This is a genomic window from Rhodococcus baikonurensis (genome assembly GCF_040489275.1).
GTDB classification, from domain to species: Bacteria; Actinomycetota; Actinomycetes; order Mycobacteriales; family Mycobacteriaceae; genus Rhodococcus_F; species Rhodococcus_F baikonurensis.
In genome coordinates this window covers 457520-515190 of the sequence record NZ_JBEUOQ010000002.1, presented here as the reverse complement: position 1 = coordinate 515190, position 57671 = coordinate 457520, and the positions used below count along the sequence as shown (strand labels likewise).

Here is a 57671-nt window from a genome sequence, read left to right as displayed (position 1 = left end):
GAGCTGACCTCGGAACGCACCCACCCTGCCGGACGTTTGGCGACGGACAGGGCGGGTAGTCATGCGTGATAGAATTGCCCGATACACGGTTCCGGGTGGAACCGTGTATTGCTGCATTGACGGCAAGGTTGCATCTTCGGTGATGTGTCCGAGTCGTTGTTCGCTGCTGTTGCAGTGATCGTCGAGGGAGCCCCCGGCTCCGACTACTAGGGAGTGATCGAGATGACCGAGACCCAGGTGACCTGGCTTACCCAGGAATCACATGACAGGCTCAAGAACGAACTCGACCAGCTCATCGCCAATCGCCCGGTCATCGCCGCCGAGATCAACGAGCGTCGCGAAGAGGGTGACCTGAAAGAGAACGGTGGCTACCACGCTGCCCGCGAAGAGCAGGGTCAGCAGGAAGCCCGCATTCGCCAGCTCCAGGAGCTGCTGAACAGCGCAAAGGTCGGCGAGGCCCCCACTCAGTCCGGTGTTGCACTGCCCGGATCCGTAGTCAAGGTCTACTACGACGGCGACGAGAGTGACACCGAGACGTTCCTGATCGCTACCCGCGAAGAAGGCGCACGTGACGCCAAGCTCGAGGTCTACTCCCCGAACTCACCGCTGGGCGGCGCGCTGCTCGAAGCCAAGGTCGGCGACACTCGTGAGTACAACCTGCCCAACGGCAGCACCATGAAGGTCACGCTGCTGAGCGCGGAGCCTTACCACAGCTGATCGGCCGTACGAACGCCGAAGAAGCACCAGCTCTGAAAAGAAGCGCCACCCGACTTGGTCGGGTGGCGCTTCTTGCTCTGTCGGCGCTTGCTGTTCCGGCTCACTCACACCACGCGGCGAGCCTTCATGCCGGCGAAGATCGGGCCGACCTTCACCACGTCACCGAATGTGGGTGCGTGAAGCATCTGACCGTTGCCGACGTAGATCGCCACGTGGCCGGGGCCGCCTGCCTGCCAGTTGCCGAACAACAGGTCACCGGGCTGCGCCTGATCCAGCGGGATCTCGACGCCGACGCCCCACTGTGTCTCGGAGGTCCGCGGCAGCGTCACGCCGGTGGCCGCGTGGATCGCGTACGACGTCAGACCCGAGCAGTCGAACCCGCCCATCGACGGCCCGTTGATGTTTCCGCCGCCCCAGACGTAGGGCAATCCGAGAAACTTCAGACCGGCCTCGACGACACCGCCGACCGCGGCGGCGAGGTTGTTGTAGTCGAAGGGTGCAAGCATCAGGGCGAAAGAGTCCTGCAGAGATTTGATCTGAGCGACGAACGGAGCGGCGACCGCCTGTTCGGCGGGGGCGCCATCCGACTTGTCTGCCGGTACGCCACCCGCTTCCCGAACAGCGTCGGGTCCGACGTCGTAGGCAGCGAGCGCGAGGTCGACGGTATCGCCCTCGACCTCACCGGACTTCTGCCAGGACTGCGCTTGCTTGACGAGATCGCACAACCGGTAGCCGGTTGTCATCACCGGGTCGGCGACACCAAGGATGTCCATCTTCCCGTCGCCGTCGCCGTCCTTGCCGTAAGCGGTCCACGCCGCAGTGGTGAAACGGCCAGGCCCGCGCCCACCTTCCGGTGAGATTTCGGTATCGGGTCCGTACTTGAATCCGTTCTCGACCGAGTACAACGAGGCGATCACCGCAGGGGTGATCTCGGAGCACAGTGCGCCGGCCTTCTTGATCCACGGCGCGAACACCGCCACCGCTCCCACGGGCGCCAACGTCGCTCCCGGAAAGTTGGAGGGTACGGACGGCACGATTCCCTCAGGCGTGTCCTGAGTTCGTGCCGGTCCGTTCCAGGCTGCGAGTGTGACTGCAGCATTCGAAGACTCGTTCTTCTCGACTTGTGCGGGCGCTCCGAGAGTTCCACTCATCACGCCCAGTGCGGTGCCGATCGACACAGCGATCGCCAGGACACCGACTGCCATCCGAACCTCCGATAAACCTCTGAAAATCTACGTACGTGGTCGTACCCGAAACTTGTCGGTGCGAACATCTACTCTTTCGAACATGCATTCGACACTGCTCAGTCTCGCGACTCCTGTAACCAATGTCTCATTTATCTCGGTGGGCGTTACGCAAATGACTACAGACGCCAAGGCTTTTCTCAGGTTCGGCGTGCAAGCTGAGTGCATGAGCGACGATCGGCCACGACCCGCCCGGGGACGCACTACGGTGTATCGACCCGTTCGCCTCGCCCTCGCAGCCACGGCTGTGGCGGGAGCACTCGCAAGCGGCGGACTTTCTCTCGTTTCTTCTCCCACTGCCACGGCACTCGCGCCGGACACCTCGGCTTCTCACACCAAGAATCCCGCTGTGAAGCGGCCCGTCGTGGTCGCCGGATTCGGAACCCCGGACGCCGTCTCCAACGGTTCGTGAGCACGCCGCGCTCGGCCTCCGAGTGGCTCACCTGGGGCGTGCAGGCTCGGGTTGTCGTCACCGACCCTGAAGTCCTGCCCTCCGCTGCCAGCCTGGTTCGCGGTTACCTCACCGCTGCCGACGCCGCCACCAATCGAGATCGTGCCGACTCCGAGATTCGAACCTACGTCAGCGCCGCAAGCAACGTCGACGGCGTCGCCGTGACGCCCATGTTCGCGCACTTCCTCGAAGACGCGTTGGCTGTCGCACGGCTGACCGACGGCAAACTCACGCCAACGGCCGGCTCGGCAGACCCGCACTCCTGGTGGAAGATTCGCGTCGAGCACAACCGCGTGTACAGCCCGGACGACGTAGTCCTCGACCTCTCCGCGACCGCTCGTGCCAGTTCGGCGGATCACTGCGCGGCATCGACTGCCACGCTTCTCGGGTGCGGAGTGCTGGTCGGCCTCGGCGGCGACATCGCCGTTGCCGGTCCGGCGCCGGAAGACGGCTGGCAGATTCAGGTTCAAGACCTACCCGGCGATCCGACGTGCCAAGTAGCTCTCCCGTCCGACTGTGGGATCGCCACGGCCAGCACCGTCAAACCACTGCACCGCGAATCGACGGCGACGCCGATGTGGCGCACGGTGTCGGTGATTGCGTCCTCCTGCGCCCAGGCCGCCGCATTCAGTCGGGTTGCGGTCGGCATGAGCGGTTCGGCCATCGACTGGCTACATCAACTCGACGTACCCGCCAGGCTGGTCGACCAGGAGTACCGCGTAACGGTTCTGGGCGGCTGGCCTGACGAGTAAGCGCGTCAGTTCTGCAAGCGCGTCAGTTCTGCAAGCGCGTCAGTTCTGCAAGCGCGTCAGTTCTGCAAGCGCACTGCGTAGCCGGCGCGGTCGAAGGCAGTGAGAAGTTCTGCCTTGTTGTCCGGACCACGCGTCTCGACGGTGAGAAAGACTTCCACTTCGTCGAGCGCGAGTTCGCCACCGGTACGGGAGTGGATGACGTCTACCACGCTGGCGCCGTTCGCCCGAACCACTTCGAGCAGCGACACCAGTGCGCCCGGCCGATCGTCGATGGTGATGTGAACGCCGAGGAACCGTCCGGCTGCCCGCAGTCCGTGGGAGATGACGTGTGTGAGCAGCAGCGGATCGATATTGCCGCCGGAAAGAACGGCGCACACCGGCCCGGTCAGTCCCAGCTCTTCCGGAGAGCACGTCATCAAGGCCGCAACGGCCGCGACGCCTGCCGGTTCGACGATCAGCTTGGCGCGTTCGAGGCACAACAGGAGCGCTTTGGACAACGCTTCCTCGCTGACCGTCACCACCGCGTCGACATGCGCGGCGACCTCGGCGAAGGGAACCTCGCCAGGGCAGCCCACGGCGATACCGTCTGCCATCGTGGACATCGACGCCAATGCGGTCGGCTTCCCGGCGGCCAACGACGCCGGCCAGGCCGCCGCGGTCTCGGCCTGCACTCCGACGATGCGCACCTGTGGGCGTACAGCTTTGACTGCGGCAGCCACGCCGGCGATCAACCCGCCGCCGCCGGTGGGGACGAGGATCGTGCCCACCTCGGGGAGCTGCTCGAGGATTTCGAGCCCCACCGTCCCCTGCCCCGCCACGACGTCCTCGTGGTCGAACGGGTGAACCAGGACAGCTCCGGTCCGGTCTGCGAATTCGCGAGCGGCTACGAGTGCTTCGTCGACAGTCGAACCGTGCAGGTGGACCTGAGCCCCATATGCCTTGGTGGCCACCAACTTCGGCAGCGGCGCCCCGGTCGGCATGAAGACCGTCGACTTGATTCCCAATTCTGTTGCAGACCAGGCAACTCCCTGCGCATGGTTGCCGGCGCTGGCCGCCACCACACCCGCCGCGCGTTCCTCCGCAGACAGGTTGGCGATGCGGTTGTAGGCGCCGCGAGGTTTGAAAGAGCCGGTGCGTTGCAGGTTTTCACATTTCAAGCTCACGGCGAAGCCGGTGGTTTCAGACAACACTCGCGAGGCGACCACCGGGGTACGGCGCATGACCGGGGCGAGAAGTTGCTGTGCAGCTTTGATCTGTTCGAGATTCACGCATGCCTCCAGAAAGTGCGCCTCCACACCCTCGTGAGGTGTGAAGGCGCACTGCAGGTTCGAAGTCGAATTACCGTAGAGAGCGAAGATCAGGACAGTGCTTGCTCGATGTCGCCGACCAGATCGGAGGCGTCTTCGATGCCGACCGACAGGCGAACCAGATCGTCGGGAACCTCGAGCGCGGAACCGGCCGTCGAGGCGTGTGTCATCGCGCCGGGGAACTCGATGAGGGATTCGACGCCGCCGAGAGATTCTGCCAGCGTGAAGATCTCGGTGCGCGAGCACAGGTCGAGAGCTGCCGCCTTGCCACCCTTGAGACGCACGGAGATCATGCCGCCGAAGCGTCGCATCTGCTTGGCCGCGACCTTGTGCGACGGATGCGAAGCCAGTCCGGGGTAGATGACGCTGGCAACAGCGGGATGACCGTCGAGCAATTCGACGACCTTCTCCGCATTGTCACTGTGACGCTCCATGCGCAGTGCCAGTGTCTTGATTCCGCGCAACGTCAGGAACGCGTCGAACGGGCCGGGAACGCCGCCGGATCCGTTCTGCAGGAAGGCAAACGCGGTGTCCAGTTCTTCGTCGTTGCAGACGAGAGCGCCACCGACCACGTCGGAGTGTCCGCCGATGTACTTGGTGGTGGAATGCAGCGCGATGTCGGCGCCGAGCTGCAGCGGCTGCTGCAGGTACGGCGACGCAAAGGTGTTGTCCACCACGATCTTTGCGTTACCCTCGTGGGCGATCTCGGCGAGGAGCTCGATGTCACCGATGTTGAGCAGCGGGTTCGTGGGGGTCTCGACCCAGACCAGCTTGGTGTTGGACTTCATTGCCGCGCGCACCGCATCGACGTCGGACACCGGAGCCGGGGTGTACTCGATCCCCCACTGCGTGAAGACCTTGTCGATGAGGCGGAAGGTTCCGCCGTACGCGTCGTCGGGGATGACCAGGTGATCGCCCGGTCGAAGTACCGATCGGAGCAGGCAGTCGGTGGCCGCCATTCCCGAACTGAACGCTCGACCGTAGGTTCCGGATTCGAGCGCGGCGAGGTTCGCCTCGAGCGGGCGACGGGTCGGGTTGCCCGTCCGCGCGTACTCGAAGCCACTACGCATTCCACCGACGCCGTCCTGGGCGAAGGTGGAACTTGCGTAGATCGGCACGTTGACAGCACCGGTCAGCGGATCGGGTTCGTAACCCGCATGCACTGCCTTCGTGGAGAAACCCTGCCAGCTGATGTTGTCGGCCTTGCTGCGTTGCTCACTCATGATCCCCAGCCTAACGGCGCCGGCCCCGGCGCAGGAATCTGTACTCAGGAATCCGAACTCAGGAAACCCAGGAGATCGTGGCGCGTGATCACGCCGACCGGCTTGCCGTCGTCGACGACCATGAGTGCGTCGGTGTCACCGAGCGCCTTCGTGGCAGCCGAGACCGGCTCGCCGGACCCGATGAGCGGGAACGGCTTGCTCATGTGCTTCTCGACGGAATCCGCCAGGTGCGCACGGCCTTCGAAGACCGCGCTCAGCAGATCCCGCTCGGACACACTTCCGGCGACCTCGCCTGCCATGACCGGCGGTTCAGCACCGACGACAGGCATCTGGGACACGCCGTACTCGCGCAGGATCTCGATCGCGTCGCGCAGTGTCTCCGACGGGTGGGTGTGAACGAGGTCCGGCAACTCGCCCGACTTGCCGCGGAGAACGTCGCCGACGGTGGGGACGTTCGCCTTGCCGTCGAGCGGGGTGCGGAGGAATCCGTACGACGCCATCCACTGATCGTTGAAGATCTTGGACAGGTAGCCGCGGCCACCGTCCGGGAGGAGCACGACGATCAGAGCGTCGGGGCCCTCGCGCTTGGCCACTTCGAGGGCAGCGACGACGGCCATGCCGCAGGAACCGCCGACCAGTAGCCCCTCTTCGCGGGCGAGGCGACGCGTCATCTCGAAGGAATCGGCATCAGAGACGGCGATGATCTCGTCTGGGATGGACGGGTCGTATGCCGACGGCCAGAAGTCTTCGCCGACGCCCTCGACCAGGTACGGACGACCGGTGCCACCGGAGTAGACGGAACCCTCGGGGTCTGCGCCGATGACCTTGACCTTGCCGCCCGAAACTTCCTTGAGGTAGCGGCCGGTGCCGGTGATGGTTCCGCCGGTGCCGACGCCCGCGACGAAGTGCGTGATCTTGCCGTCGGTGTCGGCCCAGATCTCGGGACCGGTGGTCTCGTAGTGGCTCTCCGGTCCGCCCGGGTTGGAGTACTGGTTGGGCTTCCAGGCGCCGGGGATCTCACGGGTGAGGCGGTCGGAGACGCTGTAGTAGCTGTTCGGGTTGTCCGGAGCGACGGCCGTGGGGCACACGACCACCTCGGCGCCGTAGGCACGCAGGACGTTGCGCTTGTCTTCGCTGACCTTGTCGGGGCAGACGAAAACGCACTTGTATCCACGCTTCTGCGCCACGAGCGCCAAGCCGATTCCGGTGTTGCCCGACGTCGGTTCGACGATGGTGCCGCCCGGCTTCAGTTCACCCGAAGCCTCGGCTGCGTCGATCATCTTGACGGCGATGCGGTCCTTGGAGCTACCGCCAGGGTTGAGGTATTCGACCTTGGCTGCCACCGTGCCGAAGTTTTCGCCCGTGACGGACGTGAGCTTGACGAGTGGGGTGTTGCCGATGAGGTCGACGACGTGTTCCGCGATGCGCATTCGTCCATGTTCCCAGATGAAAGAAAACGGTGCGCGCGGACGTCGGGCGAAGGCGGTGCAATCCGGCTAGATTGACAAGTGTGAGTCGAACCGGACTGAAAGCGTCGGTGGCCACGGTGGTGGCCGGATCGAGTGCAGGCACGCTCTCCTGGTTGGGCTACAACTATCTGATGTCGCAGGCGGGTGCGGCCCGCGGGGTGATCGGTCGCAATATCGCCAAACCACCCGAGGCGGACGGGGTGTACGCACCCGGCGCCGACAACCCGGAACTCTGGTGGCGGGCCGTGCCCTTCGATCTCCACCTGATGATCTTCGGCGATTCGTCTGCGGCCGGCGTCGGGGCGCTGACGGCGTCGGAAGTTCCGGGTGTGCAGGTCGCGAAACTGCTTGCGAGTGAGACCGGAAAGCGAATCCGCTTGAGCACCAAGGCCATCGGCGGCGCTACCTCACGTGGATTGAGCGGGCAGGTCGACGCCATGTTCGTCGCCGGCCCTCCCCCGGACGCTGCCGTGATCCTGATCGGCGCCAACGACGTCACGGCGAAGAACGCTATTCACGCTTCGGCAAAACGCCTCGGCGACGCCGTACGACGCCTACGCGAGAGCGGCGCCGTCGTCGTTGTCGGAACCTGCCCGGATCTGGGAGTTGTGACGGCGATCCCGCAACCGCTGCGCTCGGTGGTGCGTGAATGGGGACATCGTCTCGCACTCGCCCAGGCGTCCGCGACCAGAAACGCCGGGGGTCATCCCGTTCCGCTAGCCGACCTGCTGGCCAAGGAATTCCTGGCCTCGCCCGACACGATGTTCTCGGCCGACCGTTTCCACCCGTCCGCGGCCGGCTACGAACTCGCGGCGAAGCAGATCGTCCCGGTCCTCGCGTCGGCCCTGGGTGAGTGGCAGGGTGGCCCGCTCCCCGAACTCCCCCACGTCTCGGAGGCGGCGCAAGCTCGCACCGTCGCGGCCCGACTGACGGCAGCGGCAACCCAGTGGAAAGCCTTCGCGAGACGCACCAAACCCGCAGTTCAGCGCCCCGACGTCAACTGAGTGAGACTGCGTGACCACCATCTGGGAGCGGCAACGTAAATTGTAAGTCGAAGCTGCATTCAACTTGCCCTGCTCGACGGCGTTTCACGCCGCCCACGAGCAGTACACAAAAGGAGTTTTCATGCCCGAGGCAGTAATCGTCTCAGCAGTACGGTCGCCCATCGGCCGCGCAATGAAGGGTTCGCTCAAGGACATCCGCCCGGATGACCTCGCAACTCAGATGGTTGCCGCCGCGTTGGCAAAGATCCCCGAGCTCGACCCCACCGAGATCGACGACCTCATGCTCGGTTGCGGCCAGCCTGCCGGCCAGTCGGGCTTCAACATCGCCCGCGTCGTCGCCGTCCAGCTCGGCTACGACTTCCTCCCCGGCGTGACGGTCAACCGTTACTGTTCCTCCTCGCTGCAGACCACCCGCATGGCACTGCACGCCATTCGCGCAGGCGAGGGCGACGTCTTCATCTCCGCCGGCGTCGAGTCCGTCTCCAGCTTCATCACCGGCAATGCCGACGGCCTGCCGGGCACCAAGAACCCGCTCTTCGACGCAGCGCAGGCCCGTAGCGCCAAGCTCGCCGAGGGTGGAGTCGCCTGGACCGATCCGCGCGAAGAGGGCCTGATCCCCGACGTGTACCTGGGCATGGGCCAGACCGCGGAGAACGTCGCTTCGGCCACCGGCATCACCCGCGAAGACCAGGACCGCTGGGCAGTGCGCAGCCAGAACCGCGCCGAGGAAGCCATCGCTCGCGGCTTCTTCGAGCGTGAGATCACGCCCGTCACGCTCGCCGACGGCACCGTCGTCTCCAAGGACGACGGCCCCCGCGCCGGCACCACCTACGAGGGCATCGGCGGCCTCAAGCCCGTCTTCCGCCCCGACGGCACCGTCACCGCCGGCAATGCCTGCCCGCTCAACGACGGCGCAGCCGCACTGGTGATCATGTCCGACACCAAGGCGAAGGCACTCGGCCTGACCCCGCTCGCTCGCATCGTCTCGACCGGCGTCTCGGGCCTGTCTCCCGAGATCATGGGCCTCGGCCCGATCCAGGCCGTCAAGAACGCCCTGAAGATCGCCGGCAAGTCGATCTCCGACATCGACCTGTTCGAGATAAACGAGGCATTCGCAGTGCAGGTCCTCGGATCCGCTCGCGAACTGGGCATCGAAGAGGACAAGCTCAACATCTCCGGTGGCGCGATCGCACTGGGTCACCCCTTCGGTATGACCGGTGCCCGCATCACCAACACCCTGATCAACAACCTGCAGGAGCAGGACAAGACCTTCGGCGTCGAGACCATGTGTGTCGGCGGCGGACAGGGCATGGCAATGGTGATCGAGCGCCTCAGCTGATCCCCTGAGCACGTCGAAAGCGGCCGCCCGGCTTCTGCCGGGCGGCCGCTTTCGCGTAGTCGTGTTTCAGGTAGTCGTGAATTTCCGAGCAAAACTCCCCAACTCGCGAATCAACTCTCGCGCAGCGTCGTCCTCACGCTGCACGGCAGCGCGAGCTTCGTCTGCCCAACCGTGACGGAGCAGTCGTTTGGCGGCAAACACTGCCGGTCCGATGTTGGCGGCAATCTGCTCGGCACTCTCGCGGGCGCGTGCCTGGACCTGCTCGGCCGGCACTGCGACTGTCGCCAGTCCGTACGCGGCTGCTTCGACGCCGCTGAGCCACCGCGCCGACAGGATCAACTCGGCGGCGCGCTGCGTTCCGATCACCTTGGGCAACAACCAACTACTGGCAGCTTCAGGAGCGGTACCCAGCGAGGTGAACGGTGCCCGCAGACGTGCGTCGTCGGCAACGTAGACGACGTCGCAGTAAAGCAGCATGGTCAGGCCGATGCCGACGGCAGCGCCGTGCACTGCGGCAATCAAAGGCTTCGGGAACTCCACCAGCGCCACGATCAGCGGCGCGAATGCGTCGCCGAAGTCGGCGTTGTCGGTGCCTGGTTCGGCGAGTGCGCGTAGGTCGACGCCGCTGGAAAATGCCTTGCCTGAGCCCTCGACGATCACCACGGCCACGGCCTCGTTCGACGCCGCGTCGTCGAGCGCCTTGGTGAACGCTCGAAAACCGGCCGCATCGAAAGCGTTCAGGCGGCTCGGATTGTTGAAGGTCAGCGTTCGCACCGCTCCGGCGTCCGCCACCAGCACGGGTTCGGTGGTGTTTGTCGACATTCGCTCCCCTTCGATCCAAACCAAGCAGTTGCTAGGTATCCAAGCACCGTAACCGCCCACAGACGACAAAAAGAAGGGCCCCTCGTGGGGCCCTTCTTTTGTATTACGGAACGACTCGAGAACTAGTCGTTGTTGAAGTAGCTCAGCAGACGCAGGATCTCGACGTACAGCCAGACCAGGGTGACGGTGAGACCGAATGCGACGCCCCAGGCTGCCTTCTCGGGAGCCTGTGCGCGGATCAGCTGATCAGCGGCGTCGAAGTCGAGCAGGAAGCTGAAGGCTGCGATACCGATGCAGACGAGACTGAAGATGATGGCGAGAGTTCCACCGTCACGCAGTCCCAGTCCACCGTCGACGAAGAAGCTGGCGACGAGGTTACCGAGGGCCAGAACGACAACGCCGATCAACGCGCCGATGATCATTCGTGTCAGACGCGGTGTCACCCGAATCGCGCCGGTCTTGTAGACCACGAGCATGCCGAAGAACACACCGAACGTTCCGAGGACCGCCTGAGCGATCAGTGCCGATCCGCCGACGCCACCGAATTGAATATCGGTGAACATGAACGACAGCGCACCGAGGAATAGACCCTCGGCGACGGCATACGCCAACACGATTGCCGGGTTGTCCATCTTGCGGCCGAACGTCGCGACCAGAACCAGAACGAGGCCGACGAGACCGCCGCCGATGACCAGCGGGGCAGCGAGGTCGACGTTGTTGTTGACCAGGAAGTACGACACCAGTGCCGAGATCGTCAGCACACCGAGCGTGATGCCCGTCTTGGTGACGACGTCGTCGATCGTCATGGCCCGCGAGGTGGGACCGGTCTGGTACGGCTCGGCCGGAGCGTACTGCGGCTGACCGAACTGCTGGGTTGCCTGCGAGGCGCCCGCCGTCGCAGATCCGAACGAGGCGTATCCGTTGCCCTCTTGCTTGGGCAGATTGCGGAACACCGGGTTGCTGGTGGTGCGCACCGTGATCATCCCTTCATCGTGGTGGCCAGCGACGGGTGCGTCGCGGGTTCGCCGTACGGATCCGAGTTTCCGACACGGTCCGTGTACCTAACTAAAAGTAAAGCACTCGTAATTTACAACGTCGAAGCGTCGGTTGTAGTTCCCGGCGCATTTCCGGAAGATCAACACTCTTCGATACTAGGACGGTTTGACCGACTTCATCACGATGAACTTCGCGTTCTTCGCCATCGCCTCGCTCGGACCCACCGCGGCTTTCAGCGGTTCGCGATACCCCAGATGCGCGTTGTGAACAGTCCACAACTCGCCACCGGGACGCAGAACACGGCCGGCAGCTTCGAACATCTTGAGCGCTCCACCGGTATGCACCGCCGCTCCGACGTGGAACGGCGGGTTCAACAGAACCAGATCCGCGCTCGCACTGGGCAACGAACTCACGGCGTCGTCGCGCAGGCCGCTCACTCGATCGCCGACGCCGTTTGCCGACGCGGTCGCCAGAGCCGAAGCGACGGCTGCCGAGGACTGATCCGTTGCGATCACGTGCACGTCCGGGAACTTCCGCGCGATCGCTGCCGCGAGAATGCCGCTGCCACAACCCAGATCGATCACGTCACTCAGCGGATCGACCGCAATCTTTCCGAGGTTCTCCAGGAGCAACCGGGTGCCGATGTCCAGGCTCGCACCGGCAAACACGGCGCCGTGAGCAACGACGTCGAGGTCGAACTCGTCCAGGCGCTCGGCCATCGGGAACGTGACGACGACCTCGGCCTTCGGTTCCGACGCTTTGAGTACGCGGGACTTCTGACGCCCGCGCGAGGCGCTGACGTCGGAAAATGATTCGCCGAGAACCTTGTTCATCGCCGGGGTGATGTGCTTGTCACGCCCACCGGCGAAGACACGAACCGCCGGGTCGGCGTGGAGCGCGATCAGCTGAGCGATCTCGGCAAGTTCGGCGAGACTACGAGGCAATTGCATGAGCACGACGCGGGCACCGCTGAGCAACTCCTCGTCCAACCCGTGCGAAGTGAAGGCGTCACTGAATCCGAGTTCGCGCGCATTGTTCGCGAGGGCCAACTCTCCGGTGAGCGGATCCTGGTGACCCCGCACGCCGGCGATTCCGTGAACGAGCGCAACACCGGCGGTCAGCGCACCGTAGTGATCGCCGATCACGACGACGGTGCCCGCCGGCGCTGCAGCCAGAGCGTCGGAGGCCTCGTCGAGGATCAGCCGATCAGCCGCGTCGACGGCAAAGAGATTGGGTGCCTCGACATCGGGAAATCGGCGCAGACGATCGAACAGTTCGGGTGTGTCGGACATGCCACCAGTCTTTCAGGTGGAACTGCGCAACACTCAATCCCCCGACCAGCAGGTGATCAGTTCGACAACCCCGTCAGTTCGACAAACCCCGTCAGTTCGTCATCCACTGCACGACGTTGCCGACGGTTTCGCGTTCGGTGCGGAATCCGTTCACCGGATGGTCGGTGTCGGGGTATCCGAACGAGATCGCGCACACGACCTTGCGAGTGTCGTCGATGCCGAAGTGCTCGTGGATGAACTTGGAGCTGCCCGCGAGCGCCGCTTGCGGAATAGTCGCCACCCCCAGACTCTGGGCCGCGAGCAGGAAGCTGTTCACGTACAACCCACAGTCGACAGCGCCGTAGGTGCCCAAAGCCTCGTCGGTGGTGATGATCGCGACGTGAGGAGCGCCGAAGAGCTCGAAGTTCTTCATCGTCTGTGCCGCGGAGCCGGCGCGGTCACCGTGCTCGATTCCGACGCTCGAATACAGCGCCATGGCACAGTCGAACCGACGTGACTTGTAGATGCCCTGGTACTCGCGGGGGAACTCGAAGTCCGACTCCTGGGCGTTGGCCATCACGTATTCACCGAGTCCGGCACGGAAACGCTCGGTGCCCTCCCCTTCGGTGATCGCTACCTGCCACGGTTGTGTGTTGCACCACGACGGCGTCTTCTGCGCCAACCGAAGGATCTCCTCGATCACCTCGCGTGGCACCTGACGGTCCTCGTAGGCGCGGCAGCTGATCCGGGCATCGAGCAACGCTTCCAGGCTCGTGTCCACGACGATGCTCTCGGTCATGTGTTCTCTCCTCGATCAGGCTGCACTACAACACTTCGCACGATAGAACTATCGCCTCGGCGCGATGATCAGCGGGTCACCGTTGCGAAGGCCGACACCAGCTCACCGAACTCCTCCATCGCCGCATCGGGGTCGGGATCGACCGCTGCCAACGCGACCAGAACATCGGTGGCACCGGATTCGAGCAGCTGTTCGGCACCGAGCATCGTCGCCGGGAGGTCGATCGAACCGTCAGTCCCGCGAACGACGGTCAGTCGCCCACGAACCTGCAATTCCGCCGGATCGCGTCCGAGTTCCGCCATGGCCTTCCCGATGACGTCGATCCCTTCACGTAGGTCGTCGTCCGCGGCACCCATGATCGGAATCCAGCCGTCCCCCCAGGTTGCGACGCGTCGTACGACGGCCTTGGACAGAGAACCCGACACCCAGATCGGAATACCCGCGGACGGCCGGGGCGCGCAGTACACGTCATCGAATTTCAGGCGAGGAGTGTCGATGCTCGCCGGCGCCGACCTCCACAGCGCCCGGCACACTGCGAGAGCGTCGTCGAGCAATGGTCCCCTTTTGCCGAAGTCCATACCGACCGCGTCGTATTCGCGTTCCTGCCAACCGGTTCCGACGCCCAGGTCGAGTCGGCCACCGGACAACAGATCGAGTGTCGCGGCCGTCTTGGCCAGTACCGCTCCCCCGCGCAGCGCCGCGATGACGATTCCGGTCCCCAGACGAATTGTCTTCGTCTGTCCGGCAACAAAAGCCAGGACGGTCAGCGGTTCGAGCCAGTTGGCGTCGGGCTCGGTGGGGAACGCCGACCACGTGTATGCCGAGTTGTCCGAGCCCATCACCACGTGATCGGTGACGAGGACCCGGTCGAAGCCGGCAGCTTCCGCACTTTGACAGACCTGCACCAGTTTCCCGTAGGAGTTCTCCGCGAGGGTCGTACCGAAATTGGGAACGTTCAGACTGAAAGTTGTCATGTGTCAAGCCTTTCGGGGCCGGTTGGTCCAGCCGCCTTCTTCGGTGGGGAACCAGCCTCCGGCAGCGTGCGAGCCGCCGTCGACGTGGAGCACGGTTCCGGTGATGTATCTCGCCAGGTCGGACGCCAGGAACAGCGCGGGGCCGGCAATGTCGACGGGTTGGCCCGGTCCACCCAGCGGTGCCCACCCCGGCCACTTGTCCCAGTCGTCGGCAGAAACGATCGTGCGGTACGGCACCTGGACCGACTCGATCAAATCCGGAGCAATGGCGTTGACGCGCACTCCGGTTCGACCGATCTCCACACCAAGGCTTCTGGTGAACTGCGTCAGCGCGGCCTTGTATGCCGAGTACATGGTGTGGCCCGGGATCGCTCGATGCGCCTCCACCGTCGTCAGGTTCACGATCGATCCACCGGTTCCGCGATCGATCATGCCGGGAAGCAGGGCATGCGTCAGACGCACCACGTGATCGAAATTGATGTTGCCTGCCTCGGACCAGAAACCTGGATCGGTACCGGTGAACGCTGTCGGCGGATTCAGGAAATGACCCACATTGTTCACCAGGACATCTGGTGCGAATTCGGTCAACGCGACGGGGACTTCCAGCGCCCGCACATCGTAGTCGAGATGGTTGATCGAACCACCTGCAGCGGAGTCGAATTCGACGTCGCTCAGCGGAGCCACGTCGACAACCAGAACTGCGGCGCCGTGTGATGCGAATGCTCGAACTATCGCTGCCCCGATTCCCTGGGAGCCGCCGGTCACCACTGCCTTCTTACCTACCAACATCGGCCCTGGGGAGTACGCCGATCCGACCACCACGAAGACACCCTTCTGCAGTTCGATGTGAATCACTTCGGCGTACCGTCACACATCTAGTCGCAGAACGGGCACAACGTTCTCACTCAGTGGTAGCCGCTACACTTCGCCTGCCCTGGCCCCAGGATGCCGATGCAAGTAGGCCGGAATCTCGGCTGCCCGTATCGGCACTCCCTCCAGATACCCTTGGATCACGTCACATCCACACTCGGTCACCATCGCCCGCTGCCTCTCGGTCTCCACGCCCTCGGCGACGGTATCCAACCCCAGAGACTTGGCGATCGCGATAACGGCCCGCAGGACAGCAAATCTCGAACGCGCGGGATCCGCATCCAGCGGAGCGACGAAGGCGCGGTCGATCTTCAACCGATCGAGCGGCAGCCGCGACAAGCTGGCAACCGAGGAGAATCCGGTCCCGAAGTCGTCCATCGCAATGGCGATTCCGAGCGCGGAGAGTTGCACCAGCACATCTCTGTCGGCGTCGTCGATGACAAGTGATTCGGTCACCTCGATCTCGAGCCGTTCGGGGGCGAGGTTCACTTCCTCGAGGGTCTGGCGCACCGATTCGACGTATCGACTCGAACGCAGTTGCACCTGAGAAACATTGACGGCGACCCGTATGTCCTCCGGCCACGATGTCGCCGCCGTGCATGCGGCCCGCAAAACGCCCGCACCGATCGGAACGATCAAGCCGGTTTCCTCCGCGACCGAGATGAAGTCTCCCGGCGAGACGAGACCTGAGGTCGGATGGTTCCACCGCAACAGAGCCTCGAATCCGACGACAACTCCCGTCCCGGCCGACACCTGCGGTTGATAGACCAACTCGAACTCCTCGTCGATCAGCGCACGACGAAGATCCAACAGGGCTCGCGCCCTACCGGTTGCCCGATCCCGCAAAGCCACGTCGAAGGCTCGGATCTGGTGCCGGCCGCTCTCCTTTGCGTGGTACAGCGCAAGATCGGCAACAATCATCAGTTCTTCGAGGTTCTCGGCATCGTCGGGCAGAGAGCCGTACCCCAAACTGGCGCGAATGCGTATCTGGTTGCCGACCAGCGCGAATGGTCGTTCGAAGGCGTCGAGGATCTTCTGGAATCGATCTTTCACCTCATCTGTGTCCTCGATGTCATCGAAGGCGATGGCAAATTCGTCGCCGCCCAACCGGCCACAGATCTCGTTGGATCGCAGAACCCCGTGAATTCGGCTGGCAACATCTCGCAGCACGTCGTCTCCGACGTGATGTCCCAACCGGTCGTTGATCGACTTGAAGTTGTCCAGATCCAGAATCGCCAACCACACTCGGCGCCCGTCCCGAAGCAGCGAAGAAACCTGGGCGTTGAAGCTGTACCGATTGCTGAGCCCGGTCAGCGAATCGACTTCCGCCAACCGCAGTATGTTCTGACGCTGGTGATAGGAGTGCGTGATGTCGGATCCCACACCGCGCCAGCCGTAGTCCGAACTCTCTCCGCTGCCGGGGTGACCCGACATCGACCACCAGCGAGTATCGCCCCGCACGACAACCTGCATGGTGAGGTCCCGAAACGCGGTCCCGGCTTGAAAATTCGCAGCAAGGAGATCGAGGGACTTCCTGCCCTCGTCTGTTCGGGATGCGCCGATTCCGATCAGGATCTCGTGCATGGTGCGGCCCCGGATATGTGCTGCCGGCAAACCGACTTGTTCGGCGAATCGATACGACACGGTGCGGGCGACACCACGCGAGTCGGTCTCCCAGAGCCAATCCTGCGCACCGTCTTCGAGATCGTTCAGCAGCAACTCCACGAGGTCTCGTTCGTCCTCGGCGATGAGCTCGGCGCGGAGTCGTCTCTCGAAAAGGTTGGCCAACAGCAATGTTCCGCTGTGGAGCGAAACGAGAAAAATCACCAGCACCCCGATCAGCACGTAGCGCGAGGGTTCCGGCTCGGTCCAGAATCCCCCAGCCAACCCAAACCCGACCAGTCCGATCCAAATCAGGGTGAATCCGCGAAACATCAATGTCGGGAAAACGCCGACTGCGATGCCTCCCATCAATGTCGAGGTCAGCACCAATTCGTTACCAGGATCCAGGATCGGGAACAGCATCAGCGCCAGGCACGCGAGCAAGACCCCCCACACGACGACCTGGATTGTGAGTACCACCAATTCGGTGGTCTGCGACTCCGAAACCCCCAGCCGCGAGCGCCCCAGCCAATAGAGGCTGAACGCGATGCTCGACACGGCCACGACGCTCGGCCATACCCAGCGGAACATCCCGGTATCTGCCGGCAGAAGCACCACGATCGTCGAAAGCGCGATAGCAGCGATCAGGAAGGCCCACGGCAGTACTCGCGCCGTGAACTCCAGGCGTCGGTTGAGAAGTCGGTGACGATCGTAATCCGACAGGTGGTCGTCAGAACCTCGTCGACCGAGCCTGCGCACGGTGGTTACGACACGATGTCTGGGTACCACCGCCGGGTCATCCACGTCGGCCTGCTGTCGCCAGCGCCACTGCCTGGACAGACATGACTTCGCCGGCAGCGCGCCCCTGCACCGTCCGCACCCCGGCAGCCTCAACGGCCTTCAGTTGCTCCTCGCTGTCCACCCCCGAGACAACGACCTCCATTCCCAGTGCGTCGACCAGATCCACGAGCGCTTCGAGGATCGGCCGCCCGCCGGGCGCCGCACCGGAGATGGAGCGTTCGATGCGCACTCGCGTGAACGGAAGGCCGGACAGTGATGCAAGGGAGGAGAATCCGGCTCCGAACTCGTCGACCGTCAGCGATACTCCCATCTCCGCGATGGCATGCAACGCGGCTCTGGACTGGTCGGTGATGGCAGAGGACTCGTCGAGTTGGAGCTCGAACTGCCCTGCCCTGGCATCTGATCGACGAAGCGAGTCGCCGATCGCCTCGATGAACGCCTCCGATTCGAGCTGACGCGTCGACACCGCGACGGCTACCCTTACGTGATCAGGAAGTTGCGCCGCCGCCGCACAGGCCAGCTTGAACACCGTCGTCCCGAGCGAGTACGCAAGACCGGTGTCGTCTGCGACACTCATGAATTCGGCGGACGTCACGGCGCCGAGCCGGACGTTGTGCCAGACCACGTGAACCTCCACCGCCACTATCTCGCGGGAGACCACGTCGATCCTGGGTAGCAACTCGAGTTCGAGGTCCTTCTCCGCGACGGTGTTTCCCAGATCTTCGAGCAGACGGGCCCGCCGATCCGCCACGGACTTCATCGAGTCTCGATACTCACGTACGGCCCCGCGCCCGGATTCCTTTGCCGCGAACAAGGCGAGATCCGCAGCGCCCATCATCTCGTCGGCGGACGACGGCAGCTCGTCAGGGAGGTAGTACCCGATGCTGCATCCGATCTCCAACCGCGTACCGGCCACTGTGATCGGCTCATGAAGGGTTTCGATGTAGCGGGTCAACAGTGCGCGCACGCGTGAGCTGTCTCCGACATCGGTGAAGAGAATTGCGAACTCGTCTCCGCCCAAGCGCGCGAACAGCTGAGACATTCCGCCGGCTTCGGACAGACGATCTGCGACCTCTCGCAGAACCGCGTCGCCGACCGTGTGCCCGAGTGTGTCGTTGACCGACTTGAAGTTGTCGAGGTCGAGCATCGCCAGCCCAAGACGGCTGTCATGGGTGTGCGGATCACGTAGCAGCCTCTCGAGCTCGGTCCAGAAGCTGTGCCGGTTCGGCATTCCCGTGAGTGCGTCCACCCGGCCCATTCGCACGATTTCGTCGCTTTGCCGTTTGACTTCGGTGATGTCGGAACCCACTCCTCGCCAGACGAACTCGTCGGGTGCCCGGCCAGGGCGCGGCCGTCCGGACACCTGCCACCACCGAATTTCGCCGTGAACGCGGACCGGAACGAGTACGTCGACGAAGGCGGTCTTCGTCTGGCGGGCTTGCTGCAACTCCATGAGCGCATCGATTCCGCCGGGGATCCGTAGAGTGCCCAACTCCATGAACAGGTCCTGCCACGCCGTTCCCTGCAACTCGGCGGAGTCCAGCCCCGCTTCCGATGCGAGCCGCGTCGGGATTCGGTTGAACTTGCCTTTCTGATCGGTCTCCCACACGAAGTCCCCGGCGTTGCCTTCGAAGTCTTCGAGAAGCATCTGCACAACCGATCGTTCCGATGCTGCGCGCAGCTCGGCTCGGTAGCGAGATTCCAGGTTGCCTGAGACCACGATCGTGCCGCCGATCAGAGCTGCTCCGTACACGATCAATCCGATGAGAATTCGTTCGAACTCGGGCCCCGGTTGGAGCCAGAACGCCACGCCCAGGATCACGAGATTGGACAGCACCCAGGTAAGTCCGACGATCCGCAACATCGCGGTAGCCACGGCTCCGGCGCCGGTGATAGACGCGGACGCCGCCGTGAGGATCAGATCGCCGGAATCGTCCAGGATCGGATACAGGACCAGGGCGAGCGAGGAATACAGGATCCCGACGACTGCGAATTCGACGATGAGAAACGCGTACGACATCCGGTATGTCGGCGCGATCAGATCGAAGCGAATGGCGAGTCCGACACCCATGCCCACCAACCCGATCACCCCGGCGAGGATCGGCCACAGGCGTGGCAAGAGTCCGCTGTCCGGCGGGATGACATACAGCGTCAACCCGAGCGTGACCACGAGGTGGACAGCTGCGGCCCACGGCAGAACACCGAAGGTGACTGCAATCTGTTCACGCGTCACGTCGTCGCGTTGCGCGGGTGTCAGTCTTTCTCTTGGGCTTTCTCTGAGGCGGGATGGGAGACGAGACAGGATAGACATGACCACCTCCCGCTCCCGCGCCGTAATACGAATTGGACGTAAGGCTGAGCAATTGTCCCGTAACCGGTCCCTGCTGCGTCAAGCAGTACGTCCGACCTTTTTCGGGGGCAGATCCGCCCACAGACACAGTAATCAGCAAACTGCTGGTCCGCCCGATCTTGCTGCAGCGAGTTCGATGTCCGCGGGTTGAAATCAGACATGAGGGACAATGGCCGAAGATCGCCGATCACGTCGGTGGAGATTCCTCGACGGGTAACACGATCGGACTCATTCGAGTTCAGACAAGGACTATCACGATGGCAATCGACTACACCCGACGTTCCGGCGAGTCCACACCGTCGCAGGCACCGGTCAGCCCGAGCAAGATCACGCTCACCAAATCCGCGCCGACGGTCAACCTCGCGAAGGCTGGTGAACGACAAGGCAATATGCGCGTGAACCTCAACTGGTCGCAGGGAGCACCACCGAAGAAGACCGGTTTCCTCGCCAAGCTCGCCGGCGCAGGCTCCGGAGCGGTCGACCTGGACCTCGGCTGCCTCTACGAACTTGCCGACGGGTCCAAGGGCGTGGTCCAGGCCTTGGGCAACAGTTTCGGTTCGCTGACTTCCCCTCCCTACATCTCCCTCGACGGCGACGACCGCAGTGGCGCGAACACCGGCGGCGAGAACATGCACGTCAATCTCGGTGACCCCAGCGCTTTCCGCCGAATCCTCATCTTCGCGATGATTTACGACGGTGCCCCCAACTGGGCGGCCGTTGACGGCGTCGTCACCCTGTACCCCACCAACGGACCCGAGGTGGAAGTACGACTCGATTCGGCCAGCAACCAGGAACGGCTGTGCGCAATCGCTCTCATCCAGAGTTCAGGTCAGGGCGTGACGGTGACCCGTGAAGTGCAGTACATCAACGGCAGTCAGTCCGATCTCGACCGTGCGTACAACTGGGGTATGAAATGGGCTGCCGGACGAAAGTAGGTGTCGCGGGCGGGGTGTCCCCCATCCGAATGACAATGTCCGAATCGTCCACAATGTCGCAAGTTACTGGATAGTGTCGAGAAGTGGGGTCGGACATGAGGGGTCACGCTCGACACCGATAGTGGGTCGGTGACGCTATGTGCTTGGCGACGCCGACGTTCGACAGGAAAGGCCCTCGATTTCCCCCGAGATCGAGGGTCTTTTCGTATCTTGCATCACTGTTCGTGCCATCTTATTAGTTGATCGTTAAACTAAGCGTTCGTCCAACATGCACCGATGGAGAACGTGAATGTCCACGAATTCAGATCGACGCCCGCGCCTGCCCGTGAGAATCGCCTACCTCGCCGCAGGAGTTCTCTTTGTCGCCGCCATGCTCCTGCTGGCAAGCGTCGTGAACCCAGATCGGGACCGCGATTTCTCGATGAACCACGTCCCCGCGGGGACGTCGACGACCGCCGTCGTCGCCACGTTCGACCTCGGCTAACGAAGGTACCGGTACGTAAGTGGCGCGCGTCACGAACTGTGGGTAGTTTCAACGCCGATGGTTCGCCGTAGGTCGGTATTGAGAGGGACGGCAAGCCACTGCCCTGCCTGGTTGCCCCACCCAAACAGGCAGGGCACCCCCGGTACTTCAAGCCTCAAGTAACTGTTACTCGGGAAAGACTTGTATCAAACCGGGACGAATCGTACATTTCATCCGGCAGTCGGCCTTCGTCCGACGCCTTCGCCGTCAATGTCGACGGAATTTCTCTGAACGCCACCACAGGTCGGTCACTTGTCGTGACCGAATTCGTCCCCTCGAAAGGCTCGCCCATGTTCGATTTCTTCGGCGCAATCTCCGGCTTCTTCGGCCTACTGTTCGGCACCGGCTCGTCGAGCGGGAGCTCGGGAGGAAGCAGCGACGCACCCGTCGCGCCGCCTACCTGATCCACAAGCCTCACCCGGCGCCGATCCGTCGGGTGAGGCTCTCGCGAATCTCTTTGAAACACAACGCAACAGCACTTCAACTCCACCGACTTTTCTGCGGATCCACGCCGACACACTCTGGCGTCCGGACGGTTTCACCGCAGCGCCTGCAGTAATGGGTCCGATGCCCGCCATTCTCGGTCGAGGCACACCCGCACACCTCCCAGCCGACAAGGCAGGTGTTCGCCGTGAGTCGGTGTCCGTTCGGGCAGCGGTCCGGGGATCGCTCGGTCAACCGCATCTTCACATTTTCGCACACATGTTCGACGCCTTGGTACTGCAAACGGAAAATTCGATCGCACCGCCCGCTTCCGGTCGGCCCGAGCGCAACTATCCCTTCCGTCACTTCGGTCTGCTTTAATACGAAGGCTTTGTCGGGGGTTTACCAATGTCCGAAGTTGTCGAGTTTCTGCGAGCACACGCAGGCGAACACGGGGTTGAACTATGGGTTTCTTCAAGAAGGCGGCTGTGACTGCTCTAGCGGTCGCTGCAGTCGGAGCATCAACAGGGATCGCATCAGCTGATCCGTCGACCGACGTGAACTACGAAGCGAAGATCGTCGACAAGTCGATCGTCACCACTATCGACGCCGGGCTGTTCAAGGTGTCCGGCGACGGCAAGTCTGTCGTCTTGCACGACAGCAAGGGAGTCGACCTTGTTTCCTTGCCTCTCGCATACAACCTCGGGGATCTGCAGTTCCCCTTCGATCGCACGATCAGTGAAGACGGTAAGACCCTCACGCTGACCCCGATCACCGATTCGGCGAAGGCCACTCCTCGACCCGAGAGTGCGCCTGCTGCAAAGGATTGGACGCCGGTCGCCTCACCCGAGGAGAATGATCGGGCAATTGCGCACTTCCAGAGCCAGCTCGGTCTCGGCACTCAGGTCGGCAGCCTGCTCGGCACCATCGTCGGCGCCGGAATCGGTTGCGCTGTCGGTGCTCCGCTGGGATTGACCATCGTCGGCCTCCCCGTCGCTGCAGCACTGTGCCTGGGTGGTCTCGCAACGGGAGCCGGCATCGGCGGTGTCGCCGGAACGATCCTCGGTGGCGGCGGCGCGGCAGTCGTAGCCGGCATCGATCTCGTCAACACACTGAACGCCCCTGCCGGAACGACGGTCTGGGCTCAGTAGCGACTGGAAGGTCAGTCGCCACGCGGTGCCCCCAGTCGGACTCGAACCGACACTTGACGGATTTTAAGTCCGTTGCCTCTGCCAATTGGGCTATGGGGGCCGTGCCGCACCCGACTGGTCGGGTGCGGCAGGGATCAGACTATCGGGTGGGCCTGAGCTATCGACATCGCGATGCCGTCGAGGATGTCGTGTTCGCTGACAACCAGTTCGGTGATCCCGGCTTTGGCTTCGAACGTCTGAGCCAGCACCGTGGTGATGATCGCTCCGCCACCGATGACGTCCACCCGCCCCGGATGCATCGGGCCGAAGGCGGCACGATCAACCCGAGGCATGGCGGTAAGACGCTCGCACACCTGGAAGAGTTGCTTGAACGGAATCCTCGACAGGTGCACCTTCTCGGCGTCGTACTCCGGAAGATCCTGCGCGATCGCGGCCAGCGTCGTCATGGTTCCAGCGACACCCACCCACGTGTGCGCCTTCTCGACGGGGACGGCCTCGAACGCCTCGGCAAGTTTTGCAGTCGCAAAAGTCGTCGCCTCGGAAACCTGCTCTGCCGTAGGCGGATCCGACGGTAGGCACCGCTCAGTGACGCGCACACAGCCGATGTCGGTGGAGTACGCAGCCTGGACACCCGACGCGTCGCCGAGGACAACTTCGGTGGATCCGCCACCGAGATCGACCACCACGAAGGGGCCCTCGGACGGATCAAGTTCTCCCACAGCACCGCTGAACGAGAGTCGCGCCTCTTCGTCGCCGGTGATCACCTCAGCTCCGGATCCGGGAATCACCGCACCGAGCACATCCCGCGTCATCGTGAAGAAGTCTTCGCGATTCGCAGCGTCGCGAGTAGCCGAGGTAGCGACCATCCGAACGGCGGTTGCTCCGGCGTCGGCGATCATCGACGCGTACTCGACCAGCGCGACCCGGGTGCGTTCGATGGCCTCGGGCGCGAATGTCCCTGTCGCATCAACGCCTTGACCCAGTCGCACGACGCGCATCTCGCGCCGGACATCCACCAGACGACCGTCGGCGCCGACGTCGGCGATCAGCAGTCGAATGGAGTTGGTGCCGCAATCGACTGCGGCAACACGGCGAGTCACCGGTCCGCGGTGTCGGCATCGTCGATGCCAGGCCAGTCCGCGGGAATTGCAGTACCGCGGAGCTTCCCGTGGCCTGCCAAGGCAACGGACTCGTCACCGAGCGGATTCACGCCGGGACCCTTGGCAAGCGAATGCGCCATGAGCACGTGCAGGCACTTGACCCGATCCGGCATCCCACCACCGGCAAAGTCGGTTCCGAGAGATTCGATCGCGTCCCGCTCGGCGAGGTACGACTCGTAGGCCCGGCGGTAGGCCGCGGCAAGCTCGGGATCCTGGGTCAGACGTTCGGTCATCTCACGCATGACGCCGGCGGATTCCTGACGGCTCGCTTCGGCAGTCAGTCGCGGGTCGGTGAGGTAGTACAACGTCGGGAACGGTGTTCCGTCCGGAAGTTTGGGGGCGGTCTTGACCACGCCGGGCTGACCGTCCGGGCTGCGGTACGCGATCTCGATCACTCCGCGTGGCTCACGGCCCAATTGAGCGGCAACGGCGTCGAGGTCCGCTTGTGAAACCTGTGGGGAATTTTCGGACGTGTTGCTCACCCGGTGGGTACTCCTTGTTCTTCTGGCTCGATCGGCGCCAACGGCATCGGAGCCGGTGTCGTCGTCTCGGGAACCACTGGCGGTTCCGAAATCGTCTGCCACAGATCGCGATACCACGGACCTGTCAGCGGTGTTTCCTTTTCCTGCTTCTTCTCGGGTTCCTTGTAGTCGCCGGGAAGCTGAACCTGAAACGGGGTCTCGCCCGGTTTGACGTACCGAAGGCGTTCTCGTGCAAGAGCTTCGATGTACGCAGGGTCGTCGAAGCGAGCGTTCTGGCCTTGCAGCTTTCGCAGTTCTTCCTCGAGCACCTGGCGTTCGGCGGCCACCTGCGCGGCATCGGAACGCTGGCTGATGTAGGTGCGCAGCGGTACTGCCAGTGTCAGCGCCAGCATGAGGACAACCATCGCGAGCACAACGGCCCGACTGGTGGACAAGCCGAAAATGGTGTTGTCCGACTTCGGAAGCCGAGACCAGAACTTGTTGGTTCCGCTCTTCCCCCGAGCCGACTTGGACCCGCGCGCCAACGACTTCTCGGCGGAAACCCCCGGTTGCGCGGGGTCTGACACAGAGGAATCGACCGCTGCCGGGTCTACCGAAGGTTCCGACACGCGTGGGCGTCGGGCGCTGTCCCGACGCGCGCGCGACGGTGTGTCCCCACGACGGGAACCACGACCCCCCGGACTTCCGCCGGGGGATCGTGGCTTACCTCGCTGTGCAGACACTACTGAATCTTAGATTTCCGTCAGGCCTCGAAAGCGAAGCGCGGGAACGCAACCTCGCCGGCGTAACGTGCTGCGTCGCCGAGGTTCTCCTCGATACGCAGCAGCTGGTTGTACTTGGCAACGCGCTCGCTGCGTGCCGGAGCACCGGTCTTGATCTGGCCGCTGCCGACGGCAACTGCGAGGTCGGCGATGGTGGTGTCCTCGGTCTCGCCGGAACGGTGGCTCATCATCGTCTTGTAACCGTTGCGGTGAGCGAGATCGACGGCGTCGAGGGTCTCGGTCAGGGTGCCGATCTGGTTGACCTTCACCAGGAGCGCGTTGGCCGCACCCTTGACGATGCCTTCTTCGAGGCGCTCGGGGTTGGTGACGAAGAGGTCGTCGCCGACGAGCTGGATCTTGTTGCCGATCTGATCGGTGAGTGCGACCCAGCCGTCCCAGTCGTCTTCGTCGAGCGGATCCTCGATGGAGACGAGCGGGTAGGCGTCGATGAGCTCGGCGTAGAACGCTGCCATCTCGGCCGCGGTGCGGTTCTTGCCTTCGAACTTGTAGCCGGTGCCGTCGGTGTAGAACTCGGTGGCGGCCACGTCGAGAGCGAGCGCGACGTCGGTACCCAGCTTGAGGCCGGTCTTGTTCACGGCGATCGTGATGAGGTCGAGCGCTTCTTTGGTGCCTGCCACGTCGGGCGCGAATCCGCCTTCGTCACCGAGACCGGTGGAGAGGCCCTTCTCCTTGAGAACCGACTTCAGGGAGTGGTAGACCTCGGCACCCCAGCGCAGCGATTCCTTGAAGCTCGGTGCACCGATGGGAGCAACCATGAACTCCTGGACGTCGACACCGGTGTCGGCGTGCGCGCCACCGTTGAGGATGTTCATCATCGGGACGGGGAGAACGTGAGCGTTGGGGCCACCGACGTAGCGGAACAGCTCGAGGCCCGAGGACTCGGCAGCGGCGCGAGCCACGGCAAGCGAGGCACCGAGCAGAGCGTTTGCGCCGAGACGCGACTTGTCCGGGGTGCCGTCTGCATCGAGCAGCGCCTGGTCGACTGTGCGCTGCTCGGTTGCGTCGATACCGATGATGGCCGGAGCGATCTCGCCGAGCACAGCCTCCACGGCCTTCTCGACGCCCTTTCCGCCGTAGCGTGCGCCACCGTCGCGCAGTTCGACGGCTTCGTGCTCACCGGTCGAAGCGCCGGACGGCACCGCGGCCCTGGCGAAACTTCCGTCTTCGAGCAGAACCTCGACCTCAACCGTGGGGTTGCCACGGGAATCAAGGATCTCGCGAGCTCCGACCTGCTCAATACTGGCCACTGTGTGGTTCTCCTTCGAATGGGCTTCGCATTGGGGCACGCTCTGCGTGCTTGACACTTGGGCTCCGACCCCTCCGGTCGAAAGAGGACCACGATCGCGGCTGGGCCTCTGCAGTGCCAGCACCTCTGTAGTGCCAGCACACAGCCTAACCGCACGGGCCGAAGGCTTCTTTATCGACGCGCGGTCACGGGCCCGACCTGCGGATCGATCACCGTCAGTCCGGCCGTACCCCGACTGAATACGCCGACGCACGATCACGAACGAGGGCGAGATAGTCGCCCGAGAGGTTGTACGCCATGAGCGCCTGCTGCCACCCGGCAGCAGTCGTGAGATCTCCCCCGCGTGCACACAGGTAGCGGGCGGCGGTGAGGGCAGCGTCGTCGATGTTGTCGGGGTCCACCCGGCCGTCACCGTTGGCGTCGACTCCCCATTTGAGCCATGTCTCGGGGATGAACTGCATAGGCCCCATCGCGCGGTCGTGCACTGGATCGCCGTCCATCGTCCCGCCGTCGGTGTCGGGGATCTCGGCGACTCCCGGGCCACCGTCCAGAGGGATTCCCCGGATGATCGGAGCGACCTGGCCCGACGCGTCGACCGACGAACCGTCGTAGGTCCCGTGGCGGCTCTCGACGCTGCCGATACCGGCCAGCGTTGTCCACCCGATTCCGCAGCTGGGAAGCGTCTCGGCCATGACCGCAGCGGCGTACCCGTAGGCCTCGAGTGCCGTCGTCCCGATCCCGATGTCGTCCGACAATCCGGCTGCCCAGTCGGCGAGTTGATCAGCACTGCGACCGGGAGCATTGATGTCGATCGGCGGCGTCGGAGAGCCGGTACCTGGGGGTATGCCTTCCGGAATGGCCACTTTCGGTTCGTTCGATCCACAAGCCACGACGCCTGCGCCCAGCAAAGCTGTTCCGGCAGCTACTGCTGCTACGGCTCGAGAGAGACGCCGGGGACTTCTGCGGGCAGCGGGAGTTCGATACACCCTTCCATCATCCACATGCGAGCGAACTACTCCCGAATCCGTTGGTAAAGAACAGCAAAAGTACAGGTCAGGGCATGGTTCACCACCGAATGTGGAGTATCTTCTTCTGAGTTAAGGCTGGCCTAGCCTCATTCGTTCGTCAGAAGCTGTTGCACTCACTCAGTCAGGAGTCGCCCGTGCCCGTGTCGGTACTCGCTGCCGCGAGCACACCGTCAGTTGCCACCCAGTTATTCGGTAGTGGCCTGATCGGTCTGCGCGAAGGCCTCGAAGCGGGCATCGTGGTGATGATTCTCGCCGCCTACCTCGTGAAGGCGCAGCGCAAGGACGCACTCAAATGGGTGTGGCTCGGCGTCGCGATCGCCGTCGCGATGGTGGCGATCATCTTCTTCGCGATCCACTACGGAACGTCGACGGTCGACGGCTTGACCGCCGAGATCATCGCAGGTGTTGCCTCCCTGATCGCCGTCGTCATCGTCACGATCATGGTCCTGTGGATGCGCACGGCTGCGAAGAACATTTCCGGAGACCTCAAGGCCGGGATGGAAAAGGCTCTCGTTGCAGGCCCGGTCGCCATCTTGTCGCTGGCGTTCTTCGCGGTCGGTCGTGAAGGCGTCGAGACAGCGTTGCTCATGGTCGGTTACGCCGAGAACACCGCAGGCAGCTCCTGGCCGCTGGTCGGGTTGCTCCTCGGAATTCTCTTGGCCGCCGTCTTGACCGTCGCCATGTACTTCGGCGCCCTCCGTCTCAACCTGACGACGTTCTTCCGGTACACGGCGATCTTCCTCATCGTCGTTGCCGCCGGAATCCTTTCGTACGGTGTTCGCGCTCTACAGACCGGAAACGTCCTGCCGGGCGGATCTTCTCTCGCGTTCAACCTGACACCCGGTTACGACCCGTCGACCTGGTACGGCACCGTCCTCGCCGGAATCTTCAACTTCCGACCGGATCCGACGGTCCTGCAGGCCGTCGCGTGGCTCGTCTATCTCGTAGTCGTCCTCGCGCTCTTCCTGCGTCCCCTTCCGCCCAGCCCTTCGGAGCCGGCAACCCCGCCTGCGCACGACACACACGTTCCCGAGAAATCCTGAGAGGCATTACCGACATGCGTAAATCCACCCTCGTACTGGCCACGGCTGCGGTACTACCCTTCTCTCTCGCGGCGTGCACCGAGAAGACGACGGCGAGCGACGGCGACATCGTCGTCACGGCCACCGACGATTCGTGTGACGTCAGTGCCACCACCGGAACCACTGGCAGTTCGACGTTCCAGGTGACGAACAACGGCTCGAAGGTCACCGAGTTCTACGTCTTCGCCGAGGGTGACCGAGCGATGGGCGAAGTCGAGAACATCGGCCCCGGCCTTACCCGGCAGCTGATCGTCTCTCTTCCCGAGGCTGCGACCTATCAACTCGCGTGCAAGCCGGGCATGGTCGGAACCGGAATCCGGCAGGACTTCGTCGTCACGGGCGATTCGCAGGCGGCCACCGACGAGAGCGGCCAACTCACCGAAGCTGCCGACGGCTACCGGCGGTACATCCGCAGCCAGATCGTCGCGCTGCAGGACACCGCAGCTCAGTTCGTCGCCGCCGTTCAGTCCGGCAACGTCGACCAGGCGAAGGCACTGTTCCCGATCGCACGTACCTACTACGAGCGCATCGAGCCCGAAGCCGAGAGCTTCGGCGAACTCGATCCCAAGCTGGACCTGCGTGAAGCGGACCTGGAGCCCGGTCAGGTCTGGACAGGATTCCACCGCCTCGAGAAGGACTTGTGGGTGACCGGACTTCAGCCGGATACCAACGCGGTCGCCGACCAGCTGCTCGAAGACATTCAGTATCTTGCCGATCAGGTGAACGCCGAGGACTACACGATCGATCCCACCAAGATCGCCGGCGACGCTCAAGGGCTGCTCGACGAGATCTCGACCTCCAAGATCACGGGCGAGGAAGACATCTTCTCGCACACCGACCTCTGGGATTTCCAAGCCAATGTCGACGGCTCGCAAGCCGCCATTGCAGCACTGAACCCGATTCTGCAGGAACGCAATCCCGAGCTCGCCCAGCGCATCGCGGACCGATTCGCCGACCTCGACGCCGCTCTGGCACAGTTCCGCGTCGGCGACGGATTCGTGTACTACGACACCGTCACCGAGGCACAGCGTCAGGAACTTTCGCGTAAAATCGATGCCCTGTCCGCCGAGGTCAGCCAGGTCCAGGAAGTAGTTGCGGGACAGTAGATGACAGATTCACCAGAAGGCACACCGGCTGCGGAAAACCCAGCGCCGCATGCAGTCTCACGGCGCCGACTGTTCGGCGCCGTGGGAGCCGGGGCGGTCCTGGCCGGTGCCGGCGCCGTCATCGGTCGGGTGACCGCCGACCAGAATTCCGGCACCGATCACGCAGACGTGGTGGCCTTTCGCGGCGAACATCAGGCAGGTATCACGACGCCTGCCCAGGATCGCATGCACTTCGTCGCTTTCGACGTGACGACGAAGTCGCGCGACGAACTGATCACGCTGCTGCAGACGTGGACGGCGATGGCCGAACGGATGACAGCGGGTCAAGAAGCAACCGAGGACGGAGCGACCGGCGACGGACCGTACGCGCCACCGAGCGATACCGGCGAGGCACTCGATCTCGCGCCGTCGCAACTCACCCTGACCATCGGATTCGGACCGTCACTTTTCGACGACCGTTTCGGGCTCGCAGACAAGAAACCTGCTGCCTTGCTCGATCTCCCCCACTTCCGTGCGGACAACCTCGATCCGAATCGCAGCGGGGGCGACATCGCCATCCAAGCGTGCGCCAACGATCCCCAGGTTGCCGTCCATGCGATCCGCAACCTCGCGCGAGTCGCGTTCGGGACCGCGTCGGTCAAATGGTCACAACTCGGATTCGGACGAACGTCCTCGACCTCGACGACGCAGGCGACACCACGAAATCTGTTCGGGTTCAAGGACGGAACAGCCAACATCAAGGCAGAAGACCCGGACGCGCTCGCCCAGCACGTCTGGGTTGATCCCGCCGACGATCAGGCCTGGATGGCAGGCGGATCATTCCTCGTCGCCAGACGAATCCGCATGCTGATCGAGCAGTGGGATCGCGCAGTACTCAAGGAACAGGAAGCCGTGATCGGCCGCTCCAAACGCAGTGGAGCGCCACTCGGCGGCAAAGACGAGTTCGACGAACTCGATCTCGATTCCAAGATGGGACACGACTTCGTCATCCCGGAGGATTCACACGTGCGTCTGGCCTCTGCCGAGGAACTCGGTGGGATTCAGATCCTGCGCCGCGGATACAACTTCACCGACGGCTCCGACGGCTTCGGCCACCTGGACGCGGGACTGTTCTTCGTTGCGTACTGCCGGAATCCGGTCGAGCAGTTTGTTCCGATGCAGCAAAACCTTTCACGACACGACGCGCTGAACGAATACATCCAACACGTCGGTTCTGCCGTCTTCGCGTGCCCCGGTGGTCTCGCCGACGGCAAGGACTGGAGTTCCCAGCTGTTCACCTGATGCGCGTCACCGGTTTCAGTATCTCCACGAACGCACCAAATTGACCGGTGCCCGATTCCGCTCGGTCAGTGGATCGATTGCCTTGGTCGTGGTCGGCGGCAGCAACTCGGAGGTAGGCACCGGCGCGACAATCGCCGTTGTTTGGGTCAGCGGTGGTTCCGCCTGCGCAGGATCCGAGAACGGGCGCAGCACCGCCCACGCGAGGAAGCTGGTCAGTGCAACCAGCGAGAACCCAACGCCCACAAGGATTTGCATTCGCCCAAGCCCACCAGAAGGAAGCGAATCCGATTCCGTGTCTTCTTCGGTTTCACCGACACTGCGCACCACGGCCTGATCGGAAGACCGTTCTACCGCATCCGTTGCGATTTCCGAGTCGGAGACGCCCGAAACCGAGACTTCCGAAACCGCGACTTCCGAGCTGAGGTGCTCCTGATGTAAGACCTCGGCTATCAATGCTGCACCCTTGGCCGAGGCGAGCTCGGGCTCGGCCGGCCTGATCACCGGTACCGAAAACTCCCGCTCGAGCATCTTCTCCACCAGTGAAATTCGGGCGCCTCCTCCGACGAGAACCAAAGCGTCAGGGACACACCGGGCTCGTGCCGCAACTTCTCGGATCACCATCAGCGTGTCCTCGACTTCCCGCGTGACAACCGAATCGAAACGTATGCACATGGACTCGGGAACGGGCATCACCTGCGCACGACGGGTGCCACTGGCGAGGTATTCCTTGACTTCGCGGGCGTCGAACGCTGCATCAGCGTCGAGGGCTGCATCATCCGTGGTTGCGGAGAGTAACTCCGCGACTACCCCGTCGAGCCTGTCACCGGCGAGCGCCGTCGACCGCGTGGACGCGATCGTTATCGCGGTTCCGATCTCGATCATCGAGACAGTCACCCCCGTTCGACCGATGTCGAGAACTGTCAGTAACCGAAAACCTTCGGCCGCACCCGAAGTCCGTACCAGCGCGACAACGGCCACCGCTTCCGACACCGTGACAACACCCTCGATACCTCGGGCACGCAGTTCCGATTCGAGCGCCACGTTCTGCCGCTCGTCAGGAACCGCGATGACCATCCGTGAAGTGTCCCCGCGAACCGCAGCAACTAGGTGAATCGCGGCTGTCCTCACCGGAGAGGCGTCGTGTGCGTCTACCGTCCGAGTCAGGAATCGACTGCTCGCGGATCCGGTTTCCGGCTGGGAGTCGGCCCGAACAATACGAACCGATGCAGCGCCCAACGACGCACCGAACACTGGATCCATCGCTGTACGTACCCCCATATCCAACTCTTGCACTGCTTATTCGTCGCAAAACATACTTGCGGTATGTTATCCGTAGCGGGAAGTTTACCGGATCCTCGGGAAACCGGAGAACTACGCGAAACTGGCAGGCTGAATCAATGTGTGGAGAGGACCTTGAACAAGTCGATGGCCAACATGACAAGCGTGATGTCCGCACTGCACGTCCCCCATCTCACCCCGCTGGAGACAACCCCTCGACACTTCCGCCACCGCCAGACACCGACCGGGATTCGCACGATTGACACTTGGATTCCAGGCCCAGGCGACAGGGCTCTGTTCGCCTCGATTCACCTGCCTTCGGATGCTGCCGTTCGCGGCGCCGTCGTCATATGTCCACCCCTTGCGAAGGAACACATCAGCGCTTACCGGGGACTGCGCCAACTCGCCCAAGAACTTGCCGAACACGGATTCCTCGCGCTTCGTTTCGACTATGCAGGACAGGGTGATTCATCCGGCTGTCAGGATGACCCGCTCGCAGTTGCGCAATGGCAAGCCAGCGTTGCGGCAGCCGTTGCGTACGCGCGGCGCGCGGGCATCGAGTCCATTGCCGTCACAGGTTTGCGCGCAGGGGCACTGATCGCGGCGGCCGCCGTCGATACGCTTGGCGACCTACGTGCGATGGTCTTGTGGGATCCGGTCATATCCGGTCGGTCCTACGTTCGCGAACTAACTTCGCTGTACCGCGTTTCGGTCGACGACGACCCTCACCACGACGATTGCACGTCCATCGTCGGCGGCGTGCTTGATTCCGCTGCGGTGAAAGACCTTTCCGGACTCGACCTCAGCACCTTCGATCCGGATTCCTCGACGAAGGTCCTCGCCGCGATTCGCCCTGAATTCGCTGCTTCGCCCCGCACTGTTCGGATGCTCGAGCGATCCGGCGCAGAACGCATGTTCGTCGAACGCCAGAATCAGTTCGTATCCCCCAGCAGTTTCGTGCTCTCGGTGCCAACGCACGACATCAAACAGATTTCGAGTTGGGTGTCACGTCAATTCGGCGAGGACAAAACTTTCGTCGATCCAGAGATCACGTCGGTGGCGCATGTCTCGACGACTGACGACGGCGAAGAAGTCTGGGAAACCTTGGAAAGACGGTCCACCGGATCACTCTTTGCAATCTCCACCGCCTCCCGCACGACTACGAGTCACGCTGCCACTGCGGTCTTTCACAGCACCGCGAACGAACACCGGATCGGGCCGGCCAGACTGTGGGTCGAGTCCGCTCGAACTCTCGCAGCGCACGGCATCCGCTCGGTTCGCTTCGACAGGATGGGCACAGGAGACAGCGGAACTGTCCTCACCGACGAGAACACCCCCATCGTGTCTCCGGAAGCGCGCCGCAATGTGTTGGACCTGATTGACACTCTCGACGTACCGCCGTCGCGCCGGATGCACATCGGAATGTGTTCCGGCGCATGGATGGGTGCCTACGTGGCAAGCCAGCGCGGCGCACGGTCCGTGGTGCTTCTCAACATCGTGAATTGGTCGATCAACAATCGACGACCACCAGTGAAGAAAGCACATGTCGATGCAATGGAGTCTGACGTTGCAAACCGAATTTTCTTCGTGGCCAGAACAATTCGCAATGCCGGACGACGAGCCCAGCGGTACGTGCCTTACCCCGTGTGGCTCGGTCTCGGCTTCCTCGGACTGGTCAACGCCCCTGAGTCGATGCTTCGCACTTTGACCCGCCGCGGGACAAAGACCGCAGTGTCCCTCGCGCCTGAAGACGAAGCGTGGTTCGAGGCGAACAGAGGCAGACAAGGTGTCACGCGTCTTTCGAGCTCGAAGAATCCCCCGCACGTCTTGTTCTCAGGCTCCGGTGATCACAACCTGTTCCATCGCAGTTCGCGAGAACGCGTCGGCCGGTTGATAGTTGCCTCTGCACTCGATGCGTTCGGAGACCGAAGACGCGCCGTGTCGAAGCACGACAAGGAGGGAATCGGAGCATGATGCGCACGTCTACCCGGGACGGAATTCGAACGTCGTCCTACGTATTCGTAGTCGTTGCAGCGACAACCGCGGCGCTTCTGACCGGTTGCACTTCCGACACAGCGCCCGCAGAACCGGCTCCGACGTCCGCACCTCTTCCCTCGATCAGCGTCGACGCCGTCGCGGCCAGAGGCAAACTTGAAAGCACGTCCGCGTTCGACAACGTCGATCCACTGATAGTCGGCGTGGGCGCGACTGCCCACCAGATCACGTACCGATCAAGTTCAGGCACGGACGGAAGCTCAACGATCGTCTCTGGAGTCGTCTTCGTTCCGGAAGGCGATCCACCACCCGGCGGGCGGTCTGTCGTCACCGTCGGTCACGGCACAACGGGAGTGACTGCGGAGTGCGGACCTTCTATGCACCCGGATCTCCTGGGCTACGCGAGTACGATCGTCCCTTTGATGAAACTGGGATTCGTCGCAGTCATGACCGACTACCAAGGGTTGGGTCCGGCAGGCGGCATCAACCCGTACCTCGATCCGAACACCAGCGCGTTCAACCTGATCGACGGAGTTCGCGCGGCGCGAGAAATGGTCCCGGACACGTCCGCGAAATGGGCAGGACTCGGCGTGTCGATCGGTGGGCAAGCTACATGGGCGGCGGCAGAGTTGTCCGGTTTCTACGCGCCCGAATTGGATTTTGTCGGATCGGTAGCGCTGGCTCCGGCCGCAGATCTTTCCAAGCTCGCCGACTTGGCCCAGTCGCAGTGGCTGACACATGAACAGCAGATCATGATGTCGTACGTCGTATCTGGGCTGACCATCGCTCGACCCGGCACAGATCCAGGCAACTACCTGCACGGCGCGCTGTCGAGTAACTCTGAGATGTGGTTGGCATGTGCGGGTCCGGCGTTGAAAGAACGCGGCGAACAAGCATCACGACTGAATCCCGCCGATACCCTGCCAAGCTCCGACGACGCCGTAGCAGTCTTGCGCAACTGGCTCACATCGATCGCACTTCCGCAGCGTCCGGCCGGAGGTCCACTCCTGGTGATCAACGGCGACGCTGATCAGACGATCCGCCCGCGGTGGGTGCAAGAGGCCGTCGACAATGCCTGCGCGTTCGGCGATTCGGTGCAGCACATCGTCAGCGCAGGCCAAACTCACAACAATCTGGATCCGGGGTCGGAGACCGCAGTTTGGCTCCAAGCGCGCTTCAGAGGCGAGCCACCTCCGTCGGACTGCTGACTATGGTCGAAAACTCGAATCGACCAGGTACTCCATGTTCTGAACCGCAGGAGTGGATGCGACGTCGGAATGTGCCTTCACCGAAGACACTTCCGTCCCGTTCCGAACCACGCTGACCGAGACGGCGCCGACTGCAGAGGGAACTGTGCAGATATCCATCCCTGAATCTGCGCTGCATGTGGTCGTCGTACCTCCGGCCGTAACTTTCACTTCGGCACCATCGACCAATAAGGTCAAAACCTCGATCGTGTCGCGAACCGGGGACGACTCCGCACGCAGAATCATCGGCGATACCGAGGGTAGTGTGGGTTGCGCAGACGACAACTGGTTCCGATAGGTGACGTACGCGACGTCACGTGTAATCGCCGGTGCCGTTCCAGTTTTGAACCAGTCGACAAAATATGCGTTCAGATCGAGCAGCGCACGACCGTGCCCCTCGCTCGGTGCAAACGCCGTACCTTCGCTGTAGTCGTTCCACGAAATTAGTTGCACCCATTCGCTATCCGATTCGCGCGCAATCTGCCAGGTATTTCGGAGATTCCCGGTGTTCTGCGCTTCGTCGAAAACCGATTGGCTGGGACGCGCATCCTGGAATGAGACCGACTGCATCCATATCTTGCCGAGAGCATGCGCTCGGTTCGCTTGATCCAGTGGCGAGCCTATCCCGGTGTCCGTCACTGGATTGAAGGAAGGGTTACGTCCACCCCACGTCGACATTCCGTAGCTTATCGACGCGAATGAATCCATATTTGTGGTGGAGTTCAGGAAGAGCGGAACGAAAGCTACCTCGATCCCGTAGCGGGCCTTCATGATTTCGAGAAACTGCGACCACCACGCCGGGTCGTGCTTCTCGGCAAGAAACGGCGAAATGACCACCCGGTTGTCCGTCAATCGAAAAACCGACGGCGCTGACGCATACTGCGACAACTCGCCTGCCAGATTCGCGGGGTCCAATGTGCCGAGTTCGCCGTTCATATCCGGCATCAGCATTATTTCGAACGCAGGATCAACCGCAGCCGAAGCGGCGAGAAGTTCGGACGGAACGGAAGAAGTCCACAACGAATTCGACGACTTCGTCAGAATGTCAACCGAGAAGCCACTGATTCCCGCGTCGATTGCCTGCCGCACTTCGTCTTCGAGATCTCGCTGCCTCCACTGTGGGTCCGCTGAAACGGGCCGTGGTTGTGGCCGGTCTCGCAGAAACCCTCCGAATGCGGCGTATGCGCCCAGTTCACCGTTCGGATTGAGATACTGAGTGGCGTAATAGTCTTCGCCCGACGGTAGGTTGTCGATCGAAAGGGGATACGGCGGGAAGTAGTGCGCAAAGACCACCTTTCCGATCGACTGTCCGTTGACCGGAAGCTCGACGGCGGGATGTGAAGACACCGCCTCGTCAACCCTCGCGTTTCGGTCCACTCCATCAGAGAGCCTGAGGCCGGCCGCTACGAGAAGCGCTGACGATACCAGCGCAATGCCGACGGCAACTGCACGAAATTTCCTGCCTCGCGAACCTTCGATACTCACCCCTGCCGCTCATCGGTCGACAACTTGTCGCTCGAGCGGTTTGCCTTCGGCACGACTTTCGTCCGGAGCATCGAGCGCGGGATTGCCACTGTGGGACTGTCAAGATCACTCCGCGTGTAGCGCTCTTCGGTCTCCGCCGGCTCCCATTCGTCGAAATCGATTCGAACATCGTCGGCAAAAGATTCACCCGAATCGGCCGAATCATGCTTGTTCACTTCATTCTTCCCCGTCGAACCCATATCAGGTTCCGTACGGACCAACTGCGCAGCGGCTCCCCGCTCGACGGGAGGCCACGCGCCGACTGGTTCATTCGACGTGTCCTTCACCGGAGGCTCGTTCACCGAAGGCTCGTCGACCACGATCACTCGGCTACGGCCCTTGACCGATCCACTACGTCCAGCACCCGCCAGCACCGCACCCAATAAGTTCGCGCCGGCAGCGCGCAGAGTCGTCACTGCCCCTTCAACCTCGTCCACCGACGAAATACTCTGTGTTGAAACAAGAACCACACCGTCGACGACTGAGCCGATCACAGCCGAATCGGAATAGAGCGACAAAGGTGGACCCACGATGATCGTGTATTCGAATTTCTCGGTGGCCTCTACCAACACCTGACGTGCTGAGGTCGACGCGATGGCGTCAGCGGAACCGGATCGTATCGAGCCGGCGGGCAGCAGAGTCAATGAGCGACCAGGTACCTGAACGAGCACGTCCACGAGCGGAATTGCGCCGGCAAGTACGTCGGAAAAGCCGGCTGCCGGCGTCATCCCCAGGTATGAATCCAAGCTCGGCGACCTCAAGTCACCGTCCACCAAAAGCACTCGACGTCCCGCTTCGGACAGGACGATCGCGAGATCGGCCGCAAGGCACCCCGCAGGCTCCGAGTACCGCGGCGAGGTGACGAGGACCGAACGGATCGCGTCGGCACTCGGGCCGGCGAACTCGATACCTGTCCTGAGCTTGCGTATCGACTCGGCATAGGCGGTCCCGCCGTCGGCGGGGAACGTCAACGCGTGAGATCCCCGCGAAGCCGATTCCGGAACTGTCGCCAAAATCGGTACGCCCGCAACGGCTGAGAGCATGGAAGCACTTCGAACGGAACGATCGAGCCGCCCAAGGAGCACCCGGACGCCGACGCCGACGACCAGGCCACCGACGAGGCCGAACAGGGACATCATCACGAGATTCGACCCCCCACTGGCATCTTCGGCGTTGGCCTCGGTGACCACCTGTACAGACGTATTCGGACGTCCACCACCGTTAGGGGTCTCCAACTGCCCGACATATTGTGCAAAATTCTTCGCATACGCATTGGCGATACCGGCCGATCCTTCGGCCGTCGAATCCGTGACAGAGACTTGCAAGAGCACGGTTTTCTCCACTGCTGCCGCCGAAACCTGCGAGGCCAACTCGTGTCCGCTCATTGGAAGACCCAGGTCGTCGATCACCTTGACTGCGAGATCGTCGCTCGAAAACAATTGGGCATAGGTCGCCGCTCGTTGTTGAGAAAACAGATCGCCCTGATAGGCGCCGGCCGAGTCGGCACTGATCGGCGAGCCAATGAAGAGCACAGTTGTCGACGTGTACGAAGACGGACTCGACATGGCCATGAATGCACCGAGGATCAAGCCGAACACCGCGAAAACAGGTATTGCCCACCCCCGCCTCAGGATTCGCGCGGCAGAGCTGAGTGCATTCATGTGTTCGCCTTTCTTGGAGACCGCTGTGTGCGTGTGTCTCCGTCGCGCCGGGGCGTGTGACTTGCCACCGAGTCAGTTGTGTCGGGCCGACCGCCGGGCAACACTGCCCCTCTCTGCCCTCGGCGTGTGGTGGCCAAGAGGACCGAACCTTCGATTTTCGCGCCTGCGATCTCCAGATCGTGAATCTTCGTCATCAACGCCTGCCTGCTCGTCGAATGAGATTGAACGACAAGGATTATCGAACGGCATACCTTGGCCAATCGGCTCGAATCAGCGTACTGCGTCCCGCCGGAGTCGAAGACAACCACAACATCGAACCTGGCACTCAGATCTCGCAACATGCGTCCGAACGACTCCGACTCGAAGACTCGCTCGGGACTTTCGGTCGGCGAACCGCTCCGGAGGAGAGTCGGCTGCAGTGGTGTCGAGATCAGAACATCGTCGAGGACGCTGTCCGACATGACGATGTCGGTGACCCCCAACTCGATATGTGCACGCGAGGATCGGAAGTTGCAGTCGACGAGAACCACCGAATACCCGAGAGCGCAAGCAGCATCGGCGATACCGCCACCTGCGAACCCACTGATCTCCCCCTTGTCGGCAGCGGTCACGAGCACAGGTGATGCAGGCGTGCCTGCCCCGATGAGATCTCGGTTGAACTGCAGTCGCTCGAAAGAACTCCTCACTGCCGACTGAGCACCTTCCTCGGCGGCAAATCCCCTGTCACCGACGTACGGGATGGACTCGAGCACGGGTAGACCCGTCCAGGCCGCCAATTGGTCGATACCTTGAACTGCTTTCGACCTTGCAGCAGCCAAGATCACACCAGTCATTCCAACCATCGATCCGACGACCAACCCCAGAAGAACGTTCGGAATCGTCTGCGGGCCAGACGGGCTCGTGGGTGCTGACGCCGTGACGACAGTCAGCGGCTGAACCGTCGGGATCAAAGTCCCACTCGGCGTCTCGAGCCGCCGGATCGTTTCGTTCATCTCATCCGAAGCCGCATTCGTCAGTTGCAGCGCCCGATCTGCACTGTCGGCGGTCCCGGAGATTTCGAGCAACACGGTGTCGGGCACAACGCGAACCGAAATGACTTCGATGTCACGAAGACCATTCTCGCCCAGGCGACTTGCGACACGGGCAGAGAAGTCGGCACCTTCCGCCAGACGCGTATATGTACCGGCTCGTTGCTGCGAGAACTCGTCACCTTGGAACGGGCTCGAATCGGCATTGCCCAGAGTGGTCGGTGTTCCCCAACCTGGTGTGGTGAGGAAGAGTTCGGTCGAGGACTTGAAGGTGGTCGGCGTGAGCAATGTCAACAGAACGCCTGCCAGCAGGCCGAGCACTGTCGAGATGCCCACGACAATCCACCTGTCACGAAGGACTTCGAAGAAGCCGGACGGGTTCATCGGAGAATTCCCCCATCGGGCGCGCCCTCGCGAATCACACCGGAGGTAGTCAGCGATTCCACCAGTTTCTGAGCAATCACAGCATTCCCCACTGCATTCGGGTGCACACCATCCTCGAATTTCAATGACGCGAGGTCGACGTCGGCGTACCAACCGTCGGCGACAGGATCGATCACGGTCGCCGCTACCGATTCCCCGTAACTTCGCAGCGCTGACACGAATTGCTCGTATCCTTCGTACGGCACTGGTGTGACGTAGGTCGGCACGATGATCACCAGACGCGCATCCGGCCATGCGTCCCGGACGGCATCGATGTACGACGTCATGACGGGAAACAAATCCATCGGAGTCATGTGCAGATCGTTTCGCCCACCGTCCACGAAGATGATGTCCGCTCGATACCGCTCGATCGACACTGGTAGGCGATTCGCGAATCGTGTTGTAGTTCCCTGATACTCCGGGGCGCCGTCGTTGGTGAAACCGGTGCTTCCCTGTGCATCGACATTGCAGTTCCACCCCATCCGGACGCAGATGATTCTCGGGTACGCCCCGAGCCCGATTCCGTTGATACCCGCAGTGAAGCTGTCGCCGAACCACATCGATGCCGGCGCCGTGTCCGGCTGCAACTGAGGAACCGTTGTCGCTGTAGTGAGGGCGGAACGGCCGTTTTCGGCAGCAGAATTCTGACGCACGGCCAGCGCTGTCGCACAGACGACCAATACCACCAGCAAAGCAAGACCCGTGATTTCCAGCGGGCGGCGACGGGCAGAGATTCTCGACGAGAATCGGCTCGTCCGAGTCATCGAGTCGCCTCCCGTCGTGAGACGAAGAATGCACAGCCGATGATGACGAGGAAGTACGACATCGCTTGCAGCAGTGACCCTCTGAGAAGAATGATCAGGTAGAAGGGCAGTATGCAGGCAAGAATCGTCGGCGCCCTGGACTGGTGCAGCGACATTTCGATTCTTCTGTCCTGAATCCCTGCGATCAAGCCCAGCGCGACCATTCCGGCAATCAACGCGATCCACCCACCGTTGACGAACAGCTCGGACCACAACGGCGCAGAAAGGTTCTTGACCGTGTAGTTGCGGCTCTCTGCGAGCAGGATGCCCGTGTCCGTAGCTTTGCCGGGCCAGATGGTCCGCGGAATCCAGAAAAGAACAACTCCGAGTGCCTGCTTGCCATCGGTAACCCCGTGCGTATTCACAAAGTTGACGGTGTTGTTGACCTGCGCAAATGCGTCGTAGTCCGGAGACGTGAGCGATTCGAGAGGCGAGCTTGTCTTGAACTGTGCCGACGTGCTGTATCTGAACGCATCGGCGAGCGGAAAGACCAGGACAAGTGCCGCCACGGCAAGCAGGGCAACCACACGGAATCGAACGCGGGTCGCGAAGAGTCCGAAAAGTGCCGCCACGGCGAGTGCTGCAGTACCGAACAGATACCTCGCACTCGAGATCGGATTGAACGTCAACAACAGCACGGCTCCGAGCACGATGGCGCAGAGAAGAAACAGACGATCCGATCCGGGATTCTGATCACGGTATTTGACCACCGCGATGAATGCGACGAGCAACGACATCATCGCGACGGCGCCGATGATGCTGGCGACCGTGGATTGCCCCAGCGACGCACTCGCCTGCTCCACCACCGCACTTCGGCTCGACAGAAGCGTCCCTACACCGAGTTTCTTGATGTAGTACGCGTTGGCGACCAGGGCGCAACCGGCAAGAATCAAAACCCGAACGGGATCCACACGCACACTTGTGGCGTTTCCCCATCGCGTGTCTCTGATTCGACGCCAGACCGCACCGGAGAACACCAATCCCACCAGGAAGCCGACGATCCCCAGAAGGACGATCGAGACCGCTGTCGAGTTGAGGGAGGGATCCACTCGCGGCGTCGTAGGAGGAATCTCCCGCAGGCGGAGCTGAGCAAGTGGGGCAAGACCCATGAAGACATAGGTGAAGACCCAGAACGACATCTCGACGAGCCGACGAAAGCCCTCGCCGACAATCCACGCGTAGCGCAATCCCGAAATCGTTGTGATGGCAAGTACCGCCATCCACACGCGCCCTGGCGGTGTCGGAGTGAACTCGACGACTGCGAAAGGCACGATGATCACCATGATCACCGCGGTCCAGGTCGCAATCAGCGGTGGCATCAACGAGTCTTTCCGACTGACGTCGAATTCCGCGAACTCGTGAGGCTTTGACCGCCCGCTGAAAAGTGTTTTCACGTGGTCGTCCCGGCCAGTGTGCCTGTACGTGCTCGGCGCATGTCGCCGGGTTCGGAACGATCGACAGTGGACGGCACGATCGCAGGGCCTTCACGGCCAGAGTGCTTCCGCTGGGCAGCAACCACCAGGCAGACTGCAACCAGGATGGACGAGAGCGCCAGTCCGATCGCGACTCCGACCGCGGTTCCAGTGAGGGCTGCAGCCGCACTGCAGATGACAATTGCCGTGAGACTCTGGACGATTCGCAGTTTGAGCAGTCGGCCACTGGCTCCTTGAGTGCGGTATAGATTGTAAACGCCCGCTATCCAGCAGATCGCCGCGTACTCGAGTCCGAGAAACGGCAGAACATGGCGGGCCTCGGCCCAGGACTCTCCGAGAACGACCCGGCCGAGTGCATCCGGAAGGAAGGGAGCGGCGAATCCGATCGTTGCCGCCATCGCGGACGTGAGCCACGCTGCATAACGCAGTGTGCTCCACACCTGGCGCGCGGTATGGCCGGCCCGAACGGATTCGGGAATGACGATCAGTGGAAGCGAACTGATCAGCACGGCGAACGGACCAAGGACGGTCACTGCTCCGCGCAAAGACGCCGCAGCCACTGTTCCGATGAAGGCTGTGGACACCGCGACGATCACGATTGCCGCCAATTGGTCGATACCGCTCTCGAATCCGAACCGGACTCGATGAGTCCAGAACGACGCCCACCAGCGATACAGACCAGTCAGTCGCGGTAGCGTCTGTACGCGAATCATCAAGTAAACGAGTGCCAGCGCTCCGGAGAGGGACCACAGCCAGATCATCTCGGCGATCGAAAGTGCCTCTGGTCTAATCCAAGTCACGACAAGCACACCGAAGGCCGCACTCGCCCACAACGCGTCGCTGAAGAACGCGTGTTCCGGTTCTCCCATCGACATCGAGGTGAACCGCAACGCATCCTGCGTGAGAACAACCGGCGCGGCGACGGCGTATGCAATCCCCACCTGCGGTTCGTGTAGGAAAACAGAAACTCCGAGGGCAACGATCCCGACTACGACTCCGAAGAAGGCCGCACCCAAGATCGCGTGTCTGCTCTCGGTGCGAATCCTGTTGCGGCTGTATGCACTCATCAACAGCAGCGGAGTGCCAACTGCGCCTCGAACGAATCCGAGCGCAGCCGTGAGGATGGAGAAAACGAGGATCGCCAGGCCGAACTCACTCACCGACGACGGGCCGGCCATTGCGAACAGTATCAGCGCATTGCTGACGCTGGACAGTACCTGATCACCCGCGCTGAACAGCACGCGCAGTTTGAGACCCGCCACGTCTCTCACCTCCCCCTTGCGCTCGCTGCATTCCAAGACCTCGATGTTCCGCGACCGAGATTTCAAGACCGAGATCAATTTGAAACCATCGGTCGGCTCAGTTCACTCAAAACAGTCTATAGGATTGTTTACTGCGAAGTAGCCGAGGAGTACGAAGTGCCTGCAGACGCACCGTGGGACGCAGGTTTCCGCTATCGCTCGCCGAAGTGAAATCCTGTTTCCATCGTCACGTCGGCACCCGACAGGCCAGCGGCAGTTTTCACCGCCGCAATCAGTGAGGCCTTCGCGACATGTCCACCGGAATGACTGAACGTGCAATCGGAGACGTTTCCAGTCGCCCGAATGTTGATCGACATCGCGTTTGCGGCGTAGGTCTGCATGCCACCGGAGTACACGAGCCGACCATCACGCTTCGCATACGGCCGGTCGGCCGGGAGACGAAAACACGACATACTGGTGGTCAGAGGCTGTTCCGCGATCTCGCCACCTTCGCCGAATCCACCACCGGATCCGTGCCTGTAGTCAGCTGCGCGCGTGACCACCTCACCTACTGATCGACGGATCAGCGCCTCGCCCGACCGAATTCGCGACGACAGTTCGTGCGCCACGTCAGCAGGGTCGTCGACCGACCAGTCGGCTCGAAATGGTATGTGACTGAATGCATTCCCATCGGTGAGCCCGAGAACTGGGGAGTACGACCGAAGGTCCGCCACCACGTGATGACTCTCGTGCGCCCCACGTTCCAACGCGGCAAGTAGTGCGCAGTAGAAGTAGACCGACGGCAATTTGCGATCAGTCCTGCCTTCGAGCCGAGCGAAATACCACCACGCGCGTGAGTCCAATGCATGCATCCCCGACTCGTCCGGGCAAGCCACCGGGCGCGGAACCTCCTTCCGCATACCGACAATCTGACGTATCGCTCCGAAAGATGCTTTGGGGTGAGCGACGGACATCCGAAGTCCGCCCTCGACGATCCTCCGCGCAGTCAACGGCCGCCGGTCCTGCCGAACTGGCGCACAGTCAGGACTCAACCCACTCAATGCCAGAAAGAGTCGTTCCGACTTCGGCATGAACACCGTCTCGTCACCGAATCGGTGCGAGTAGATCAGTCCGAGCATTCCGGCACTTACGACCAACACGATTGTCGACGGGTCGACGAGGCGGCTGTTATGGAAGAAACTCACGAAGACCTTGTCGAATTCGTCGACATCGACTGTGTCGAACTCGTCGGGGAGATCGCCAGCCGCGTCGTCGAGCACCAGGTGCTCGGATTCGATTTCGGATTCATCGACTCGGCGCACCAACACGACGCGCACACGGACCTCGTCCTCGGGATCGAAAACACTGCTGATCCACACCGAAATCGCGTCGTCGACCACTGACGGTACAACTGTCGCAAACGCCTGCTGAGTATTGCAGCAGTAGATGTTCCCCCACGGATCAGACCTCATCATTTCCCCTCTGCCGCCGAATACACAACAAACCGCAAGACGGTCAAGGTGTGATCGAACATTCACGCAGACCATTGCGTGAGCACAGAATTGCACACGGTGCGAGAGCGCAGAATCCGGACCCGCCCGGACGCACACCACCCACCTCGACCCAACTATCACCAGAATCACATCCATCCAGTTATTTTTTGGCTAAATCGGTCGTTCAGGCGGTCGAATGCCGGGCATTCATCTGAGCGATTCGCCCATTTTGTCGAGTTTGGCCAGCCGACCGGGTTGATAAACCGCCCTACTGGGGCTTAAATAGCTTGAATAAAACCGTTTGACTGTTTCGCGCGCCATTTCCCAACCGGAGGTTCGTCATCAGTACACAGACCGACCAGATGCACGACTACCCTGGCGGCGCTTCGGCGATTCCCGAGTTACCGACAAGTGCCACCGTCGGCTCGCTGAACATCACAATCCTCGGAATCAACTACGCGCCGGAAACCACGGGGATAGCTCCGTACATGACGGACCTTGCCGAATCGCTCGGTGAGCGCGGGCACGAGGTGCACGTCGTCACCGGTTACCCGCACTATCCGGCATGGGAAATCGACGCTTCGTATCAGGGGCGGTCGATAGACGAGATCGTGAACGGCGTTCACGTTCACCGACGCCGCCACTTCGTCCCGAACCCACCTAACGCGTTGGGACGAATCAAAATGGAGCTGAGTTTCGGCGCACGCGCCGCCAGTTCCGGGTGGAACACACCTGATGTGATCGTGTGTACCAGTCCGGCATTGCTGGCCACTGCGATGGTCCTCGGACGTGCTCGGCTGACGCCCAATCGCCCGGCAATCGGGGTCTGGGTCCACGACTTGTACGGACAAGGTGTCGTGGAGACCGGCGCGATGACAGGCCGCAGCGCCCGCGCAACGTCTCGGCTAGAGGCGGCTGTCGTGAAGTCCGCCGACGGAATCGCTGTCGTCCATGACCGTTTCGTCGACCACGTCGTCAACGAACTTCACGTCCCACGCGAACGAGTCACCGTCGTTCGGAACTGGACGCACGTAGCACCGATCGATGTCGAGGATCTCACCGCCGCACGCACCAGATTCGGGTGGTCGCCCGATGAAACCATAGTTCTGCACACCGGAAACATGGGTGTAAAGCAAGGTTTGGAGAATGTGGTCGAGGCGGCTCGACTCGCCGACGAGCAGAATCTACCGATCCGATTCGTTCTGGTCGGTGACGGCAATCAGCGACCGAACCTCGAAGCTGCGGCAATGGGAGTCAATCGAATCGACTTCGTGCGGCCACTCGACGACCAGGACTTCCGCACTGCCATGGCCGCCGCTGACGTTCTACTGGTCAACGAGGCACCCGGAATCGTCGGAATGGCAGTGCCGAGCAAGTTGACGTCGTACTTCAGCAGCGGTACCCCGATTGTCGCTGCGACCGACGTGGCATCCACGACTGCTGACGAAATCCGTGCTTCCGGTGCCGGCGTCGTCACTCGGAACGGTGATCCCGCCGGCCTGCTCACCGCAGCCCTGCAACTCGCGGGCGACGCAGAGACCTCCGCCAGACTTGGCGCAGCCGGGGTCCGTTACTGCGCTACCGCGGTCGGCAAAACCGCGTCCATCGACAAATGTGAACAGTGGATCCGCGAGCTGGTGGCCGGCCGCAATTAGTACGCGAGCCACTCGGAACAACACCTCACACATCTCGACACACACCTGGACTCGGATCCGAAGACGACGAACACAGACAAGGCAGCTGACGCTCGATGACCAAACGCGCACTCATCACAGGGATCACCGGACAGGACGGCTCCTACCTGGCAGAACTGTTGTTGGCCAAAGGCTACGAAGTACACGGATTGATCAGACGCGCATCAACTTTCAACACGTCGCGCATCGATCACCTCTATCAGGACCCTCATGAACAGGGCGCACGGCTGTTCTTGCACTACGGTGACCTGTCCGACGGCGCACGACTCGTCACGCTTCTGTCGAAGATCGCACCAGACGAGGTGTACAACCTCGCTGCGCAGTCGCACGTGCGGGTCAGCTTCGACGAGCCCGAACACACCGGCAACACAACCGGAATCGGGTCTATTCGTTTGCTCGAAGCAGTCCGCATGACGGGATTGCAGTGCCGCTTCTACCAGGCTTCGAGTTCGGAAATGTTCGGAGCCAGTCCGCCTCCACAGAACGAGGACACCCCGTTCTATCCGCGGTCGCCGTACGGTGCTGCGAAGGTGTACTCGTACTGGGTCACCAGGAACTATCGCGAAGCGTACGGAATTCACGCGGTGAACGGGATCCTCTTCAATCACGAGTCACCCCGCCGCGGTGAAACATTCGTCACCAGAAAAATTACGCGTGCAGTCGCGCGGATTCAGGCCGGGATCGAAGATTCCCTGTACCTGGGCAATTTGGACGCGGTCAGAGACTGGGGCTACGCACCCGAGTATGTCGAGGGTATGTGGCGGATGCTTCAAGTCGACGAACCAGATGACTACGTGTTGGCCACCGGAGGGAACTTCACGGTCCAGGATTTTGTCGTGGCCTCCTTCGAACATGTTGGTCTCGACTGGCAGAAGTACGTCAAATTCGATCCTCGTTACCTTCGCCCGACCGAGGTGGACGCTCTGGTCGGCGACGCAGGCAAGGCCGAAGACGAACTGGGCTGGAAAGCAACAGTACAGACCCCAGAATTGGCTCGAATCATGATGGACGCCGACATCGCAGCATTGGCGAATGCCGGCACACCGTGGATCGACACGCCACATCTCCCTGATTGGAAGATCTCGCTCTCATGATCACAACGAAATCGATTGCACCTCTTGATCGCAGCGCCCCGACATACATCGCGGGCCACAAGGGACTAGTGGGTTCCGCGCTCTGGCGCAAGCTCGAACAGAGTGGCTTCACCGAGTTGATCGGCCGCACATCTGCCGAACTCGATCTGCGAAACCGTGCTGACGTGTTCGCCTTCTTCGAAGCAACCAAACCGTCGTGCGTTGTCTTGGCTGCCGCGAAGGTCGGGGGGATCGTCGCGAACAACACATATCCGGTCGACTTCATCTCCGACAATCTCCAGATCCAGACCAATGTGCTCGACGCAGCGTTGCGGCACGGCGTGCGTCGATTGCTGTTCCTCGGGTCCTCGTGCATCTACCCGCGCCTGGCACCACAGCCGATCACCGAAGATCAGTTACTGAACGGCCATCTCGAACCGACCAACGACGCGTATGCGATCGCCAAGATTGCGGGAATCATCCAAGTCCAGGCTGTTCGTCGGCAGTTCGGGTTGCCTTGGATCTCGGCGATGCCGACAAGCCTGTACGGCCCCGGCGACAACTTCACGGAGAATGTCTCGCACGTACTTCCTGCGATGATTCGCCGTCTCGACCAAGCCCAGAAGGATGGAATTGAATCCGTCACGAACTGGGGTTCGGGGAGCCCCCGTCGAGAATTCCTCCACGTGGACGACTTGGCCGACGCACTCCTTCACCTACTCGACACCTTCGACGAGTCCGGACATATCAACGTCGGTACCGGTCACGACGAAACCATCAAAGATCTCGCAAACATCGTGGCCGAAGCAGTGGGATATGAAGGCCGAATGGACTGGGACACAAGCAAGCCCGATGGTGCACCGCGCAAACTACTCGACGTGTCCACATTGATGGCCACCGGTTGGAAACCACAGATCTCAACACGCGAGGGCATCGAGTCGACCGTTGCATGGTATCGCGAGCACGTACGGGACTCGTCTGCAGCGGTCCGACTGTGAGCACAACACGCACTCTGTCCGGGTTCACCGGGGCAGGCTACGACAAGGGACGCGGCCTACTGGTTCAAATCTCCTGGCTTGTGATTTCCGGTGTGCTGCTTTCTCATTGGTGGTGCCCCAACGGAATACGCGTTGCAGTTCTCCGGCAGTTCGGCGCAGACATCGCCGACGGGGTCCTGATTCGACACCGTGTCCGTATCCACTGGCCGTGGAAGCTGACGGTCGGAGCAGACTCGTGGATCGGGGAGGGAACCTGGATACTCAATCTCGAACCCGTCACGATAGGGGCGAACACGGCTATCTCGCAGGATGTCCTCCTGTGTACGGGCAGTCATGATCACCGAAGTCCCACATTCGAGTTCGACAATGCCCCCATCGTTATCGGTGACCAGGCGTGGATCGCCGCCCGCGCGACGATACTCCGGGGTGTAACGATCGGGGACAACGCAATCGTCGGCGCGACGGCTTTGGTGACGTCCGATGTTTCCGCCGGAACCACAATGTTGGCGCCACGGGCCGGCGCCGCACGATGAAGATACTGCAAATCGTCACTCTCTTCTCACCGGACGCCGCATACGGAGGGCCTATCAGGGTCGCCCTCAATCAGTCGAAAGCATTGCAAGACAATGGTCATGACGTAACTATCGCCGCGGGTGAGCGTGGATACGCGGTGCCCCCGACACACGAGCAAGGTATCGCTCTGAAATTGTTTTCGGCGCGAACCGTGATCCCCAAGATCGGGTACGCGGGAATCGGCGCGCCGTCGATGCTTGTGTGGCTTCACAAGCACATCCGAGAATTCGATGTCGTGCACATTCATCTCGCTCGCGACCTGGTGACTCTTCCTGCCGCGAAGCTGGCTCTTGCATACGGCATTCCAGTTTTCGCTCAGACTCACGGGATGATCGACGAAACAGACAAGCTGCTGGCAAAACCGTTGGACGCTGCTCTCACGATCCCGGTCCTCAAACGAGCACGGACAGTGTTCTATCTGACCGAACGCGAACACGCAGACCTGCAGTCCGTTGTCGGAGACGGTCACCTAAACTTGGTGGAACTCAACAACGGGATTCCGGAGGCAGAAGACCTCGAGTCGCGGCCTTGCAACAGTTACGACCCGCCCGAGGTCCTCTACCTCGCACGCCTACAGGCAAGAAAGCGACCCCAGGTGTTCGTTGAAGCCGCAAAAGAGTTGTTGGACAGCGGACACACGGCGCGATTTTCGATAGTCGGGCCGGATGAGGGTGAAGCAGAAGCCGTCAACGGACTGATCGAACGCTCAGGGCATAGCACTTTCATCCGGTACGAAGGCCCACTTCCGTTCGACAAGTCTGCCGCGCGATTTCGTCAAGCCTCGGTATATGTCTTGCCCTCCGTGAACGAGCCGTTCCCAATGTCCGTACTCGAAGCGATGGCCGCAGGACTGCCCGTAGTCGTCACCGACACGTGTGGCCTCGCACCACTGATTCGAGACGGTCGGTGTGGCCTCGTGATCGGCGACGCCACCGAGTCACTGACTGCGGCGATCTCGTCGCTCTTGAAGGACCCCGTCGCCGCAGCAGAGATGGGCGCCCGCGCTCGAAGTGTTGCTCGCGAACGCCTAGGAATGCCTGCCGTTCGTGCAGTGCTCGAGACCCAGTACAGGCTCTGAGCGGCTCCCACATCTGCACTACAGGAAGTAATTGTGAAATCCACTCGCCCCAAGGTTCGACGACGCATACTCGTTCTCAGTGGCATTGTCGGCGGACTTACTGCAATCACTGCTGCCGGCTGGCCGGTCTACGTCGATCCGGTGATCGACACACCCGAAATGGCCGACGCGATAGTCGTACTGGGCGGTGATCACGACGGCAGAGAAGAGTACGGACTGTCCCTGGCTGAGCAGGGCTACGCGCCCCAGATCATCTTTTCGAATCCGTATCGCAGCAATGATCCGAAGATCAACGCAATATGCGAAGGAACCTACGACTTCGAGGTCAGCTGTTTCAAGCCAGATCCGTCGACCACGCGTGGCGAAGGACAGGAGATTCGGCGTCGCGCAGAGGCAGAGGGATGGAAGCGCGTCATCGTAGTGACCTTCGTTCCCCACGTCTCTCGCAGTCGTTACATCATCAACCGCTGCTGGGACGGTGACATCGACGTAGTCGCGGACCGCCGACCACTGCCCTTCTGGGTTTGGGCCGCAAACTACGTTTGGCAAACCGCGGGGTATGTTCGCGCCCAGTTCCAGGAATGCTGACCGGCTCTGGCCGATCAGTACGCTCCGTCGCTCCTGAGCACTGCAGATACGGTCTTGGTGATGATCGAGATGTTCTGCGCCGCAGACCAATTCTCCACATATGACGAATCGAGACGAACAGATTCCTCCCAGGAGAGATCACTGCGACCACTTACCTGCCAGAGACCGGTGATGCCAGGTTTGACCAGCAAGCGCCGGGCAACCTCGTCGTCGTACATCTCGACCTCGCGACGCAACGGCGGCCGGGGGCCGACGACGCTCATCTCCCCGCGAATGACGTTGAAGAACTGTGGGAGCTCGTCGATGCTCAATCGACGAAGGATCTTGCCGACGGACGTGATTCGTGGATCCTCACGCATCTTGAACAACACGCCCCCAGCGCCTTCGTTGTCGCCCATCAGATCGACAACCTGTTGATCGGCACCTTCCACCATGGTACGAAACTTGAACATGGGGAACGGTTTCCCGTTGAGGCCGATGCGTTCCGCCTTGTAGAACACCGGGCCTTTCGACGTGAACTTGACTGCAGCGGCAGCGGCGACCATGACCGGCGCCACGAGGAGGATCATCAGCATCGAAAACACCGCGTCGAAAACAGCGGGCGCAAGCCGGTTCGCCCCCTGGTAGCGCGGCCGGGCAACGTGAATCAACGGGAGTCCCGCCGCAGGGCGAAACATCAAGCGAGCCTTCGACACATCGGCCACGACCGGTGAAACCACCATGTCGACGCCCTCTGCTTCGAGGTCCCACATCAGTTTGCGAATGCCCACCTGCCCGAGGTCTTCGGTCCCGGTGACGATGACGGTGTCTGCGCCACTGGCGCGCATCGCCTCGACCACCTCGAACTCGTTGCCCAATACCGGGACTGCTGCGCCGTCGACAACGATGTGATCGTCCAACGCGGTCGCCCGACGCGGAATGCACGCTCCCACGACGTCGTAGCCGGCCGAGGAATCGCGCACGAAGGCACGCGTGGTGGCAACGACGGACGCGTGTCCACCGACCAACAGCACCGAGTTGCGGCAATCCCCGATCGCACGCTTCTTTCGAATGTCGCGTCGCCAGAGGTAGCGCCCGAGAAGCAGCGCAGCGAGTCCGACGGGCAGGGCGATCATGAGATAGCTTCGCGCAATTCCCACGCCGAGAATGATCCCGGCCAATGCACCTACCCCGAACACCTGGCCGGTAGCGAGCAGCACCTTCTCGTACTCGTCACTGCCTTCACCCAACATCGCCTGATGACGACTACGCCCCCGTGCGAGCGCGATCATCCACAACCCGCCCAGCGCTGCAGACGCGATCACCTTGAGTGGTGTCAGCCACTCGATGGGATGCGGCCACATGCTGCCGATCTGAGCGAGTGCGATCACGAACAGGACCGTGATCGAATCGCTCACGGCGATCCGCTTCCGGTATGCCCGACGCCAGTCGGTGCCGACATGAGCGGAATCTTGTAATGCTGCCGACCGGCTCTCCACCTCAGCATGAACGCTCATTTGCCATCAGTCCTTCTAGTCATTCGAACGGCTTCAGCGGATCGAACGACTTCGGCGGATCGCTGATCGGTAACCACTCCGAGCCTCCAGGTACGGCAACACCCCGCCGGTTGCCGTACCTCGCCGCTCGCAGTGCAGAAACGAACCGTCATCGGACCCCCCTACATACCTGCCGATCAAAGGCCACTTCGTGCGAGAAAACGACCCAGTGTTGCTCATTTCGTACGTAAACATACCTTAGGTTTGTTTCAACTGCACTCACCGAGCCCAAGCTATTTTCCGGTTGCCAGATGATTACCGGGTAATTACGTCAAAGTGGGCTAATCCTCCACGTTTTCGAGGCCCCTAGCCTCACGTGTCCGTATGTCGGTCATCAGTCTGTCCAGAGCGCCGAGCAGTGCCGTGTCGGCGCGTCGGCACCGTGCGATCAAGGATTTCAGGTCAGCTTCATCGGTGCTCGCGATCACACCGGCCTTGGCAGCGCGACTCAACACTTTTTCAGCGAGGAGCAACGGCGGCTGCGACCGCGCGATTCCGTCCATGGACGACGCGCGCGCCTTCTCGGCAGCCTTCAAAGCGTCCCACGCCCGCTCCTGCTCAGCGATGTCGACCACTCCGGAACTGACCAGGTGCGGGCTGCGGTGCACAAGTTTCGCGATCAATGCGCCGGCCACGTCGTCCAATTCGAAAACGCCGTGAGATTGAGCGATCCGCGAGTGGAACAACACCTGGAGCAACAGATCGCCGAGTTCCTCACGGAGATCGCTCTCGTCGTCGCTTCGAATCGCGTCGAGTACCTCATAGGTCTCCTCGACGAGGTAAACCGAGAGGCTCTCGTGCGTCTGGGTCGACTCCCAACCACCACGATTCCACAACCGGTCCATGATCGACGCCGCTTCCACCAGTCGATCGCCGTGAATGGGTTCGGCGCGAATCACCTTTACCCCAGCGGCAGAAATCCCCTCGATCTTCGGCTCGTCGGTGTCCATCATCAGAGTGACCGAGGCGCCGGGTGTCGTCGCCGGCAGCGCGCCGCGTACCGAGTCGGGAACGTCCGGGTCGATATCGATCGCGCCGGACAAGAACGGGAGCGCCTCTATCGGAAAGACATGCGGCCGCAAAGGATCGAGCAGTACGACGACGGGCGATTCGTTCACTGTGCGCTCACGCCTCGACCAGGACGGCACCGGCGGCGCGCCCGTCTATCGCCAGGATGAAGTCCGCGATGTACTGGAGTAGTTCGACGTCCCGCAGACGATCCGAGCCGACTCCGCCGGTGCGAGGCAGCGGGAGTTGCACGAGCCCGGTCGTTGCCCGGTACTGCGCGCTCGGATAGATCCTCTTGAGCCTGATCTGTTTGGAATCGGGCAGTGACATAGGCGAGATCTTGAGCTGAGTTCCGGTGACGGCAACTTCCTCCAGTTGGTACTCGCGGCAGAGGAGTCGAAGCTTGGCCACCGAGATCAGCCGTCGAACCTCTTCGGGCAGTGGGCCGTAGCGATCGACCAGTTCTTCGACTACGGCAGCGATGCCGTCGGAATCGGTTGCCGCAGCGAGCTTGCGGTACCCCTCCAACCTGAGCCTGTCACTGGTGACGTAGTCGGGCGGGATGTGCGCGTCCACCGGTAGGTCGATCCGGACTTCCTTCGTGCCCTCGTCCATTGTGATCGGCTTGCCGTCGGCTGCAGCCCGGAAGGCTTCGACCGCCTCACCGACCAGCCTGACGTACAGATCGAACCCGACCCCCGCGACGTGGCCGGACTGCTCTGCGCCCAGAACGTTTCCGGCTCCACGGATTTCGAGGTCCTTCATCGCGACGGCCATACCCGCGCCGAGGTCCGAATTCTGCGAAATCGTTGCCAACCGGTCGTATGCCGTTTCCGTCAAAGGCTTTTCGGCCGGATACAGGAAATAGGCGTATCCACGTTCGCGACTACGCCCGACGCGTCCGCGAAGCTGATGCAATTGCGAGAGGCCCAGCGAATCCGCACGTTCGACGATCAGTGTGTTGGCGTTCGAGATGTCCAGACCGGTTTCGATGATCGTGGTACAGACCAACACGTCGAAGTCGCGTTCCCAGAATCCCTGCACGGTCTTTTCGAGAGTGTCCTCGTTCATCTGACCGTGCGCGACGACGACGCGAGCCTCCGGGACGAGTTCGCGAATCTTCTTGGCTGCCTTGTCGATCGAGCTGACGCGGTTGTGTACGTAGAAGACCTGGCCGTCGCGCAACAGTTCGCGCCGGATGGCCGCGGCGACCTGCTTGTCGGCATACGCGCCGACGTAGGTGAGGATCGGATGACGTTCTTCCGGCGGCGTGAGGATCGTGGACATCTCGCGAATCCCGGCCATACTCATCTCGAGAGTACGAGGAATCGGGGTAGCCGACATCGTCAGGACATCCACATGGGTGCGCAGTGCCTTGATGTGTTCCTTGTGCTCGACTCCGAATCGCTGTTCCTCGTCGACGATCACAAGCCCGAGGTCCTTCCAGCGGATACCGGTCTGCAGCAACCGGTGAGTACCGACGACAATGTCGATCTCACCTTCCGCCATGCCTGCGATGATTTCCTTCGAGTCCTTGGCGTCGGTGAAACGGGACAGCCCTCGCACCTTCACCGGGAACGACGCCATTCGTTCAGTGAACGTCTGAAGATGTTGCTGTGCAAGCAGAGTCGTCGGAACCAGCACCGCTACCTGCTTGCCGTCCTGCACTGCCTTGAACGCGGCACGAACGGCGATCTCCGTCTTGCCGTACCCGACGTCACCGATCACCACCCGGTCCATCGGAACCGGCTTCTCCATGTCGGCCTTGACCTCACTGATGACGGTCAACTGGTCGATGGTCTCGGTGAACGCAAATGCGTCTTCGAGTTCCTTCTGCCACGGCGTGTCCGGGCCGAACGCATGCCCGGGAGCTGCCTGACGCGCAGCGTAGAGCTGAACCAACTCACCCGCGATCTCACGAACTGCCTTGCGGGCCTTACGCTTGGTGTTTGCCCAGTCGGATCCACCGAGCTTGCTCAGCGCAGGCAACTCTCCACCGACGTACCGGGAAAGTTGATCGAGTGATTCCATCGGGACGAACAGACGATCGCCCGGGTGGCCACGCTTGCTCGGCGCGTACTCGATGACCAGGTATTCACGACGCGCCCCGCCGATGGTGCGTTCGACCATTTCGACGAACCGGCCGATACCGTGCTGATCGTGCACGACCATGTCCCCTGCCGACAGCGCGAGGGGGTCAACCTGATTGCGGCGCTTGGCCGGCAAACGCTTTCCGTCGCCGACCGCCGCAACACGGTTGCCGGTCAGATCGGACTCGGTGACGATCACCATCCCTGGTGTCGAGTCGTCGCCGGCGAGTACCAGTCCGTCGTGCAGAGAACCGCGGAGCACCGCGACCTGTCCACGGGCGGGGGTCGCTCCGGCATCGAGCATCTTGGCAGGCACTTCGGCTTCACCGAGTCGCTCCACGACGCGGCTTGCCGTTCCAGCACCTGCCACCACGATCGCCGCGCGACCGCCCGTGCTCACGTGTGCCCGCAGGCTGACGAACAGTTCGGCCAACAAGTCGTCGGAACCACGAACCTGCGGTGCTGCCTGAACCGGGAGTTCGAGTTCTTCACCATTCCCGGACGCCAGCGGGCTGACCGTCCACCACGGACGGCCGGCAGCTTCGGCAGATTCGCGAACATGACGGAGCGACCGATATGCGGAGGCGCCGAGATCGACTCCCCCGCCGTTGAGGATCGACGTGTCCAGCGGTGCAGCGCCGCCGATCGACGCCGCAGTCCACGACGCTTCCAAGAATTCCTGGCCGGTGCGCACCAGGTCGGTGGCGCGGGTGCGCACCTTCTCCGGATCACACAGAAGGATGTGCGCCCCCACGGGAAGGACATCGGAAAGTAGTTGCAGTTCACCGGGTTTGAGGACCGGGAGTAGAGCTTCCATCCCCTCGACGGGGATGCCTGCCGAGATCTTGTCCAGCATCTCGACCAACGACGCGTCGGCCTGATTCTCAGCAGCAAGTGCTGCAGCTCGGTCGCGAACATCAGCTGTCAGAATCAACTCACGACACGGCGGCGCGATCACGGAATCGACGTCGACGTCCGGTAGCGAGCGCTGATCGGCAACAGAGAAATACCGAAGTTCCGATACCTCGTCACCCCAGAATTCGATACGGACCGGATGATCCGCCGTCGGCGAGAACAGATCGAGAATGCCACCGCGGACCGCGAACTCACCGCGCTTTCCCACCATGTCGACGCGGCTGTACGCCATCTCCACCAGACGAACCAGAACGGAATCGAAATCGATCTCGGTGCCGACGCGCAACGTGATCGGCTCGATCTCCCCGAGCCCCGGCGCCATCGGCTGTACGAGAGAGCGCACCGTCGTGACGATCACCCGGAGAGGCGAGCCGTACGAGGCGTCGTCTGGTCTGGCGAGTCGGCGCAGTACCTCCACTCGCCGCCCGACGGTGTCCGCGCTCGGCGACAGTCGCTCGTGCGGCAATGTTTCCCACGACGGGAACTGCGCGACGCCTCCACCGAGCATCTCGGTGAGTTCTGACGTCAGATCGTCGGCTTCGCGACCGGTTGCCGTCACCAGCAGCACCGGCGTGCGGGCGGCAAGGGCAGCGGCGATGAATGGTCGAGCCGGCTTCGGCGCCACGATGTCCAGGGCGGCCGCACCGATGGAGTCGATCACTGGAGTGAACGCGGCGTCTGCGAGGGCGACCTCGGCGAGTCCAGCGAGCGCAGTCTGGGCAGAGGACAAGGAAGTCAACGAACGCGCTCCTGAACAGTGATGACGGGTTGCGGACGCACAGCCCGAGCGCAAGATCCCCACC

General features: G+C 62.1%; 48 protein-coding genes and 1 tRNA gene (1 of these 49 cut by a window edge). 20 read left to right on the top strand and 29 right to left on the bottom strand.

The window, feature by feature from the left end; all coding sequences use genetic code 11:
- Both ABWI03_RS06620 and greA read left to right on the top strand, forming a co-directional pair.
- Positions 1–7, top strand: partial view of a DUF4307 domain-containing protein gene (locus ABWI03_RS06620; RefSeq protein ID WP_020970262.1) — the 3' portion only. 419 nt of this gene lie to the left of the window's left edge; only the last 7 of its 426 coding nucleotides appear in the window; its start codon lies off the left edge, out of view; the stop codon is at positions 5–7.
- A gap of 215 nt (positions 8–222) precedes the next feature.
- The gene (gene greA, locus ABWI03_RS06615) at positions 223–717 is read left to right on the top strand and encodes a transcription elongation factor GreA (protein WP_007726385.1); all 495 of its coding nucleotides are present in this window, start codon (positions 223–225) and stop codon (positions 715–717) included.
- A gap of 104 nt (positions 718–821) precedes the next feature.
- Here the strand turns inward: greA and ABWI03_RS06610 are convergent, their stop codons facing one another.
- The gene (locus ABWI03_RS06610; RefSeq protein ID WP_298775109.1) at positions 822–1922 is read right to left on the bottom strand and encodes a C40 family peptidase; all 1101 of its coding nucleotides are present in this window, start codon (positions 1920–1922) and stop codon (positions 822–824) included.
- Between the two features lie 205 nt (positions 1923–2127).
- On the opposite strand from ABWI03_RS06610, the gene ABWI03_RS06605 reads away from it, so the two are divergent.
- Positions 2128–2373, top strand: coding sequence for a hypothetical protein (locus tag ABWI03_RS06605; protein WP_206029765.1), 246 nt, complete (start codon positions 2128–2130; stop codon positions 2371–2373).
- Positions 2370–3164, top strand: coding sequence for an FAD:protein FMN transferase (locus ABWI03_RS06600; protein ID WP_095972177.1), 795 nt, complete (start codon positions 2370–2372; stop codon positions 3162–3164). The genes ABWI03_RS06605 and ABWI03_RS06600 overlap by 4 nt, the downstream gene beginning before the upstream one ends.
- Before the next feature lie 56 nt (positions 3165–3220).
- Here ABWI03_RS06600 and ilvA read toward each other — a convergent pair whose 3' ends face one another.
- From ilvA to ABWI03_RS06585, 3 genes are all read right to left on the bottom strand, one after another.
- On the bottom strand, positions 3221–4384 hold the full coding sequence (ilvA, locus tag ABWI03_RS06595) for a threonine ammonia-lyase (protein ID WP_223257899.1): 1164 nt from the start codon (positions 4382–4384) through the stop codon (positions 3221–3223).
- A gap of 137 nt (positions 4385–4521) precedes the next feature.
- Complete coding sequence (locus ABWI03_RS06590; protein ID WP_124567085.1) at positions 4522–5694, bottom strand: cystathionine gamma-synthase; 1173 nt, start codon at positions 5692–5694, stop codon at positions 4522–4524.
- Positions 5695–5738: 44 nt separating this feature from the next.
- Complete coding sequence (locus tag ABWI03_RS06585) at positions 5739–7124, bottom strand: cystathionine beta-synthase (RefSeq protein ID WP_095972176.1); 1386 nt, start codon at positions 7122–7124, stop codon at positions 5739–5741.
- Positions 7125–7195: 71 nt separating this feature from the next.
- On the opposite strand from ABWI03_RS06585, the gene ABWI03_RS06580 reads away from it, so the two are divergent.
- Together ABWI03_RS06580 and ABWI03_RS06575 are read left to right on the top strand one after the other, a co-directional pair.
- Positions 7196–8167 (top strand): SGNH/GDSL hydrolase family protein, encoded by a 972-nt coding sequence (locus tag ABWI03_RS06580; protein ID WP_435054182.1) that lies wholly within the window; start codon positions 7196–7198, stop codon positions 8165–8167.
- A gap of 121 nt (positions 8168–8288) precedes the next feature.
- Positions 8289–9506 carry an acetyl-CoA C-acetyltransferase gene (locus ABWI03_RS06575; RefSeq protein WP_298775098.1) on the top strand — a complete coding sequence of 406 codons (1218 nt, stop codon included), beginning with the start codon at positions 8289–8291 and terminating at the stop codon, positions 9504–9506.
- A gap of 66 nt (positions 9507–9572) precedes the next feature.
- Here the strand turns inward: ABWI03_RS06575 and ABWI03_RS06570 are convergent, their stop codons facing one another.
- The 8 genes from ABWI03_RS06570 to ABWI03_RS06535 all read right to left on the bottom strand — a co-directional run bounded on the left by ABWI03_RS06570 (position 9573) and on the right by ABWI03_RS06535 (position 19874).
- Positions 9573–10328 carry an enoyl-CoA hydratase/isomerase family protein gene (locus ABWI03_RS06570; protein ID WP_298775096.1) on the bottom strand — a complete coding sequence of 252 codons (756 nt, stop codon included), beginning with the start codon at positions 10326–10328 and terminating at the stop codon, positions 9573–9575.
- 122 nt (positions 10329–10450) lie between these two features.
- Positions 10451–11302: a Bax inhibitor-1/YccA family protein gene (locus ABWI03_RS06565; RefSeq protein WP_197492820.1), complete on the bottom strand. Its 852-nt coding sequence runs from the start codon at positions 11300–11302 to the stop codon at positions 10451–10453.
- A 177-nt stretch (positions 11303–11479) separates the two neighbouring features.
- Complete coding sequence (locus ABWI03_RS06560) at positions 11480–12616, bottom strand: class I SAM-dependent methyltransferase (RefSeq protein WP_298775091.1); 1137 nt, start codon at positions 12614–12616, stop codon at positions 11480–11482.
- Positions 12617–12707: 91 nt separating this feature from the next.
- On the bottom strand, positions 12708–13394 hold the full coding sequence (locus ABWI03_RS06555) for a nitroreductase (RefSeq protein WP_095972172.1): 687 nt from the start codon (positions 13392–13394) through the stop codon (positions 12708–12710).
- A 68-nt stretch (positions 13395–13462) separates the two neighbouring features.
- Positions 13463–14368, bottom strand: a complete 906-nt coding sequence (locus ABWI03_RS06550; RefSeq protein WP_235169896.1) for a TIGR03619 family F420-dependent LLM class oxidoreductase — start codon at positions 14366–14368, stop codon at positions 13463–13465.
- A gap of 3 nt (positions 14369–14371) precedes the next feature.
- Positions 14372–15223: an SDR family NAD(P)-dependent oxidoreductase gene (locus ABWI03_RS06545; RefSeq protein WP_298775083.1), complete on the bottom strand. Its 852-nt coding sequence runs from the start codon at positions 15221–15223 to the stop codon at positions 14372–14374.
- A 63-nt stretch (positions 15224–15286) separates the two neighbouring features.
- Positions 15287–17599 carry a putative bifunctional diguanylate cyclase/phosphodiesterase gene (locus ABWI03_RS06540; protein WP_298775081.1) on the bottom strand — a complete coding sequence of 771 codons (2313 nt, stop codon included), beginning with the start codon at positions 17597–17599 and terminating at the stop codon, positions 15287–15289.
- Positions 17600–17636: 37 nt separating this feature from the next.
- Complete coding sequence (locus tag ABWI03_RS06535) at positions 17637–19874, bottom strand: putative bifunctional diguanylate cyclase/phosphodiesterase (protein ID WP_298775078.1); 2238 nt, start codon at positions 19872–19874, stop codon at positions 17637–17639.
- 374 nt (positions 19875–20248) lie between these two features.
- On the opposite strand from ABWI03_RS06535, the gene ABWI03_RS06530 reads away from it, so the two are divergent.
- From ABWI03_RS06530 to ABWI03_RS06520, 3 genes are all read left to right on the top strand, one after another.
- Positions 20249–20926: a TerD family protein gene (locus ABWI03_RS06530; RefSeq protein ID WP_298775074.1), complete on the top strand. Its 678-nt coding sequence runs from the start codon at positions 20249–20251 to the stop codon at positions 20924–20926.
- Between the two features lie 289 nt (positions 20927–21215).
- A complete protein-coding gene (locus ABWI03_RS06525) occupies positions 21216–21410 on the top strand; it encodes a hypothetical protein (RefSeq protein ID WP_095972168.1) in 195 nt (64 codons plus the stop codon).
- A 926-nt stretch (positions 21411–22336) separates the two neighbouring features.
- Positions 22337–23023: a DUF8020 domain-containing protein gene (locus tag ABWI03_RS06520; protein ID WP_298775072.1), complete on the top strand. Its 687-nt coding sequence runs from the start codon at positions 22337–22339 to the stop codon at positions 23021–23023.
- Between the two features lie 26 nt (positions 23024–23049).
- Here the strand turns inward: ABWI03_RS06520 and ABWI03_RS06515 are convergent.
- From ABWI03_RS06515 to ABWI03_RS06490, 6 genes are all read right to left on the bottom strand, one after another.
- A tRNA-Leu gene (locus ABWI03_RS06515) sits at positions 23050–23123 on the bottom strand.
- A gap of 34 nt (positions 23124–23157) precedes the next feature.
- Positions 23158–24123, bottom strand: coding sequence for a Ppx/GppA phosphatase family protein (locus tag ABWI03_RS06510; protein WP_298775070.1), 966 nt, complete (start codon positions 24121–24123; stop codon positions 23158–23160).
- Positions 24120–24665, bottom strand: a complete 546-nt coding sequence (locus ABWI03_RS06505; protein WP_020908542.1) for a DUF501 domain-containing protein — start codon at positions 24663–24665, stop codon at positions 24120–24122. Before ABWI03_RS06505 ends, ABWI03_RS06510 begins: the two co-directional genes overlap by 4 nt.
- The gene (locus ABWI03_RS06500; RefSeq protein ID WP_298775068.1) at positions 24662–25231 is read right to left on the bottom strand and encodes an FtsB family cell division protein; all 570 of its coding nucleotides are present in this window, start codon (positions 25229–25231) and stop codon (positions 24662–24664) included. The genes ABWI03_RS06505 and ABWI03_RS06500 overlap by 4 nt, the downstream gene beginning before the upstream one ends.
- A gap of 176 nt (positions 25232–25407) precedes the next feature.
- Positions 25408–26694, bottom strand: coding sequence for a phosphopyruvate hydratase (gene eno / locus ABWI03_RS06495; protein ID WP_003946309.1), 1287 nt, complete (start codon positions 26692–26694; stop codon positions 25408–25410).
- A 214-nt stretch (positions 26695–26908) separates the two neighbouring features.
- Positions 26909–27601 carry a lytic transglycosylase domain-containing protein gene (locus ABWI03_RS06490; protein WP_296555424.1) on the bottom strand — a complete coding sequence of 231 codons (693 nt, stop codon included), beginning with the start codon at positions 27599–27601 and terminating at the stop codon, positions 26909–26911.
- 260 nt (positions 27602–27861) lie between these two features.
- On the opposite strand from ABWI03_RS06490, the gene efeU reads away from it, so the two are divergent.
- From efeU to efeB, 3 genes are read left to right on the top strand one after another with little or no spacing between them, the layout of a single operon-like run.
- Positions 27862–28764, top strand: coding sequence for an iron uptake transporter permease EfeU (gene efeU, locus ABWI03_RS06485; RefSeq protein ID WP_235172329.1), 903 nt, complete (start codon positions 27862–27864; stop codon positions 28762–28764).
- 14 nt (positions 28765–28778) lie between these two features.
- Positions 28779–29909, top strand: a complete 1131-nt coding sequence (gene efeO / locus ABWI03_RS06480) for an iron uptake system protein EfeO (RefSeq protein WP_298775065.1) — start codon at positions 28779–28781, stop codon at positions 29907–29909.
- Positions 29910–31190, top strand: coding sequence for an iron uptake transporter deferrochelatase/peroxidase subunit (gene efeB / locus ABWI03_RS06475; RefSeq protein ID WP_166812487.1), 1281 nt, complete (start codon positions 29910–29912; stop codon positions 31188–31190).
- 15 nt (positions 31191–31205) lie between these two features.
- Here the strand turns inward: efeB and ABWI03_RS06470 are convergent, their stop codons facing one another.
- Positions 31206–32468, bottom strand: a complete 1263-nt coding sequence (locus ABWI03_RS06470; protein ID WP_298775063.1) for a DUF7159 family protein — start codon at positions 32466–32468, stop codon at positions 31206–31208.
- Positions 32469–32615: 147 nt separating this feature from the next.
- On the opposite strand from ABWI03_RS06470, the gene ABWI03_RS06465 reads away from it, so the two are divergent.
- Positions 32616–34442: a serine aminopeptidase domain-containing protein gene (locus ABWI03_RS06465; RefSeq protein ID WP_353804547.1), complete on the top strand. Its 1827-nt coding sequence runs from the start codon at positions 32616–32618 to the stop codon at positions 34440–34442.
- Positions 34439–35671 carry a lipase family protein gene (locus ABWI03_RS06460; RefSeq protein WP_353798759.1) on the top strand — a complete coding sequence of 411 codons (1233 nt, stop codon included), beginning with the start codon at positions 34439–34441 and terminating at the stop codon, positions 35669–35671. Before ABWI03_RS06465 ends, ABWI03_RS06460 begins: the two co-directional genes overlap by 4 nt.
- Here the strand turns inward: ABWI03_RS06460 and ABWI03_RS06455 are convergent, their stop codons facing one another.
- The 7 genes from ABWI03_RS06455 to ABWI03_RS06425 form a co-directional block, all read right to left on the bottom strand.
- Positions 35672–37057, bottom strand: a complete 1386-nt coding sequence (locus tag ABWI03_RS06455) for a glycoside hydrolase family 71 protein (protein ID WP_260395385.1) — start codon at positions 37055–37057, stop codon at positions 35672–35674. It abuts the gene before it with no gap.
- Positions 37058–37191: 134 nt separating this feature from the next.
- Complete coding sequence (locus ABWI03_RS06450; protein ID WP_124567097.1) at positions 37192–38895, bottom strand: tyrosine-protein kinase domain-containing protein; 1704 nt, start codon at positions 38893–38895, stop codon at positions 37192–37194.
- Positions 38892–40307: a hypothetical protein gene (locus tag ABWI03_RS06445; RefSeq protein WP_124567098.1), complete on the bottom strand. Its 1416-nt coding sequence runs from the start codon at positions 40305–40307 to the stop codon at positions 38892–38894. Before ABWI03_RS06445 ends, ABWI03_RS06450 begins: the two co-directional genes overlap by 4 nt.
- Positions 40304–41110, bottom strand: coding sequence for an SGNH/GDSL hydrolase family protein (locus ABWI03_RS06440; RefSeq protein ID WP_095972154.1), 807 nt, complete (start codon positions 41108–41110; stop codon positions 40304–40306). Before ABWI03_RS06440 ends, ABWI03_RS06445 begins: the two co-directional genes overlap by 4 nt.
- On the bottom strand, positions 41107–42468 hold the full coding sequence (locus ABWI03_RS06435; RefSeq protein ID WP_206029762.1) for an oligosaccharide repeat unit polymerase: 1362 nt from the start codon (positions 42466–42468) through the stop codon (positions 41107–41109). The genes ABWI03_RS06440 and ABWI03_RS06435 overlap by 4 nt, the downstream gene beginning before the upstream one ends.
- A 71-nt stretch (positions 42469–42539) precedes the next feature.
- Entirely contained in the window at positions 42540–43844 is a 1305-nt protein-coding gene (locus ABWI03_RS06430; RefSeq protein WP_143538692.1) for an MATE family efflux transporter, read from the bottom strand.
- A gap of 191 nt (positions 43845–44035) precedes the next feature.
- A complete protein-coding gene (locus ABWI03_RS06425; protein WP_124567101.1) occupies positions 44036–45295 on the bottom strand; it encodes a hypothetical protein in 1260 nt (419 codons plus the stop codon).
- Between the two features lie 383 nt (positions 45296–45678).
- Between ABWI03_RS06425 and ABWI03_RS06420 the strand changes: the two genes are divergently transcribed.
- The 6 genes from ABWI03_RS06420 to ABWI03_RS06395 all read left to right on the top strand — a co-directional run bounded on the left by ABWI03_RS06420 (position 45679) and on the right by ABWI03_RS06395 (position 51320).
- Positions 45679–46971, top strand: a complete 1293-nt coding sequence (locus tag ABWI03_RS06420; protein WP_095972150.1) for a glycosyltransferase family 4 protein — start codon at positions 45679–45681, stop codon at positions 46969–46971.
- Between the two features lie 95 nt (positions 46972–47066).
- Positions 47067–48104: a GDP-mannose 4,6-dehydratase gene (gene gmd, locus ABWI03_RS06415; RefSeq protein WP_095972149.1), complete on the top strand. Its 1038-nt coding sequence runs from the start codon at positions 47067–47069 to the stop codon at positions 48102–48104.
- The gene (locus ABWI03_RS06410) at positions 48101–49081 is read left to right on the top strand and encodes a GDP-L-fucose synthase family protein (protein WP_095972242.1); all 981 of its coding nucleotides are present in this window, start codon (positions 48101–48103) and stop codon (positions 49079–49081) included. Before gmd ends, ABWI03_RS06410 begins: the two co-directional genes overlap by 4 nt.
- Positions 49078–49614: a DapH/DapD/GlmU-related protein gene (locus tag ABWI03_RS06405; protein ID WP_095972148.1), complete on the top strand. Its 537-nt coding sequence runs from the start codon at positions 49078–49080 to the stop codon at positions 49612–49614. Before ABWI03_RS06410 ends, ABWI03_RS06405 begins: the two co-directional genes overlap by 4 nt.
- Positions 49611–50732: a glycosyltransferase gene (locus ABWI03_RS06400; protein ID WP_298775048.1), complete on the top strand. Its 1122-nt coding sequence runs from the start codon at positions 49611–49613 to the stop codon at positions 50730–50732. The genes ABWI03_RS06405 and ABWI03_RS06400 overlap by 4 nt, the downstream gene beginning before the upstream one ends.
- 33 nt (positions 50733–50765) lie before the next feature.
- Complete coding sequence (locus tag ABWI03_RS06395; protein WP_095972146.1) at positions 50766–51320, top strand: YdcF family protein; 555 nt, start codon at positions 50766–50768, stop codon at positions 51318–51320.
- Between the two features lie 14 nt (positions 51321–51334).
- On the opposite strand, the gene ABWI03_RS06390 is transcribed toward ABWI03_RS06395, so the two are convergent.
- The 3 genes from ABWI03_RS06390 to mfd form a co-directional block, all read right to left on the bottom strand.
- The gene (locus ABWI03_RS06390; RefSeq protein ID WP_298775045.1) at positions 51335–52816 is read right to left on the bottom strand and encodes a sugar transferase; all 1482 of its coding nucleotides are present in this window, start codon (positions 52814–52816) and stop codon (positions 51335–51337) included.
- A 320-nt stretch (positions 52817–53136) separates the two neighbouring features.
- Positions 53137–53973, bottom strand: coding sequence for a nucleoside triphosphate pyrophosphohydrolase (locus ABWI03_RS06385; protein ID WP_298775042.1), 837 nt, complete (start codon positions 53971–53973; stop codon positions 53137–53139).
- A gap of 7 nt (positions 53974–53980) precedes the next feature.
- Positions 53981–57607, bottom strand: coding sequence for a transcription-repair coupling factor (gene mfd, locus ABWI03_RS06380; protein WP_124567108.1), 3627 nt, complete (start codon positions 57605–57607; stop codon positions 53981–53983).
- Between the last annotated feature and the right edge of the window lie 64 nt (positions 57608–57671).

Excerpts from the sequence above, each read along its gene's own strand:
- ABWI03_RS06550 (WP_235169896.1), bottom strand. The coding sequence starts at position 14,368 with ATGACAACTTTCAGTCTGAACGTTCCCAATTTCGGTACGACCCTCGCG.
- ABWI03_RS06440 (WP_095972154.1), bottom strand. The coding sequence starts at position 41,110 with ATGACTCGGACGAGCCGATTCTCGTCGAGAATCTCTGCCCGTCGCCGC.
- ilvA (WP_223257899.1), bottom strand. The coding sequence starts at position 4,384 with ATGCGCCGTACCCCGGTGGTCGCCTCGCGAGTGTTGTCTGAAACCACC.
- efeO (WP_298775065.1), top strand. The coding sequence starts at position 28,779 with ATGCGTAAATCCACCCTCGTACTGGCCACGGCTGCGGTACTACCCTTC.
- ABWI03_RS06410 (WP_095972242.1), top strand. The coding sequence starts at position 48,101 with ATGATCACAACGAAATCGATTGCACCTCTTGATCGCAGCGCCCCGACA.
- ABWI03_RS06470 (WP_298775063.1), bottom strand. The coding sequence starts at position 32,468 with ATGGGGGTACGTACAGCGATGGATCCAGTGTTCGGTGCGTCGTTGGGC.
- ABWI03_RS06525 (WP_095972168.1), top strand. The coding sequence starts at position 21,216 with ATGTCCACGAATTCAGATCGACGCCCGCGCCTGCCCGTGAGAATCGCC.
- ABWI03_RS06570 (WP_298775096.1), bottom strand. The coding sequence starts at position 10,328 with ATGTCGACAAACACCACCGAACCCGTGCTGGTGGCGGACGCCGGAGCG.
- ABWI03_RS06555 (WP_095972172.1), bottom strand. The coding sequence starts at position 13,394 with ATGACCGAGAGCATCGTCGTGGACACGAGCCTGGAAGCGTTGCTCGAT.
- ABWI03_RS06400 (WP_298775048.1), top strand. The coding sequence starts at position 49,611 with ATGAAGATACTGCAAATCGTCACTCTCTTCTCACCGGACGCCGCATAC.
- ABWI03_RS06610 (WP_298775109.1), bottom strand. The coding sequence starts at position 1,922 with ATGGCAGTCGGTGTCCTGGCGATCGCTGTGTCGATCGGCACCGCACTG.
- efeB (WP_166812487.1), top strand. The coding sequence starts at position 29,910 with ATGACAGATTCACCAGAAGGCACACCGGCTGCGGAAAACCCAGCGCCG.
- ABWI03_RS06450 (WP_124567097.1), bottom strand. The coding sequence starts at position 38,895 with ATGAATGCACTCAGCTCTGCCGCGCGAATCCTGAGGCGGGGGTGGGCA.
- greA (WP_007726385.1), top strand. The coding sequence starts at position 223 with ATGACCGAGACCCAGGTGACCTGGCTTACCCAGGAATCACATGACAGG.
- ABWI03_RS06585 (WP_095972176.1), bottom strand. The coding sequence starts at position 7,124 with ATGCGCATCGCGGAACACGTCGTCGACCTCATCGGCAACACCCCACTC.
- ABWI03_RS06465 (WP_353804547.1), top strand. The coding sequence starts at position 32,616 with ATGGCCAACATGACAAGCGTGATGTCCGCACTGCACGTCCCCCATCTC.
- ABWI03_RS06435 (WP_206029762.1), bottom strand. The coding sequence starts at position 42,468 with ATGCCACCGCTGATTGCGACCTGGACCGCGGTGATCATGGTGATCATC.
- ABWI03_RS06520 (WP_298775072.1), top strand. The coding sequence starts at position 22,337 with ATGGGTTTCTTCAAGAAGGCGGCTGTGACTGCTCTAGCGGTCGCTGCA.
- ABWI03_RS06425 (WP_124567101.1), bottom strand. The coding sequence starts at position 45,295 with ATGAGGTCTGATCCGTGGGGGAACATCTACTGCTGCAATACTCAGCAG.
- ABWI03_RS06420 (WP_095972150.1), top strand. The coding sequence starts at position 45,679 with ATGCACGACTACCCTGGCGGCGCTTCGGCGATTCCCGAGTTACCGACA.
- ABWI03_RS06605 (WP_206029765.1), top strand. The coding sequence starts at position 2,128 with ATGAGCGACGATCGGCCACGACCCGCCCGGGGACGCACTACGGTGTAT.
- ABWI03_RS06530 (WP_298775074.1), top strand. The coding sequence starts at position 20,249 with ATGGCAATCGACTACACCCGACGTTCCGGCGAGTCCACACCGTCGCAG.
- ABWI03_RS06445 (WP_124567098.1), bottom strand. The coding sequence starts at position 40,307 with ATGAACCCGTCCGGCTTCTTCGAAGTCCTTCGTGACAGGTGGATTGTC.
- ABWI03_RS06575 (WP_298775098.1), top strand. The coding sequence starts at position 8,289 with ATGCCCGAGGCAGTAATCGTCTCAGCAGTACGGTCGCCCATCGGCCGC.
- ABWI03_RS06390 (WP_298775045.1), bottom strand. The coding sequence starts at position 52,816 with ATGAGCGTTCATGCTGAGGTGGAGAGCCGGTCGGCAGCATTACAAGAT.
- ABWI03_RS06590 (WP_124567085.1), bottom strand. The coding sequence starts at position 5,694 with ATGAGTGAGCAACGCAGCAAGGCCGACAACATCAGCTGGCAGGGTTTC.
- ABWI03_RS06560 (WP_298775091.1), bottom strand. The coding sequence starts at position 12,616 with ATGTCCGACACACCCGAACTGTTCGATCGTCTGCGCCGATTTCCCGAT.
- ABWI03_RS06460 (WP_353798759.1), top strand. The coding sequence starts at position 34,439 with ATGATGCGCACGTCTACCCGGGACGGAATTCGAACGTCGTCCTACGTA.
- gmd (WP_095972149.1), top strand. The coding sequence starts at position 47,067 with ATGACCAAACGCGCACTCATCACAGGGATCACCGGACAGGACGGCTCC.